We start from the raw sequence: 57,671 nt of genomic DNA on the forward strand, positions 1-57,671 counted from the left end.
CCAGAGCCAGAGCCAGAGCCAGAGCCAGAGCCAGAGCCAGAGCCAGAGCCAGAGCCAGAGCCAGAGCCAGAGCCAGAGCCAGAATTACAGCTACAATACTCGGAGCCAGAAACGTACCAGTTTCAAGAAACATATCCGCCAGAGTTGGAAGCTCCAAACCTGGAAGATGTTCAAAGGCTATTAAGTCAGCTTGAAGCAAGCAACCCAGTGGCTGAGTTGGATATTGATAGTATTCTTGAACAAAATACGATTGATATTGCAGCAGAGATAAAAGCGGCTGAGCCTGAGGTACAAACCTTTAGTGAGGTGCCTGAGCTTCAGGGTGTTGAGGAAATACAGGACTGGGTGATTGATGAGCCAGTTTTTGAGGAAGCGCAACCAGAGGTGGATGAACCTCACGCAGTGATCGAACAAAGTATCAATATAGAATCGAACGTCGATACTGAACTCGAAACACAAGCAGATTCCGATATACCAACGGTCTGGGAAAGCACGAAGCGAAGTGAGGACTTCCAAGTTCTTTACTTTGATGTGAATGGTGTCACGTTTGCTGTACCTCTTGATGAGTTAGGTGGTATTCATCGCATTAGCGAGCTTAACCATTTGATAGGAAAACCCGCCTGGTATTTGGGGCTACAAACAAATCGCGAGCAGCAGTTTGATGTCGTCGATACCGCGAAATGGGTGATGGCAGATAAGCTTCGTGATGATAGCTATAAAGATAACTACCAATATGTCGTCATGCTTGGTGAGAGCATGTGGGGGTTGGCCAGTAACCAATTAATGGGGACTGAAACGCTTAATATCGACAAGGTTCGCTGGCGTGAGCAGGCGGGTAAACGCCCTTGGCTAGCGGGCATGGTAAAAGAAAAAATGTGTGCCTTAATTCATGTCCAGGCGCTCATTGACATGCTAAACGCCGGTTTAGATGTCAAATCACTGAATTAGATTTAAGTCGGGAACGACATTAACGAGGATTAACTATGTCTCAAGCTTTTGAAGTAGAAGTGAAGAAAGATGCATCGAATGACGAAGTTCTTCAGTGGGTGACGTTCCAGCTAGAAGAAGAAACGTACGGCATCAACGTAATGCAAGTTCGTGAAGTACTTCGTTATACTGAAATTGCCCCTGTTCCAGGTGCACCAGATTATGTACTTGGTATCATCAACCTACGCGGTAATGTAGTTACTGTTATCGATACACGTTCACGTTTTGGCCTGATGGAAGGCGAAGTCACCGACAACACTCGTATTATTGTGATCGAGTCAGAGCGTCAAGTGATTGGTATCTTAGTAGATAGCGTGGCAGAAGTCGTTTATCTGCGTTCTTCTGAAATTGATACGACGCCTTCTGTTGGTACCGACGAGAGTGCGAAGTTCATCCAGGGTGTGAGCAACCGTGACGGCAAGCTTCTTATCCTTGTGGATTTGAACAAGCTGCTAACAGATGACGAGTGGGACGAGATGGCTCACCTTTAATGGCTGAATGATGATGGCTGAAGAGACTCTTTTATCTGCTCCATTCCTTGCGGGTGGCGTCGCTTTTATTGTGTTAGTTTTGGTTGTTTTGCAACTGCGGATTCGCTCTGGGTTACAAAAGCAGTTAGACCAACAACGAGCTCAATCTCGACACGCAGATAAAGAAGTGCAAAAGTTGAGTAAGCAGTTACTCGAAGTGCGCTCGGTTGTCGTTGGTCTTGGACAAAAAGTGACGGAGCAACAAGACATTATTCAGCACTTAAACGAGAGAATTCGCGAACTCGAACACGCTGATACTGATGGTCGCTTGTACAGTCGCGCTTCTAAAATGGTACAGCTTGGCGCTGATATCAACGAGCTGATTGAAGAGTGCGAACTACCAAAAGCCGAAGCTGAGTTGATGCTTTCACTGCAGAAGAAACTGGCGGGGAAAGAGAAGATTCCACCATTAAGTGGTCAGCCATCAGATGATGCAGAATATCCAACGCGTGGACGTCGTCGACGCTAAAGGTTATCAAGCGATAAAAAAGAGGCGTTATTACGCCTCTTTTTTTGTTTTTAGCCGCTAATGCTCTTCTTCAATACAACCCTAGATAACCTTCAGTCGTTCTTGCTCTTAGCTCTGGCCTCTCAAATTCAAAATGAGCGCTTATAACTACTTATAGTTAATTTTATTAAAGTGTGATGATTAATTAACAAAAATACATGAACTTACATGTAACCTAGCCCTCTTATCCTGTTTTGTCATAACTAAGCTGTGCTAATATAGCGGCTCGTTCATTTTTTAGTTGAAGCTCTATGTTAGAAGTGTCTAACCTGACAGCAATCCGTGATGAAAGGGTTCTGTTTGAAAACCTGCAGTTTGAAATTAAGCCTGGTGAATTGGTCCAGATCGAAGGGCGTAATGGTACTGGTAAAACTACATTGCTACGGATTGTGACAGGGTTAGGTGATAGAGAAGAAGGTGTCATTAAATGGAAAGGCGAAGAGGTTGAAAAATCTCGTGATGTTTTCCATCAAGATCTGCTTTTCTTAGGACATCAAACAGGAGTGAAACGAGAGCTTACCGCATTAGAAAACTTACGTTTTTATCAATCTATTCAAAATAATCGCTCTTCAGACGAAGAAATCTTTATCGCTTTGACTCAAGTAGGATTAGCTGGTCGAGAAGATGTGCCTGTAGCACAACTTTCCGCAGGTCAGCAACGACGAGTCGCATTGGCAAGGTTATGGCTCAGTAAGCAAATTTTATGGATTTTAGATGAGCCGTTGACTGCCATTGATAAGCAAGGCGTCAAGGTGCTTGAATCTTTGTTCGCAAGTCATGCTGATAATGGCGGTATTGTTGTGTTGACGACGCATCAAGATATGTTTGCGGACAGCCCGAAACTTAGAAAAATAAAGCTGGGTGACTGATATGATTTCCTCGATGACCACCATCATTCGTCGTGAGCTCCTAATCGCATTTCGCCGTCAGGCAGACATTCTAAACCCGCTGTGGTTCTTTATTATTGTCATTACTCTCTTTCCTCTGAGTATTGGACCAGAACCTAATTTGTTAGCACGTATTGCAGCGGGCATCGTTTGGGTTGCCGCATTGCTGTCCGCCTTATTATCATTAGAGCGTCTATTTCGTGATGATTTTCAAGACGGTGCACTAGAACAAATGATGCTAATGCCGATTCCATTGCAACTTGTAGTGGTTTCAAAGGTCATAGCACATTGGTTGTTAACAGGGTTACCTCTGATTTTAATTAGCCCATTATTGGCGGTTTTACTTTCGCTCGACTTCAATACTTGGCTATCGGTTGTATTAACCTTGATGATCGGTACACCAACACTAAGTTTTATTGGCGCCATTGGTGTGGCGTTGACTGTTGGGTTGCAAAAGGGTGGCGTTCTTTTGAGTTTGCTTATTCTTCCGCTCTACATCCCAATTTTGATTTTCGCAACATCGGCAATTGATGCTGCCGCACTCGGTATGGCGTATAACGGTCAACTAGCGATTTTAGGTGCGATGCTAATGGGGGCGATGACATTAACGCCTTTTGCCATCAGTGCCGCATTGCGAGTTAGTGTTAACTAACTCAATAAAGTGCCAATGAAGCGGCGCTTGATCAAAGAATTATTATTAAAGCACTGCTACGGTCTCAACCCTTTAGACAGTGTCCCTGAAGTAAGAGTGAGAACAAAACATGTGGAAATGGCTACATCCTTATGCCAAGCCAGAAGCAGCTTATCGTTTGAGTGGTAAGTTTCTGCCTTGGTTTTCTGTATTGGCCCTCGTATGCTTATCGGTTGGTACGGTTTGGGGGCTTGCATTTGCGCCTTCAGATTACCAACAAGGTGACAGTTTCCGAATCATCTACATTCATGTCCCATCAGCTATTTGGTCTATGGGCGTTTATATGTCGATGGCGATCGCTGCATTTATTGGCCTAGTATGGCAAGTTCGCCTATCTGATATGGCGGCACTTGCGATGGCTCCGATTGGTGCAGTATTTACTTTTATTGCTCTACTTACAGGTGCTGTTTGGGGCAAGCCTATGTGGGGCACTTGGTGGGTATGGGATGCCCGTCTTACATCTGAATTGATTCTGCTATTTCTCTACCTTGGTGTGATTGCGCTCTACCATGCGTTTGACGATCAAAAAACCGCTGCAAAAGCCGCTGGTATCTTAGCGATCGTAGGCGTAGTAAACCTACCTATCATTCACTTTTCCGTGGAATGGTGGAACACGCTTCATCAAGGTGCGACGATCACGAAATTTGAGCAACCTTCTATTTCATCCGACATGCTTTGGCCGTTATTGCTGAACATCTTTGGCTTTGCGTTCTTCTTTGGTGCCGTGACGATGGTCCGTTTTCGTAACGAAATCATCAGTAAAGAAAGTCACCGCCCCTGGGTGCGCAAACTCGCAACAGAACAAACTCAGTGAGGTAACTGATAATGCATTTTGAATCTCTGAGCGACTTTTTTGCCATGGGTGGCTACGCATCATACGTATGGAGTGCGTTTGGTATTACTTTCTTATCCATGCTGATTCTTCTGATCACTAGCCTTCGCCGCGGTGATGCATTATTGAAAGAAGTGAAAGCAAAAATTGACCGTCAAGCTCGTATCGACGCAGCGAAGAACATGGAGAACACCTTATGAACCCGAGACGTAAAAAGAGGCTAGGTATTGTACTAGCGATCTTTATCGGTATTAGTGCCACCATTGGTTTGATACTTTATGCGCTTAACCAAAATATGGACCTTTTCTATACTCCAACGGAATTGGTTAATGGTAAGCCAGATGGCACCAAGCCAGAAGTAGGCCAGCGTCTGCGTATCGGTGGAATGGTGGTTGTGGGCTCAGTTCGTCGAGATCCTAATTCTTTGAAAGTTAGTTTTGACCTGCACGATGTCGGTCCGAAAGTGACGATTACCTATGACGGTATTCTTCCTGACTTGTTCCGTGAAGGGCAGGGTATTGTTGCTCAAGGTGTACTGAAAGATGCCACGACAGTTGAGGCATTTGAGGTCCTAGCGAAGCACGATGAAGAATACATGCCACCAGAAATTGCAGAAGCGATGAAGAAAACGCATGAACCGCTTCAATATAGCACCGAACAGAAACAAGGAAGCGGCCAATGATTGCTGAAATCGGTCACTTTGCTCTCATTCTTTCGCTTGCAATGGCTGTGCTGTTGAGCGTATTGCCATTGTGGGGAGCATCGAATAATAACACCATGCTCATGAACACAGCGCGACCGCTATCTTGGTCTATGTTCCTGATGCTGTTGTTCTCTTTCGCCATTTTATGTTGGGGATTTTATACCAACGACTTCACGTTACAGTATGTAGCGAGCAACTCGAATAGTCAGCTTCCTTGGTACTACCGTTTAACCGCAGTATGGGGTGCGCACGAAGGTTCACTGTTGCTATGGGTGTTAATCCAAGCTGCTTGGACTGTCGCTGTAGCGACGTTTAGTCGTGGTATGCCGCAAGAGTCGGTTGCACGTGTACTTGCTGTTATGGGCATGATCTCAGTGGGTTTCCTACTGTTTATCATCTTAACGTCAAATCCATTCCTACGTACGTTACCGTTCTTCCCGGTTGACGGACGTGACTTGAACCCTCTGCTTCAAGATCCTGGTTTAATTGTTCACCCGCCAATGCTTTACATGGGCTATGTTGGTTTCTCGGTTGCGTTCTCTTTTGCTATCGCATCCCTAATGACCGGACGCCTTGACACGGCTTGGGCTCGTTGGTCTCGTCCTTGGACAACCGCAGCATGGGTATTTTTAACACTTGGTATCGCACTGGGTTCTTGGTGGGCTTACTACGAACTTGGCTGGGGTGGCTGGTGGTTCTGGGACCCAGTAGAAAACGCATCATTCATGCCTTGGTTAGCGGGTACCGCATTAATGCACTCTCTTGCCGTGACAGAAAAACGCGGCACATTTAAAGCGTGGACGGTACTATTGGCAATCTCTGCATTTTCGTTGAGTTTGTTGGGCACCTTCTTAGTCCGTTCCGGTATTTTAGTATCGGTGCACGCGTTCGCGTCTGACCCGTCGCGCGGTATGTTTATTCTAGGCTTCCTCGTTTTCGTTATCGGCGGCTCTTTATTGCTGTTTGCCGTAAAAGGGGCAGCAGTGCGTGTACGAGGTAACTTCGACTTAGTCTCACGTGAAAATGCGCTCTTAGCCAACAATGTATTACTTATCGCCGCTCTTGTTGTGGTGTTAGTGGGGACACTGTTGCCGCTCGTACACAAGCAGCTTGGTTTGGGGTCGGTCTCTATCGGTGCGCCATTCTTTGACATGCTATTTGCGTGGTTAATGATGCCATTTGCTTTTCTGCTTGGTATTGGTCCTCTTATTCGTTGGAAGCGAGACAATTTATCTAAACTTGTGAAACCAATGCTCGTTTCAGGTGTGCTTGCTTTCGCCTTGGCCGCGCTATGCGTGTACCTGTTTGCCGATTTCTTCTCAACCATGGCTTACATTGGTTGGGTGATGGCGATTTGGATTATTGCGATGCATGGCTTTGAACTGTACGAGCGCGCAACGCACCGTCATAGCTTTAGTGAAGGTGTTCGCAAGCTGCAACGTAGCCACTGGGCAATGATGTTGGGTCATGTTGGTCTGGCGGTATCTGTTATCGGTATTGCGATGGTACAGAACTACAGCATCGAGCGTGATGTACGTTTAGCACCTGGCGAACACTTCCAAATTCAAGGCTATGATTTCTACTTCTCAGGCTTGCGTGATAAAGATGGTCCAAACTACGATGGCTACATCGCAGACTTTGAGATCACACACGATGGCAAATACGTGAATACGCTTCACGCAGAGAAGCGCTTCTACCGTACGGCTAAGTCTATGATGACTGAAGCAGCCATTGACCGTGGTATTAGCCGCGACTTATACATTGCAATGGGTGAACGTTTAGACGACAACCGATCTTGGGCTGTTCGTATTTACTATAAACCGTTCGTTCGTTGGATTTGGGCTGGCTCTTTGATTATGGCATTAGGCGGCGCACTAGCGATTTCTGATAAACGCTACCGCTTCCGTAAATCGCCGAAGAAAAACGCGAAGTCAAAAGAGCAGGAGGCATAACATGAATAAGAAAATCTTATTTATTCCGCTTGTCGCTTTCATGATTCTAGCGGGCATTTTCGCAACCCAATTAATGCGTAATCAAGAGGGCGATGATCCAACTAAATTGGAGTCGGTTTTGGTTGGCAAGCCAGTTCCTGAATTTCATTTAGAAGATCTGGCTGAGCCTGGAAAACAGTACGACCAATCAATTTTTAAAGGTGAACCGTTGCTCTTGAACGTTTGGGCAACTTGGTGCCCAACGTGTTATGCAGAGCATAAATACCTAAACGAATTGGCGGGTAAGGGCGTTAAGATCATCGGTATGAATTACAAAGATGATCGTAATAAAGCAATAGGTTGGCTGAATGATCTCGGCAACCCGTACTTGATCAGCCTATTTGATGGCAGTGGTATGCTTGGCCTTGACCTTGGCGTTTATGGTGCTCCAGAAACATTCATTATTGATGCAAATGGTGTGATTCGCTATCGCCATGTAGGGGATGTAAACCCACGTAATTGGTCAGAAACACTGGAGCCGCTTTACAACAAATTGGTTGAGGAGGCGAAGCAATGAGAAAGCTAATTCTTGCCGTTTTTGCTGCGATGACATTATCTCTTGCTGCTCATGCGGCCATTGAAGTGTACGAGTTTGATAATTTGGAACAAGAACAGCAGTTCAAAGAGTTAAGCCATACGCTCCGTTGCCCTAAATGTCAGAACAACACGATCTCGGATTCTAACGCTGAACTTGCTCAGGACTTACGCCATAAGGTGTACGAAATGACCAAAGAAGGTAAGTCCAAAGATGAGATTGTTGATTACATGATCGCCCGTTACGGTAACTTCGTGACTTACAACCCACCATTTACGGTCGCGACTGCGATTTTGTGGCTAGGGCCACTCGCTGTAGTACTGGGTGGTTTTGGTTTGATTGTGCTGCGTAGCCGTAAATCTAAAGTTAAGGCAAAAGCGAGCAGTGACGAGCAATGGGATGAGCAAAAAGAAGCTCGTTTAAAAGCATTGCTTGAAGAAGAGAACAACGGAGATAAGAAGTAATGACACTATTTTGGATTTCCACCGTTGTTCTCACGCTTATTGCTTGTGCGCTGGTGGCTTTGCCGCTGCTTAAACAAAAAGCGAACAATGATGATGTGTTACGCGATGAGCTTAACAAGGCATTTTATAAAGACCGACTATCTGAGCTTGCAGAAGAAACTGACGAAGGTCTAGTTGAAAGTGAAGACGAACTGATTTCTGATCTAAAGCAATCACTGCTTGACGATATCCCTGGTGATAAAGCGCAAAAAGAAACTAAGGTTTCTCCAATCGCGGTTTTAGTTCCATCGGTAATTCTGACGGTGGTGCTGAGCTATGGTTTGTATTATAAATTTGGCGCGTCAGACGATATTGTTCAATGGCAAGAAGTGTCTGCAAATCTACCTGAGTTATCGAAAAAGCTGATGTCGGCTTCTTCTGAGCCGCTGAGTGACGATGAAATGGCGGATTTGACCCTTGCCCTTCGAACTCGCTTACATTACCAGCCGGAAGACTCGACAGGTTGGTTACTGCTAGGTCGTATTGCGTTAGCAAATCGTGATGTCACCACAGCTATCGATGCGATGGAAAAATCGTACCGCCTAGAGCCAAAAGACCCAGATGTGATGTTGGGTTATGCACAAGCTCTGATGCTGTCTCAAGAGGAAATGGATCAAGCGACGGCTCGCTCATTACTCGGCAAGCTGATGCAGCAAGACTATGTCGATCTGCGTGTGTTTTCTTTGTTAGCGTTCGATGCGTTTGAGCGTCAAGACTTCCCGGCAGCCATAAAGTACTGGGGAATCATGCAGCAAATGATTGGTCCAGAAGATAGCCGCTACGAGATGTTGTCACGCAGTATTGAGAGTGCTCGTAAGCAAATGGGCGAAGCGGTTTCACCGGATAAGAGTGTAGCTGTGACAATTAATGTGGCACCAAATGCTCAGTTGGATCCAAACGCAGTTCTGATTGTGTCAGTACATCGTTCAGATGGCTCCCCAATGCCTGTGGCTGCTGCTCGTTATCCGCTAGGTACTTTCCCTCGCACTGTCGTATTAGATGACGGCAATGCCATGATGCAAGGGCAAAAGTTATCTTCACTCGATAAGCTAATCGTCCGTGTGCGTGTAGATTCTGACGGTAACGTAGCAACGCGTGATCAAGATTGGCACGGAGAAAGTGACGTCGTTGAATTTGGCGCACCAGTAGAAGTGACCATTGATCAGCAGTATTAATTGTTAACATCTGTCTCTGAAACATGACAACGAGGTAGAGTCAGTTGCCTTTAGTGGTATGACTCTAAACGATCGAGTAGAATACCGAAGGCCAGCGATTGCTGGCCTTTATTTATTCCCATATCTGAGTCATCTTTACTATGTATCCTGCTCAACATACGTACAATGGTTAATCGGGGTGACTTAGGTACATTAATAGTCGTTATGGAAAATAAAATGTATAACAAGGGTAAATCTACCTTCTTGTTGCTGTTAGCCGTTGGACTGGTTGGCTGTTCAAGTGCGCCTGATGAAGCAGTAACAGGACAAGAAACAAATCAAACGACTTCTGATGTGTATGACCCGTTGGAAGGCTTTAACCGAACCATGTGGGAACTCAACTACGAATATTTAGATCCGTATTTGGTTCGTCCTGTATCACTTGCGTATGTAGAATACACGCCAGTTCCTATTCGTTCTGGTATCGCTAACTTCTTATCGAACTTAGATGAGCCAGCAAGCATGGTTAATAACTTAATCATGGGTAATGGTACGAAAGCCGTGGACCACTTTAACCGTTTTTGGATTAACTCGACGTTCGGTATTTTCGGTTTATTCGATATTGCAAGTGCCGCGGGTATTACGAAGTACGACGAGAAAGCGTTCAGTGATGCAGTAGGCCACTATGGTGTTGGAAATGGTCCTTACTTCATGGTTCCAGGTTATGGTCCGTATACCTTACGTGAAGTGACAGATACCGTAGATAGTACGTATTTACCCCTCTCTTATCTCAACTTCTGGGCGAGTTTGGGTAAGTGGGCGTTTGAAGGAATGGAGAAGCGTGCTTTATTAGTACCGCAAGAAGCGCAGCTAGACTCGTCGCCGGATCCATATATTCTAACTCGCGATGTTTATATCCAGCGTCAAAACTTTAAAGCAGAAGTTGAAACGGTAGAAGAAGTTAACATCGAAGAAGAAGAGTATTTAGATGAATATCTAGAAGACTTTTAAGCGTTGTTCTTCATAATCGAGAAATGAAAAAAGGCTTAGCTGATACTAAGCCTTTTTTGTATTTTGCAGCTTGGTTAGAAACGGTAGTTTGCTTGAACACCGATTAGCCAAACATTACCCGTAGTTTCGCCTACAAATTGGCCGCCGACTTGTTCTGCAGTGTCGTCTGACTTGTAACCACGAGACTCAACGATTGGTGCGTCTTTCGCAAAAATATAGGTGAAGCCAGCGTCTAGGCTGAAGTCTTTCGTCCAATCGTACGTTGCGCCAATACTTAGCCAAGTACGGTCAGTTTCTGGAATAGTAATCGTGCGGTTTTTGTCGCTTACCGCTGAAGTATCGTATGCAATACCAGTGCGTAGCGCTAGCTTAGGATCAAGCTGGTAAGTAGCACCAACAGCAAAGCGATAGTTGTCTTCCCAGTTTTCTACTTTAACCATATGCGTGCCAGCAGTATTTAGACGTGCTTCCAATTTCTCGAAAGAGCTCCAATCCGTCCAGTTAACGCTTGCGTGTAACGCAAGTTGGTCTGTTACTTGGTGGAAGCTTGCCAACTCAGCCGTTGCAGGCAGGTTTAGATACATGTAGCCGTTGTCGCGTTCAGAAGTGCCGAAGCCAAAACCAAGACCTTCAGCATGGCCTTCAAGCTTCAGTTCAACTTCAGATTTGTACGCGAAGCCGATACGGTTGTTTTCATTGATCTGCCATGCTGTACCAACTTGCCAGCCCCAAGCGGTATCGTCACCTTCCATGTATTTTAGAGCGGTACCTTGAGGAACACTGATTGGTTGATTAGTTTCAGGATTTAACCCTACAACGTTATTCTTAGGAGCTGCTGCGCCAAAGCTGCCTTCGCCGATGATGTAACGGATACCACCACCAACGCTGATTGATTCATTGACTTTGTAAGCTGCGTTCAAGTTCGCTTCCATTGTCGTTACGCTTGCTTCGTTACCGAAGTGCGAGGCACCAAAGCCTTTACCTAAATCGGTTTCCATGCCGTAGTTGGTGCCAAATGCCAAACCAATCGCGAATTTCTCATTATATTGGTGTGATAGGTAGAAGTTTGGAATGATTGCATCATGTGCGAAGTCATCTGAAGATGCAGAAGAAGTGCTACCGTGGAAGTTTACATCACCTTCAATATCAATATTTGGGTTCACATAGATTGCACCAACGGACACTTGAGTGCCTTCCAAATAAGTTAGCATTGCTGGGTTACGCCATTGTGCACTTGCGTTGTCAGCCATTGCAGCTTCACCAGCATATGCTCGACCTAGGCCTGTTGCAGAATATTCAGCAAGTTGGAAACCTGCTGCGTTAGCCATGCCCGTTGTGCCAAGTAGGCTTAATGCCACTGCTGTTGATAGAAGAGTCTTGTTGGTTTTCATTCGAATGTTCGCTGATTTGTTTATAACGTGGGACAAAAGTTTAAAGGTAGAGTTTTTACTTTAGAAATGAAAATCCAGCATAAGTAGTCATTTGGAATATTATGCTCTCAAGTGTTGATTGGGTGGTTTAATTATCTAACTGTGAAAGGCTTGTAAATGGTATTCAGCGAACAGCTGTGCGTCCTAATTGTGAGATTTAGATACACGTGTTCACTCAAATTGAGTGGGCAATAAATCGCAGATATGAAAAAAGGCTGGAAATCCAGCCTTTTATATAAAGTATTTTTCTACTAACTAACAGCGAAGTGTTTAGAAGCTACGGCTGTATTGTAAGCCGAATAGAATTGCATCAGCATGAGTTGTTGCTGTTACACCGGTAGAAAGACCAGGAGCTAATTGAGTATTCTCATTAACTTTTACATCTTCACCTAACAAATACGTGAAGCCAAAATCGATGTTTGAGCTATTATCAATATGGTAAGAGAAACCTGTGGAGAACCACTGGCGATCTGAGTCTGGTACCGAGATAGACGTTACTTTATCTTGAGCGCTTGTGTCGTACATGTAACCAGCACGAAGTGTCCAGTTGTTGTTTAGGTAGTAAGTACCACCAATTGCGTAGTGCCAGCCATCTTGCCATTGATAGTCTTTCGAGTAACCACCTTTAAGTAAACCCTGATTTAGGTTCTCAAAATCAATTTGGTCGAAATCTTTCCAACCGATGTATTGGATGCTGTAGTGTACAGCAAACTTAGTGTCTTGGATTTTGTGGAAACCAGAAAATTCGGCCATATCTGGTAGAGGTAGCGTGATTTCCTGACCTTTGTCGTCTTTCGCCGTAAATTCAGGGCTGTAACGATACGCTAGACCAAAACGGTTGTTTTCATCTAGTTCGTACACAGTACCTACGTTAAAACCAACAGCCCAACCATCAGCTTTATCTACGTCCAGAATTTTTTGACCGCCAACCCTTGGGACTGAAGAGCTAGTTGTACGCTTCATTGTGCCTTGGCCGTAGATTAAATCTAAACCAGCACCAAAGCTCCATTGTTCGTTTAAACGGTAAGAACCCGCCAATCCAAAGTTGAAGCTTTTTACATCCGTAAGACCACCGTACTCTGTTGCGGTGTAGTTATCTGAAAATTCAGTTTTAGTGCCGAAATTAGAGTATGCGTTTACGCCCCATGCAAACTTGTCATTTACTGGAACGATTAGGTGAATGTTTGGAGCTATTGACGTATCACCCACATCATCAGTATCAGCAACACTTACAGTATTGGAGCCCAAAGGAGTATTAACGTTATATTTCGCATCTTTCACTTCAATCATTGAAGTAATGCTTTCGAAACCTAGCGAAAGTTCCATTTTATCAAACAGAGCCATTGCTGCTGGGTTACGAGCCATTACTGCTGCATTATCTGCGATTACTGCATCACCAGCAAATGCACGGCCGATGCCAGTTGCTGATTGAGCGTTGATTTGGAAACCCGCTGCCATCGATTGACCTGAGGCAAAAGCTACCGTTACTGCTAGGAGAGTCTTTTTAAACAGACGCGTGTTCTGAGTCATTTGTTTTTCCTTATTAGATTCGTCTCTTTGGACGATAAATTGAGCTTTTGCTCAGTGGCGCAGATAGTAGTATCAATAATTGCTTGGACAAATCCGACCATTGGATAAAATTGAATAAAAATTGCAGAAATGATGTCTAAAAGACGGGAAATTGCACTTAAAATGCATAATTTAGAGTTTAAGCTCTAAATGCTATAGCGGTGGTGAATGTTTTGTGCTCTATTTATACAAAAATGCCGCTAAATAAGATCATTTAGCGGCATTTAACCTTTTGAAAGCTGGAAATCGTCGAAGTTGTTACATCGGCTTAATCATTGATGCAAGAGTCGTAGCGATAGCATCAATATTTTCACCTTCTTCCCCGACTAAAATCAGGCTTGAACTCCCAACGGGCTGAACGACTCCGGTCATGCCATCCTTACTAAAGTCGGTACTTTGTTCGCTTGGAATACCAGTAATAAATAACGTTACTTTACCTTTTGGGCCTTGGAACACCATATGCACCGCATTAGATTCGCCAAAACCGCAGTGGTTTAGGTAGTAAACGTGATATGGAAAGTTTTCACTAAACTGGTAATGAAATGGCGACATTTTCGCATTAATTTGCGAGCTCGGTACATCCTCATCAAGATGACGAACAAACGGCTCTTCATGAATAACGTGTTTCATCGCGGTATCCGCTAAACTGGCTTGTGCTGGAGACACCAAAACATTTCCCCAGTTTACTTGGCCAACTAATAATCCTGCGGTGAACGCAATAGAAGCGGCAAGTGCCATTGCTTTGCGGACAAAGTTTGGTCTTACGACCTTCTCTTCATCAAGTGCACTCGACGTCTGGCTAAATAAAATCTTATCTGCGAGATCTTCGGGTACATCCACATTCATGGCTTGTTTAATTTTTACATCGAGATCCAAAACGTCATCAACAAACTTATTGTTGGCGTCGCTACCAGCTAAAGCTTGCAGAATCTCTTCATCCTTTTGTTTTGGATCCGACAAAATACGACGACGAAATTCTAAATCATCCATTCTTTTGTCCTCTCTTAGTATCTTGAGAATCCAACATCTCTTTAAGTTGATTACGAGCGCGAAATAGTCGAGTCATCACTGTGTTTTTATTTAAATCAAGAATGTCGCCAATTTCTTCTCCACTGAAACCACCGACAACTTGGAGAAATAAAGGCTCACGGTATTCAACATCGAGCTTCATGATCTGTGCCTGCAGCCATTCTTGCTGATGATGTGAGTCATCGCTGACTTTAGCATCATTGCCGTAATCATCGATATCAACTAAATCAAATTGTTTACGTTCGAAGCGGCGCGCATTTTCTCGTCTCAATATTGTGATGAGCCAAGACTTGGCAGCTTTTTCGTCTTGGAGGCTATCGAGTGACTTCCAAGCTCTAAGACAGGTTTCCTGAACTAGATCTTCCGCGACCGCTTTATCTTTGCACAACCAATATGCGTAGCGGTACAAGTCACGATGATACCCTCGGACGAGCGCTTCGTATTTTCTTTGCTTGTCCATATCAGAGTTGACCGGACTGTTGGAATTTTTCTTTCCAAACATTTTTAATATGGCCACAGGAGCCTCCATCCTCGCTCTGTGAGTTTCTTACTTGTTCTGAGCATGACTTTACTTGCTTCATCGCTTAGCGGTTTTGGTTGCAGGATTTGTCATGCAACCCCTTTGACACAATAAGCCATGTGGTTACCTAAAAGTGTATACGCAAATGTCAGATATCATCGAACACGAATTGATATATATTGTTAACAATATCATCATTAGTAATCAATGGCTTGGATAAGTTCACTCGATGGAGCATTAAAAGGGACTTCTGATGGTGGATTCTTGAATTGTTTTGAATCAATAATCGCTTTAGGTGAGCTTAAAACTCGTAAAATCACTATAAAATTGATCTATTTCAAAATATCAAGCAGTGAAGGGGTTATAGTACACCTTGTCATCTCGTTAGTCATTGCGACTAACATGTTGAGCAAGATGACACTTCCTTTTGAAGGCTGACTTTACTTTCTCCTAATCAGGAAACTGATTACTTTTCAATTGGCGTAAGTTAATTGTTTTATAGATATTCCGACCACACAGTTATGTGTGGTTTTTTTTTGCTTCGATTTTACTTTCCGTATACCTCTTACCGTTTTAACTCTCTATAGTTAACCATTAGTAATCGCATAAGAATCAAAGAAGTAGAGTAATTGAACTACTTGCTTCACGTTTATTTAAACGCACGTTTGATAAATTTAACAAATTCATTACAATGCATCAGGTCAGACCTCTTGTATTTAAGGAGAAACAATGGGCAAGCAGGAAGTAAAAACACGCAATGGTGAGCGTGTCGCTATTGTCGCGGGGCTTCGAACTCCCTTTGCTCGTCAAAGCACGGAATTTAGCCAAGTGCCAGCGGTCGATTTAGGGAAAATGGTAGTAAGCGAAATGCTTGCTCGAACAGATATTGATCCGAAGCTAATCGAACAAGTGGTATTTGGACAAGTAGTACAAATGCCTGAAGCGCCAAACATCGCACGAGAAATCGTGTTAGGCACTGGTATGAACATCCATACTGATGCATACAGTGTGACTCGAGCGTGTGCGACGAGTTTTCAAGCGGCGGTTAATGTCGCAGAAAGCATCATGGCGGGAACCATCGATATTGGTATTGCTGGCGGTGCAGACTCTTCTTCCGTCCTGCCTATTGGCGTATCAAAGAAACTGGCCGCTAATCTGCTTGCTCTTAGTAAGACAAAAACAATGGGTCAGAAGCTTAGTATCCTCAAAAACTTGAGCTTTAAAGACCTGATGCCAGTGCCACCAGCAGTAGCAGAGTACTCTACGGGTTTATCCATGGGACAAACTGCAGAGCAAATGGCTAAAACACATGGTATTTCTCGCGCAGAACAGGATGCGCTTGCACATCGTTCTCATACGCTGGCTTCTCAAGCTTGGAAAGAAGGAAAAATCCAAGATGAAGTGATGACGGCTTTCCCTGAACCATACAAAAAGTGGATTTCGGAAGATAACAATATTCGTCATGACTCAACGGTTGAGGGATACGCGAAATTGCGACCTGCGTTTGATCGTCAGTATGGCAGTGTTACGGCAGCGAACAGTACGCCATTGACTGATGGTGGTGCGGCAGTGATGTTGATGCGAGAAGGTAAAGCGAAAGAGCTCGGAATGGAGATCCTTGGTTACATCCGAGGTTATGCATTCTCTGCTATCGGCGTGGAAAAGGACATGCTGATGGGTCCGACTTATGCCACAGCGAAAGTGCTTGAAAATACAGGCTTGGAACTGTCAGATTTGACGTTGATCGACATGCACGAGGCCTTTGCTGCTCAAGCATTGGCGAATGTGAAGATGTTTGCTTCCGATAAGTTTGCTCAAGAAAACCTTGGTCGCTCAAAAGCGATTGGTGAAATTGACATGGATAAGTTCAACGTGCTTGGCGGATCAATTGCTTATGGTCACCCATTTGCTGCGACTGGTGCGCGTATGATGACGCAAACCCTACGAGAGCTAAAACGCCGTGGCGGTGGTATTGCATTGAATACCGCATGTGCTGCTGGTGGTCTTGGTGCGGCAATGATTCTGGAGGTTGAGTAATGAGCGAGCAAAAAGCATTTAGTCTAAAGGTTGATGAGCAAAATATTGCTTGGTTAGCCATCGATGTTCCTAATGAAAAAATGAATACGCTGCAGGCGGCTTTTGCTGACGAAATGAAAGAAATTTTTGCTCAGCTAAAAGACTCCAGTGGTATTAAAGGGATGATCATCCACTCCCTAAAACCGGACAATTTTGTTGCGGGCGCAGATGTTAGAATGCTAGAAGCATGCACCACAGCAAGTGAAGCGGAAGCCTTAGCAAGGCAGGGTCAGGAGTTGTTCCAGCAGCTATCGGACTTACCGTATCCTGTCGTTGTGGCCATTCATGGCCCATGTTTGGGCGGTGGTTTAGAACTGGCTCTTGCATGTGATTATCGTGTTTGTACGGATTCTGACAAAACGCGTTTAGGTCTGCCAGAAGTACAACTTGGTTTATTGCCAGGTTCTGGTGGTACTCAGCGTCTGCCACGTTTGATTGGCCTGTTACCATCGTTGGACTTGATCCTGACGGGTAAACAACTTCGTGCGAAGAAAGCTAAAAAACTGGGCGTTGTGGACGCCTGTGTGCCTGACACCATTTTGCTCGACGTAGCAAAACAGTTTATCGACAAAGGTAAAAACAAGGGTACGAAAAAGCTATCGACGAAAGAAAAGGTGATGTCTGGTAGCGGGCTAGGGCGCAAGTTTGTATTTGAGCAAGCTGCGAAGAAAACGAATCAAAAAACTCGCGGTAACTATCCAGCAACGGTTGCAATTCTAGAAGTTATTCAACATGGCTTAGAGAAAGGCTTCGCTAAAGGCCAAGAACTTGAAGCGAAGCGCTTTGGTGAGCTTGTGATGAGCTCAGAGTCAAAAGCGCTCCGTTCGATCTTCTTTGCCACAACAGAAATGAAGAAAGAAAATGGCACGGATGCGAAACCAGCACCAGTTCATAAAGTTGGTGTGCTTGGTGGTGGTCTGATGGGCGCCGGAATCAGCCATGTGTCTGTTGCAAAAGCAAAAGTACCTGTTCGCATCAAAGACGTTAGCAACGATGGCGTTTTAAACGCGCTCAACTACAACTACAAGTTATTTGAGAAACAGCGCAAACGTCGCATTCTATCCAAGGCCGACCTGCAAGCGAAAATGCTGCAACTGTCTGGTGGTGTCGACTTTACCAGTTTTAATCATATTGATGTCGTAATTGAAGCCGTTTTTGAAGACCTAGATCTTAAGCAAAAAATGGTGGCGGACATTGAAGCGAACGCTAAGACAGAAACTATCTTTGCGACCAATACTTCTTCGTTGCCTATCCACAAAATTGCAGAAAAAGCGGAGCGTCCAGAAAACGTAGTGGGTTTGCATTACTTCAGCCCGGTAGAAAAAATGCCGTTGGTGGAAGTGATTCCGCATGAAACGACGTCAGATGAAACCGTTTCAACAGTTGTTGCACTTGCTAAGAAGCAAGGTAAAACCCCGATCGTAGTGAAAGACAAAGCGGGCTTTTACGTGAACCGCATTCTTGCTCCATACATGAACGAAGCGGCGCATATTTTGTTGGCTAACGAACCGATCGAAAAGATTGATACGGCGTTGCTTGATTTTGGTTTCCCTGTTGGCCCGATTACCTTGTTGGATGAAGTTGGTGTCGACATTGGCGCGAAAATTATGCCGATCCTGGTTAATGAGTTAGGTGACCGATTCAAAGGGCCGGATGTGTTTGATATCTTGTTAAATGATGGACGTAAAGGACGCAAGAGTGGTAAGGGGTTTTACACTTACAAGGGCAAGAAGAAAGATGTCGACAAATCGGTTTACAAACTGCTTAAGCTCGACCCTGAATCTAAGCTAAGCGATAACGATATTGCGTTGCGCTGTGTGCTGCCAATGCTGAATGAAGCGGTACGTTGTTTGGATGATGGCATCATTCGCTCGCCACGTGACGGTGATATTGGCGCGATATTTGGTATTGGTTTCCCACCGTTCTTGGGTGGCCCGTTCCGTTACATGGACCAATTTGGTATTAAGGAGCTCGTAGAGAAAATGAATGAGTTTGCATCGAAATATGGCGATCGTTACGCGCCATGTGATGGTTTGCTCACTCGAGCTGGTGAAGGGACAACGTTCTATTAAACGTTGCTTCGGTAGAGAAAAAGGCTTGCCAGTGGCAAGCCTTTTTCATAAAGAAGAAATGGTTACTTCTTCTTGTCTTTCTTATCTTTATTGTGGCCTTTACCAGGGTTGTCGTCCCCATGAACGCTGCTATTACCTTTTTTGTCTTTATCATTCCACTGTTTTGAAGAGCAATCATCTGATTTGATGGATACATTGTCTCCGCTAAGGCGCACACAGTCGTCACTTAGTTCGAAACCATCGCCTTTGACTGAGATTTCAGCGTGAGCAGATGCCAATGGCAGTATAAGAGCCACAAGTAAAAGTGCTTTTTTCATGATTACCTCATTAAGTTATTTTTAGTGCGGTAATTAGAGCATAAGCCGCAATGGCGCAATTTCAATTTTCTGCCAATTATGGTGCCGATTCAATCTATGAGACCGACAACCTCATGGGTTTGTAGGTTCATTCTAGTAATCGACAATTTTATTTCTGCGCAACTAGATCACCCCAAGCCGCAATCTTTTGGCCGAAGTTGGAACTCTTCAATTGATCCAATTTCTTGTCCTAGATGGATGCGCGGAGCCTCCGAATGCGCTTGACCTTGAGAGTGCATGATCAAACGATTTGCAGTACGAGGTTTCAATTCGTTCACAACGAAGCGAATCATGTCTGCGCGCGTCAGCTTCTTCAACTCCGCCAGTACCTTGTCACGTTGGTTAAACTCAGTGTCCTTATTTCCTATCGCAACCCAAAGACGTTGAGCCCGTCCTCGAAGTGTGGTGTCCGGCGTTGCTATTTGGTTCCACAAGCCGCGCTTACTGCTGTGCCATTGGTAATCGTTTAACTCTAACAGCACCATATAAAAGGCATTTAAAAACTCATCGATTGAGGTAACCAGCTCGGCCGGTGCTGCATTAGGTGACTGCACATACAGTACAATACCAGGGTGACGATTTAGCGGCATATTGCCAGTGCCTACCATGTAACCTAATTGCTGCTTGGTACGGATTTCATGGAAAAACGTTGCCGACATAAGGTGATTGGCCAATGAGTATAGCGCGATACTACGAGGCTCAATATCCTCGCACTGGTGGTAAATAACGACCGCGGAATCTTGCTGGTTACAATGCACCTCACGTTGAAAACTGCCATTTTTACCTAGCATAATGAGCGGACGAAGTGCCTCTTCATAACGTTGCTCGTTAACTCTTAGAGCATCCTTCAAGGTCGTAGCCATGTCATGGGCTTGCTGGCGTTGCCAGTCTCCGTAAACAAACATTTCAACGTGCAGTTCTGCAAGAATGGATTCTACGAATACCGAGAGTTCATCGACTTCGATTTCTTCTAGCGCTTCGACTAAGGTTGCGAAAGGCGGGTTATTGGGTTGAAGTAACCCAGTAAGTGCGTTAAACAGCTGCGAAATAGGGCGATCTTGTGAAGCATTTCTCCAGTTTCGTAACAGTTGTTGTTTGATGGTTTCAAAGCGAGCAGGGCTGAAATCTCGAGAAGCAAAACGGTGCAGAATCATTTCCAGCAACTGAGGCAGCTTTTGACTGAACCCAGAGAGGGTTAAGGTCACGCCACCTTGGTGAGCGTACATGTTGTAACCCATCCCTGCGATTTCTGCTTGATAGGTTTCTTTTGCTAGCGAATCGAGGAACATCTCTACACATAAGCGCGTTTTGACGATGTTCTTTGGTGATGCAACGGCATGAGAGCTGTCGATAGCGACATAAACGACACCTTTAGGCACGCGAAATTCGTCATCTTGCAAATGCCACAGCCGAAACCCTTCGAGATCCTCAATCAACTCTGGCAGCGAGTCACCATTTTCGAGTGGCATGGGGTCGAGGTCGTAGCAAATATAAGGGTTCTTTTTCGGTAAGACGAATTGCCAGCTTGGATCGATTTGTTGATAGAAACGACGTTGGTCTTCACTAAAAGGCGTGACGGAGTAGGGGGTAAAGTACCATTCGGCAGTACGGTTGTATTCCAGGCCTTTAGCAATCAAAGTGACGCGTACATTATCGATGGTTAAGTATCGCAGCAATGAACGCTGTAACTCCTCATCGTAGCCCGCCATTTTGTAGTCACCATAAACCGTGTCTTCCGGTTGATAGTGCTGCATGTTGATCACCAGATGGCTGACGAGATCCATTGGGCGCGATGGCTCTTGGAAGCGAAAAGCCGATTCTAATACCGCTTGTTTTTCGAGATAGCGCCATTCATCTAACCCGTCTTGTTTGATCATCGAGAGGTATTGAAAAACTGCTTGAACGATATCATCAACATGATCTAAGCCGTTTGGCGTCAGGGTGCAGCTTACGGTAAAGTCTCGGTAGTTACTGCCACTCGCGCCGCCGCCCGCTGAGAGAGAAGTAATCCAGCCTTTTTCTTTGAGTTGAAGCATCAAACTGCCTTCTCCTTCATAACCCAACAGGTGAGCAAAGTAGGAGAGTGGCTTCACGCTATAATGCGCATCCATTCCCGGCATGGGAAATGTGAGAATCAGTTTACGGAACTCTTTGAGCGGCTCGACTTGAACCAAAATGCCCGTGCTTTCCTCAGTGCCGATCGGTACATCAATCGATTTTCCACGAAGGTGGTGATTTGGGATGTCGGCAAACATGGCTTCTACCCAAGCTTGCTGTTCATCGAGCAGCTGTGGCCCAAATAGAGTCAGTGTCATCAAATCGGCGGAATACTGAGAGTGGTGAAACTCCACAATTTCGTCGCGGATGGATTTACCATCTCGGTCGCCAAGAGTATCTAAGTTTCCGACAGAGAATTTTGAAAACGGGTGCTCTGGATTGATGACTTCTTTGTTAACTTGATACAGGCGACGAGAATCATCATTGAGTTTGAGCTTGTATTCGGAGTCGACAGCCTGGCGTTCTTTGTCTAATGCTTCTTCGTTAAACAAAGGTGCGGTAAAAAATTGGCTAAATCGATCTAAGGCACTTTCAAAGGCATTTGGAGCAATATTGAAAAAGAAACAAGTGTGCTCTGTACCAGTCCAAGCGTTGTTTGTTCCACCGTGTTGGCTAATATAGCTTTGAAACTCGCCCACTTTAGGGTATTTTTCCGTACCCAAAAAAAGCATGTGTTCTAAATAGTGTGCCAGACCTTGGCGATCGTTTGGGTCGTCGAAGTGTCCAACGTTCACTGCCAGAGCAGCTGCCGACTGTTGAGCTGTATCGGAATGAATCAGCAGTACACGCAGTTCATTGCTCAAGGTAATGTAGCGGTATTGATTTGAATCGTTAGGACTTAGATGCACGATGCGTCTCCAGATTTCGCATTACAGTAATTTAGGCTCCCCTCGCGGGGGGCGCAAAGTTTGCGTTTCGACAAATACTGCTTGCCGTATTTTTGTTATTCGTAGACTTCTGCACAGGCCCATCGCGTTTGCGTATGGGGAAGAACTGTCTGAGTGAATGCTCTGAACTCATTGCACAGTTAAATAGTGTGATGAACTGAGTACATTCTTTTAATAGATTGTTAAGAAAGTCGCTATCTTTAACAAGCGAATTGGTATAATGAACAGATAATTATATCAGTATTTTTGTTTCGTCATTGTTAAAGTTAGCCCCGTCTATCTAATAAAGATAGCAGTCAACCTTTTGGTAGCGTTAGCTATCCCTAGGAAATAACATGAAAATATTCATCATGCGTCACGGTGAAGCCGAGCATTTTGCAGATTCAGACGCAGCACGACAATTGACCCCAAGAGGCAGAGTCGAATCAGAAGTGGTTGCGAGAGCCTGTAAAGAACAGGGTTTTGCGCAATTCGATAAAGTGTTGGTGAGTCCGTACATTAGAGCTCAACAAACTTGGCAAGAGATCAGTGCGTATTTCTCTGCAAAAAGCATTGAAACTTGTGAAGATATTACACCTTATGGCCAGTCCGAGCATGTCTTCGATTTCGCAAGTGCATTAATCGAAGTCGAACAATTGGACTCGCTTTTGTTCGTATCGCATTTGCCTTTGGTCGGTTATCTGACTTCAGAGTTTGTAAAAGACATGACACCACCGATGTTTCCTACATCAGGGCTAGTGTGCATTGAATATGATTTACAAACACAAAATGGTGAAGTGCTTTGGCATATTACGCCATAAGTGTCTAAACCAAAATAAGCGTTTGCAAATTAGAGACAGAATAAGAAAGGCAGGAGATCCCTGCCTTTTCGTTTCGTCGTGTATACAGCAAGCTTGTTACTTTTCAGGAATTGAAAGCAACACTAACAACGCACCATCACCACCAAATTCTAGTGGCGCTTGGTGAAAAGCCATAACGTCAGGATGCTGTGCTAACCAAAGTGGGGCTTTCTGTTTCAGGATGTGTTTCCCAATACCATGTTGCACACACGCACAATGAATCTCGTTTTTGATGCAATAGGCTATCATCGCACCAAGCTCGCGTTTTGCTTCTTGCTGTGTCATGCCGTGCATATCGAGGAACACGTCCGGTACATACACGCCACGACGTAGACGTTTGACTTCATAAGTGGAGACGTCGTCACGTGCATAACGAGTTGGACCTTCATCGTTTAATAGAGGGACAAACTCGTCTGAAAAGTAAAATTCAGAGTCACTCGCTTCACGGTTGGAGCGCTTGATTTCTTTTTGCTTAGTATTTTTTTTTGGTTGCTGGATTATGGTATCCTGTCGCAACTTTTTTACGCCCTGTACTGCTTCCTGAAACAAGGCGAAATCGTCATCGTTCTCGGTGTCTTTTTTGCTCATTAGGTAAACAATTTCATTAATAAACTTTATTGGCAGTATTGTAGCGCTTTTCGGAGGCAATTTTGGATAAGATTTTTGTAGAAGAAGCGGTATCGGAACTGCATACCCTTCAAGATATGATTCGTTGGACGGTAAGCCGCTTTAATGCAGCGAACCTGTTTTACGGTCATGGTACTGATAATGCGTGGGATGAAGCTGTTCAGCTTATCCTGCCAACCTTATACTTGCCGATTGATGTGCCTCCGCACGTATTGAACTCTCGCCTAACGACAAGCGAGCGTCTGCGTATTGTTGAGCGCGTAGTAAAACGCATCAACGAGCGTACGCCAACAGCATACCTAACAAACAAAGCATGGTTCTGCGGTCTTGAGTTCTTCGTCGATGAGCGTGTACTTGTGCCACGTTCTCCTATCGGCGAATTGATTCAAGCGGAATTCCAACCTTGGTTGGTGGAAGAACCTACGCGCATCATGGACCTATGTACGGGTTCTGGTTGTATCGCGATTGCTTGTGCGCACGCTTTCCCTGAAGCAGAAGTGGATGCGATCGACATCTCTACAGATGCTCTACAAGTGGCTGAGCAAAACGTACAAGATCACGGCATGGAGCAGCAAGTGTTCCCAATTCGCTCTGATTTGTTCCGTGATCTTCCAAAAGAGAAATACAATCTAATCGTGTCCAACCCACCATATGTGGATGAAGAAGACATGAACAGCCTGCCAGATGAGTTCACGCATGAGCCTGAGCTTGGTTTAGCTGCGGGTACGGATGGTCTAAAACTAGTGCGTCGTATTCTTGCTAACGCGCCAGATTATCTAACAGATAACGGCATTCTTATTTGTGAAGTTGGCAACTCAATGATTCATATGATGGAACAGTACCCAGAGATTCCATTTACTTGGATTGAGTTCGAGAACGGCGGTCATGGCGTATTTATGCTAACGCGTGACCAGCTGGTTGAGTGTGCAGAAGAGTTTAAACTGTACAAAGACTAATAGAGTCTTGCACTAAACATCAAAACACCGAGCTTTATGCTCGGTGTTTTTTTTATGCATACCTCGCCGATATTAACTCTTTACATCAAAACGTAATAAAGCCACTATGAATCCACGAAGAATTGGAAAGCAGCTATGCTCTGTTTTGAGAGAGCGTGGCGATAAAAAACTTGAGGAAGTAATGGCAGGAAACAGTATCGGACAACATTTCCGAGTGACGACATTCGGGGAAAGTCACGGTATCGCACTGGGATGTATCGTAGACGGATGTCCTCCGGGGTTGGAAATTACAGAAGCAGATCTACAAATCGATCTCGACCGCCGTCGTCCAGGCACATCACGTTACACCACACAACGTCGTGAACCGGATGAAGTTAAAATTCTTTCTGGCGTTTTTGAAGGCAAAACCACGGGCACATCGATCGGTTTGCTAATTGAAAACACCGATCAGCGCTCAAAAGACTACTCTGACATCAAAGATAAGTTCAGACCGGGTCATGCTGATTACACTTACCACCAAAAATACGGCATCCGCGACTATCGCGGTGGCGGCCGTTCTTCAGCTCGTGAAACCGCAATGCGTGTGGCGGCTGGTGCAATCGCGAAGAAATACTTAAAAGATGAGTTTGGTGTTGAGATTCGTGCTTACTTGTCACAAATGGGTGATGTATCTATCGACAAGGTAGATTGGAGCGAAATCGAGAACAATGCATTCTTCTGCCCTGATGCTGACAAAGAAGAAGCATTTGACCAACTTATCCGTGACCTGAAAAAAGAAGGCGACTCTATTGGCGCAAAAATCCAGGTTGTGGCAACTAACGTGCCTGTTGGTCTCGGGGAACCCGTATTTGACCGTCTGGATGCAGACATCGCGCACGCACTAATGAGCATCAACGCGGTGAAAGGCGTAGAAATCGGAGACGGTTTCGAGGTGGTAAACCAAAAAGGCAGTCAGCACCGTGATACGCTTGCTCCTGAAGGTTTTGGTAGTAATCATGCGGGTGGCATTCTTGGTGGTATCTCGACTGGTCAAGACATTGTCGCAAACATTGCGCTTAAGCCAACATCAAGTATCACTGTGCCGGGTGAGACCATCACAAGAGAAGGTGAACCAACTCAGTTGATCACCAAAGGTCGTCATGACCCATGTGTGGGTATTCGTGCTGTGCCTATCGCAGAAGCGATGCTGGCTATTGTGGTGATGGATCATTTACTACGCCACCGTGGTCAAAACCATGGCGTAACAACTGAAACACCGAAGATTTAAGAGCTTTGTGTCATTCCAGCGAGCTATAGCGAGACTAGGAATCTAATTTCAGCGCGATGAAAAGAGAAAGAAACATCTCTGACAACAGAGTGCTCGGATAATAGATCCTGAATCATGTTCCTTCGTCGCTGTTCAGGATGACTGAATATAAAATTATGCCACTCACTGAATCGCGGGTGGCACAATTTTATCAGGCAACCTTTTTTGTTTAAGTAGTTTTTGCTTAATGAATCGAGCCTTCTGTTTCCAAATGGAAAGAAGGCAGACGCCACTTAAAGCGTACCGCAGCCATACGCAACATGTAACCAGTAACCAGTGTAATAATAGTGGCAGTGACATCGGGAACATTGAATTCTAATAGCGCTAAGTACATTCCTGATGCGATAAGAGCGACAGAAGCGTAAAGCTCTTCATGCAGTACCAATGGTGTTTGGCGACAGATTAAGTCGCGAAGTAGCCCACCGAATACACCCGTTACTAACGCTGAAACCATACAAATACCAGGGTGCAAGCCCATGCCCATCGCAATTTTTGTTCCGATGATACTAAACACGATTAAACCTAGTGCATCGAGGCGAATGAACAGACCTTTCAGCTTAATCACCCATTTCGCTAAACCTGTTGTTAGCACACCTGCAACACACGTAATTGCAAGGAACTCTGGGTTTTTTACCCAACCAAGAGGGTAGTGGCCTAATAGAATGTCACGTACGGTGCCACCACCAATGGCCGTTGCGCTGGCCACCAACATAACACCAAACCAGTCCATCTTTCTTCTACCAGCACTTAACGCACCTGTCATGGCTTCAGCCGTGATACCAATGATATACAACACACTTAGCAACATAGGGAAACACTCAACGTAAAAAGTCACTACGTTCTACGAGAATCAGCGTAGGCGAAGTAACAACACTTACAAACGGTTCTATCTCTCTTAAAAAGTGATTAAAACCAGCAACATGCTTGTAATCAAACGGCTTAAAAATAGCGGTTTGAACGGCATCAAAATAAGGCGAGAGTGTAGTGGTAAATAAGTACGCTGACGAATGAGAAATTGTATGGAGAAAGCGACCTTCAGATAAATTCAACTAATAACCAAAAATGTGGGGGTGCCTTTACCTCATAACTAAAAACAGCGACAATATGCAGCGCATGTCAAACTGAAGTACAAACTCGACGATGACCCACGAATATCAAGACTTAATCACCATTTTTAATGACACCTTTTTAGAACAATTTAATACGAAATTAGAGTTAGGTGGTGATGAGCCTATTTATCTTCCTGCTGATGATGAACACCCTCATCATCGGATTATTTTTGCTCGGGGTTTTTACGCCTCTGCTTTACACGAGATCTCGCATTGGTGTGTGGCTGGTCCAGAGCGTCGTTTGCTGGAAGATTTTGGTTATTGGTATGAACCCGATGGGCGAACAGCAGAAGTTCAAGCGGAGTTTGAGAAAGTTGAAGTGCGACCTCAAGCTTATGAATGGATTCTGGCACAAAGCGCTGGCTTCCCTTTTACGGTGAGTTGTGACAATCTACACGGCGATTTTGAACCAGATAGGCTCGGCTTTATGAAAAAAGTGCATAAAGAAGTGCTAGGTATTTTGGACGTTGGCTTGCCTTTGCGAGTGAAAATGCTTTCTGATGCCCTGCGCGCATTTTATCAAACTAAGCCATTGGAAGCGTCGGACTTTTGCGTTAAATAACCACTAATAACCTCAGAGATACACCATGATTATTGAATTTGAAGAAAAACTACTGGAACTGATTGATGCTCGAATTGAAACAGCATCTGACGATGAATTGTTTGCTGGTGGTTATTTACGTGGTCACATCTCTTTATCCGCGGCGTCTTGTGAAGAAGAAGGGATTAGCGATATTACTGAGCTGAAGTCACGCATTGAGAGCAGCTTAGAAGATGCGCGTACCGAGTTAAGCCCGGCCGATCGCGTGATTGTCAGTGATTTGTGGCAAGAGCTCCAGGCTCAGGCTTAGTCCCTAAGCAGCGTTCTCCCTTTATTTAATCCTAGTAATTTACTACTTCGAAAAATTCGAACCTCTCCATAAAATTTTTGTGGTTGTAGCGAAACTGTTCAACTTTTATTCTGATCAGCATAAAACGTGAACAAAGGATTACAACCATGAAAATTGTCGCATTTGGTGCATCTACCAGCTCTACCTCAATCAACAAACTACTTGCTACATACGCAGCAAATCAAGTCGAAGGCGCTCAAGTGAATGTTCTAGACTTAAACGATTATCAAGCGCCAATGTTTAGCGAGGACAAAGAGAAAGAAATAGGTAAAGCTGAAGGGGCTGTCGCGTTTTTACGTGACTTGGCGGAGGCTGACGCTCTCGTTGTTTCCTTCGCAGAGCACAACGGTTCGTACCCAGCGGCCTATAAAAACTTGTTCGATTGGGCGACGCGCATTGAGCGTAATGTATTTCAAAACAAACCTGTCGTTTATTTAGCAACTTCCCCAGGTCCCGGTGGTGCACAAAGTGTTCTTGCGGCGGCGACAGGTTCTGCACAATTTTTTGGCGCGGATGTAAAGGCATCGTTATCTGTGCCGAGCTTCTACGAAAATTTTGACGTGGAATCGGGTAAGGTTGTAAACCCAGAAGTGGCAGAGCAAGTGAAACAGGCAGTTGCACTGCTGAAGTAATCTCAGTACGAGCGACTTAATGAGTTAGCGATTCCCGACATGTATCTGTGTCGGGAATTAAAACGAGAGAATACTCTTACAGCTCGGTAATGGCTTTGCCTTTTCTTAGTTTACGAACCCACATTCGACTTGGGTGAAGTTCGGTCAATACATCAACCGGTAATGGCAGCGGGTCCCCACAGATCTGGGAGGCCAACACTTCAGCTAATAATGGTGCAGAGCTCAGTCCACGAGATCCTAAACCTAAGAAGCAGAATAAGTTAGGGTACTGATGAATGGTTTCTACCTCTTCTGCTTTTTGATTTTGTAAGTTGGCGTATTGCGTTTTGATCGTCTCAAAGTCACCCACATTCCCGACAAATGGTAAATGATCCCGGCTAACACAACGAATACCTTGGCGAGATTGATTACCAGTGATATCTACCTCTTTTGCCCATGTTTGATTCGGTACACATTTCACTAGCTTTTCCGCATTATCTTTTTGGGCGTTTTCATCAAATTCGTAGTCAAGGTGACTGCGGTCGTAGCTTGCACCGATACACAAGTGTTGATTACTTGGGTTAACAGGTGTCATGTAACCGTCGTAACACAACACCGTTTTCAGCTGACTCAGCGTTTCGGTTGCTGGCGCGTGACTGACTTGTCCTTTCACTTGTCCCATTGGTAGGGAAGCGGTTTGACTCAATGTCTGGAACTCATGGCCGTTCGCAATTACAACCGTTGAGTGCTCAAATGTTTGACCACTCGCCGTTAGTAGCCAGAGCTGACGCTTTTCATCCCAATCTAATGCCTCAACATGGTGTTCAAACTTCGTTGAGAGTAACGACGTCTTCTCCAATTGTTTAATTAACCCGCGAGTTAACTCGGCAGGGCACAGCCACCCTCCCATTGGGTAGTGCACAGACGCCATATCAATAGGTAACCCGATAGTGTTCGCAGTTTCCTCGGCGGACAGCTTTTGAATGAGCTCTGGAGTGAAGTTACCCGCAAGCATTTTCTCCAGTTTGTCTGTGGATTTGTCATCCCACATCAACTGAGTTACGCCACACCAGTCATGACCAAAATCGATCTCTTGTGCTGCTTGTTCAACAAACTGACGTGCGAACAAAAATGCAGGAGCAAACACTCGTGAAACACCCGTGTGCGGGCCATTAAGCAGCGGATAAACGGCTCCTTGTCGATTGCCTGAAGCTCCTTTGGCTGGTTGTTTGTCTTTACAGTAAAGGGTGACGTTTTGGCCACGACGAACTAACGTTTTCGCTAACGCCGCGCTGGCTATACCACCACCAATGATGGCAATCGAATCAAGATTGCTAGATGCTGTGCGATTGAACCAAGGGAGATGGTTCGACTGCTTTTCACCTTGCTCCATAGAGCCGGCGATCATTTCTCGTTTAGTGCCGAAACCTTTCACCTTTTTCATTGTAAAGCCAGCTTCGTTCAAACCACGACGTACAAAGCCTGCTGCGGTAAACGTGGCAACTGTACAATCTTGCTTGGCTAGCTTTGCCATGTTGTTGAACAGGCCTTGGTTCCACATTTCTGGGTTTTTGCTTGGCGCGAATCCATCTAAGAACCAAGCATCAATCAAACCTTGTTCGTTGTATGGGACTTGCGGCATGCAGTCTTTAATGTCACCAAACCAAAGGTCGAGTGTTATTGCACCGTCTTCTAAAACAATGCGATGACACTCCGGCACAGCGGCAGGGTAGTGCTTTTGTAACTTTTCCGCGTACTCAGCTAGCTCAGGCCAAGCTTCATGCGCCTTCTTTAAATCGGCTTTGCTTAATGGGTATTTTTCAAAGCTAATAAAATGCAGCTCTTTCAATGTTGCGTCCGGATGCTGACGACGAAACTCACTAAACCACTGGCATACTGCTAAGAAGTTTAATCCCGTGCCAAATCCTGTTTCACCAATGACAAAACGTCTTTGGTCAAATTCCTGCCATCTTTCTGGGAGATGATTTTGTTTTAAGAAAACGTAGCGTGTCTCTTCAAGACCGTTTACGTTAGAGAAGTAAACATCATCAAATTGGTCTGAAACCGGAGTACCAGCTTCGTTCCAACCAAGTTCTGCGTTTTTTATTGAAGTCATAATGGTGCAAATTTGTGATTTGGCGCGGTAAGAATGGGGCGATTGTACGAATTTATGGGAAAGCTGACCACTTTTGTTGAATATCTTAGTTATCATCTAGCGGATTTTTGAATTATAGGAATGTCATAATGAAACGAGTCGTAATCACCGGTATGGGTATTGTTTCAAGTATCGGTAACAACGTCGAAGAAGTTCTAGCGTCTCTTAAAGCGGGCAAATCTGGCATCACTGCATCTGAGCAGTTCAAAGAACACGGTCTTCGTTCGCAAGTATGGGGTGACCTAAAAATCAACCCGGCGGAACACATCGACCGTAAGCAGATGCGCTTTATGGGTGATGCGGCTGCTTATGCATACCTATCAATGGAGCAGGCAATCGCAGACGCTGGTCTTACAGAAGAGCAGGTTTCAAACGATCGTACCGGTATCGTTGCAGGTTCTGGCGGTGCTTCTGCATACAATCAAACGGTAGCGACAGACACGATGCGCGCCAAAGGCGTAAAGCGAGTTGGTCCTTATATGGTTCCTCGTACTATGTCTTCTACTGTTTCTGCTTGTCTTGCTACGCCATTTAAGATTCGTGGCGTGAACTACTCAATGAGCTCTGCATGTGCAACATCTGCACACTGTATCGGCCATGCTATGGAGCTTATTCAACTAGGCAAACAAGATATTGTTTTTGCTGGTGGCGGCGAAGAGCTAGATTGGTCTCAAACTATGATGTTTGATGCGATGGGCGCACTGTCAACCAAATACAATGACACGCCAGACAAAGCATCTCGTACATACGATGCAGACCGTGACGGTTTTGTTATCTCGGGCGGCGGCGGCATGCTGGTTATTGAAGAACTAGAGCACGCACTGGCACGTGGTGCGAAAATCTACGGTGAAATCGTAGGTTACGGTGCGACATCAGATGGCTACGACATGGTAGCGCCATCAGGTGAAGGCGCAATTCGTTGTATGAAGATGGCGATGCAAGACGTTGATGGTGTGGATTACATCAACACGCACGGCACATCGACACCAGTTGGTGACGTGAAAGAGCTTGGTGCTATCCAACAATTGTTTGGTGAGAACAGCCCTGCAATCTCTGCAACAAAAGCAATGACTGGCCACGCACTCGGCGCAGCGGGCGTGCACGAAGCAATTTACTCAACACTTATGCTAGACAAAAACTTCATTGCTCCAAGCATCAATATTTCAAACTTGGACGAAGCAGCACAAGGTCTGGACATCGTGACAGAAGCGCGTGATGCAGAGCTAACGACCGTAATGTCAAACAGCTTTGGCTTTGGCGGCACAAACGCAACTTTGGTTATTAAAAAGTACCAAGGTTAACTGAATTTGTTGGCGCCTTGCGAGAGTACTGTAAACGCCAACAATCCAGTTTCCAGAGCTTGATCAGTCACACTGATCGAACAGACGCAGACTCTATCCCATGGAGAGCGGGATAGGATCCTTTTGTTCTGGAACTTTGCCCGGCTATTTAGCCGGGCTTTTTCTTTTCTCTGTTTCTGCTTTTCTCTAGGCTTCCCGTCAATCGATTCTATAGGAGTTACCTCCTTGAGGTTTATTGGTGTTATATCTTGAGATTTTTCGGGAAAAGGGCACAATCGCTTTAGTTTCGCATCTTGCGAATAAACGAACTCTTACAAATGGATGTTAGAACGCTGGCGCTATGAAAATTATTGTTGATGAAAATATGCCGTATGCTGAAGAACTATTCAGCCAACTCGGTAACGTAATTCTAAAACCAGGTCGTACACTGACCGCCGATGATTTAGTGGATGTTGATGCCCTAATGATTCGCTCAGTCACCAAAGTGAATGCTGACCTGATCAGCAAAGCAAACAAGCTGAAGTTTGTTGGTACGGCCACGGCAGGCATGGATCATGTTGACCAAGCACTCTTAAAAGAGAAAGGCATTTTCTTCACTGCGGCGCCAGGGTGTAACAAAGTGGGTGTGGCGGAATACGCGTTCAGCGTGATGATGGTGCTCGCTCAGCAACAAGGTTTCTCGGTATTTGACAAGACGGTAGGTATTATTGGTGCAGGCCAAGTAGGTAGCTACCTAGAGAAATGTTTGAAAGGCATGGGTATTAAAGTTCTCATCAATGACCCATTCAAACAAGAGGCTGGTGATCCTCGTAGCTTTACTCCGTTGACAGAACTGATTGAAAGCTCAGACATCATTACACTACATACGCCAATCACCAAAGATGGCCCATACCCAACGCATCATTTGATTGATGAGAAGGTATTAAATGGTCTCCGCAGCGATCAAATTTTGATTAACGCGGCTCGAGGTCCCATCGTTGACAACGCTGCTTTGAAGCAACGTCTTTTGAAAAATGATGGCTTTACAGCGGCACTCGACGTATTTGAATTTGAACCAGAGGTTGATATGGAGCTTCTGCCTCTGCTAGCATTCGCAACCCCTCACGTTGCAGGCTACGGCTTGGAAGGGAAAGCTCGCGGTACAACGATGATTTTCAACAGCTACTGTGAGTTCTTAAATAACGAACTACGTGCGCATGCCAGCGATTTACTGCCAACCGCGCCTGTTCCTACTATGGTATTGGACAGAGCTTGGGACGAAGCAACACTGCATAACATCACGCAGTTAATCTATGATGTGCGTAGAGATGACGCTCTTTTCCGCCGTGAAATCAGTAAGCCAGGCGCTTTTGACCTGATGCGTAAAAACTACTGGGATCGCCGTGAATACAGCGCTGTCACGCTAGTGGGTAACAAAACATGTAACCTTGCTCCATTAGCAGAACTAGGTTTTCAGATTGAGGTAAGTCAATGAGCCAGCAATATAATGTTGCCATTTTAGGTGCGACCGGTGCGGTCGGTGAAACAATTTTGGATGTACTTCAAGAGCGCAAATTCCCAGTAGGCGAAATCTTCCTACTCGCGAGTGAGCGCAGCGAAGGCAAGACTTACCGCTTCAATGGTAAAACGGTACGCGTTCAAAACGTAGAAGAGTTCGATTGGTCTCAAGCGCATATCGCACTGTTTTCTGCTGGTGGTGAGCTATCAGCCAAGTGGGCTCCAATTGCCGCTGATGAAGGCGTGATTGTTATCGACAATACATCACACTTCCGTTACGAGTACGACATTCCTCTTGTTGTGCCAGAAGTAAACCCAGAAGCGATTGCAGAGTTTCGTAACCGTAACATCATCGCGAACCCGAACTGTTCAACCATCCAAATGCTGGTGGCACTAAAACCAATTCACGATGCGGTGGGCATTGAGCGTATTAACGTATCAACTTACCAATCGGTGTCTGGTGCAGGCAAAGCGGGTATCGATGAGCTAGCAGGTCAAACGGCGAAGCTGCTAAACGGTCTGCCCGCAGACAAGAAGCAATTCTCTCAACAGATCGCGTTTAACTGTATTCCACAAATCGATCAGATGATGGAAAACGGCTACACCAAAGAAGAAATGAAAATGGTGTGGGAAACACAGAAGATCTTTAACGATCCATCAATCACAGTCAATCCAACGTGTGTACGTGTTCCTGTATTCTACGGTCACGCAGAAGCACTTCACATTGAGACTCGTTCACCTATCGATGCACAAGAAGTCGTTAACTTGCTTGAACAAACTGATGGTATCGAAGTGTTCCACGGTGAAGACTTCCCTACACAAGTTCGCGATGCGGGCGGTAAGGACCATGTAATGGTTGGTCGTATCCGTAACGATATCAGCCATCATAGCGGAGTAAACCTGTGGGTTGTTGCTGATAACGTGCGTAAAGGCGCGGCAACTAACGCGGTGCAAATCGCAGAAGTTCTGATCCGCGATTACTACTAAGTCGCTTACAGTTCATTTCAAAGCCTCGCACAGTGCGAGGCTTTTTCGTACGAACGAAACAAAATAGTGTGAGATTAGTACGAATATGGCGAGAGCCACACATTTTTTATTCTCAACGCTATAGTTTTGCATGCGATATCCGATATATTTAACCGATCACCATTTCAAATTGTATCTAGCACAAAACTGAGCCTTCTATGCGTCAAAATTATAAGCGTTTGTTAGCAGCCCTTGTGTTGATGAGCGCGACTCAGACATCATCAGTGGTTCAAGCCGAAGGAATTCGTCTTGTTGGACCGTCTGGTGAAGTGCAATCATCTCCGAGCTATGCTGAAGATATTGAGCGAGCATTACCTGCTCCTCCTGCGAATACTCAACCGTCACGTTTCTTTGGTCCGACTGGTGAAAATCAAACACTATGGTCGATCGCTTCAGAATTACGACCTTCACGCGGTGTTACCGTTCAACAAACGCTTCTTGCCATTTACCGAATTAACCCTCAAGCGTTTGAGAACCAAAACATTCATGAATTGATCCCAGGTAGTCGGCTACGAGTACCTTCTCTAGAGCAAGTGCAAAGCGCGACCACAGCGCAAGCTGTTGCGATTATGAAGGCGCATGAAGCTAAGTTAAAACAGCCGAAGCCGACAAATAGAGCGACGCCAGCACAACGAGTCACCGAGCAACCAAAGCCACAAATTAAAGTAGAACCCAAGCCTGCGGCTAAGCCAGAGACAGTGGCAGCAACGGAGCCAAAACCAACTCCGAAAACAATACCCGTCATCCCTGCGCCACCAGTAACCACCTCTCCGCAGGGTGAAAAGCAGGTCAGTGCGCTAAAGGACAAACTTCAAGGCTCACAAAGTGAATTAGAGTCATTAGAAGAGAAGAATCATCGTCTTCGATTGATGCTGTCAGAAATGCAAAGCGAAGTCGAAACTTTGAAAAGTGAGCTGAATGACGAAGAACGCATTCGCTCGGAAGTCGAGAAGCTGCTTGCTGAAGAACGCCAGCGCCTTGCTGAACAACAACGCATGCAACCAAGCACCATGGACAAAATTTTGTCGAATGGTTGGCTTGTTGGTCTTGCGGCATTAATTCCTGGTGCTTTGATTGCGTTGCTAGTTGTTATGCTTCTTGGTCGACGCTCTAAAGCGAAAGAGGAAGATGCGGCTGCACAGGAACAGCAAAACGTTGATCCTCTTGCGGCGCCAATCGGTTTAGCGGCGGCGGATGAGCTTGATGAAGAGCTCACGCTTGATGATGAATTGTTTGCAGATGAAGATATCAACACACAGTCTTTACAAGAAGAGAAGTCAGATTTAGAAGAAGACGTCTTTGCTAACCTCGACGATGAAGAACTTGATTTCAATCTGGAAGGGGACGATGACCCATTTGCAGATATTGGCGATGACGGTGACCTAGATGTTGGTCTGGATGAGTTTGAGTCATCGAACAATGGTATCCAAGTCAACGGCGAAGAAAAAGCGCTTGGTTTAGAAGAAATGGAGCGAGCCTTAGATGAGGTTGCTCCAGAACTAGAAGTGCTCGATGACGATGAGTCTGGCTTCGATCTTTCGGATGATACGAATGAGAAATCAGACTCACTTTCAGACGACGCATTTGCCGAGTTACTTGCAGCCGATGAGCCGTCAGAAGAGTTACCAAGTGACACTGTCGACCAGGATATGCTTGATGACTTGTTTGCTGAACTTGGCAACGATGACTTCGATTTAGATACTGATGAGCCTGAGTTAAAACAGCCCGTTTCGGATGATGACTTTAGTGTTGGAGAGGCATCTGACGACGATATCGATAAGCTATTGGCCCAGTATGAACAACCGGCTAGTGAATCGGAAGTTCGAGAAGCTGACGCCAATGAAGGTCCTGTTCTAGATGAAAACAGTACAGAGCTACTCGATGAACTCATTGATTTTGATGAAGATGACACAGACGAGTTTGATCCACTAAACGAGCTAGAAGCAATCTCTGGTTTTGAAGGTGATGACTCGATCGAAGAGTTAGACGCAGATAGCACAGACTTACTGGATGAACTCATTGATGATGTTACCTCTGAACTTGATGAAGAGACTGAAGCTGATTTAGATCCGTTTGATGATCTGATTCGAGAGGACGAGAGCCCAGAGCAGAATAAATCGGAAGAGGAAGAGTTACTGAAATCACTTGGTTTTGGTGAATCAGACGCCGACGAAAAGCCATCTTCCGTAGTTGAGTCAGAACAAACTCATGAAGATCAGGACATTGAGTCTGGATTGGACATCGACGCTTTATTAAGTGAAAGCCAACCAGACGCTGCAAAAGATCAACCATTAACCGAGCCAGAGGCTGCTTCAGAGCCATTTAGCAGCGATGAATTTCTTGGTGATTTAGAGGACCTCTCACCAGAGAATGATCCTTTAATGAGCGAGCTAGACGACCTATTTGAGTCAGACAGTGAAGAACTTCTGCCAACAGAACAAGAAAAAGCGGATTTTTCTGCTGAACTTGACGCTCTATTTGATAGTGAAGACGATTTACCGCAGCAAGTTGAAAAAACACAAACGGAGATAGAGGAAGCTTCATCACTACAGCAAGAGGCTACCGATACTGATTCAACACAAGAACCATACGTGGAGTCCGATGCTGAGGTACAGCCTCACGTTGAGCAAGAGGAAGACATTCCAGCCTTCACACCGACACCAAATACAATAGAAAATGAATTCGGTGTTCCACAAGAAGAAGATTGGCTACTGGATGAACCTGAATTGGAGCCGGAAACTGAGTCGACCAACGATTCAGAAGATGAATTCAATTTTGACGAGCTAGATCTTCCAGAATTCAGCGAAGAAGATGCTCTAGCATCTATGGCTGGCGAACCTGCGTTAGAAACGTCCGAGTCCGTTGAGTCAGAACAAGTTGAAGCAGGCTTACCAACTGAATCAGAAGAAGAATTCAATTTTGACGAGCTGGATCTTCCTGAGTTTAGTGAAGAAGACGCATTGGCGTCTATGGCGGATGAGCCGGAGTTAGAAACGTCCGAGTCCGTTAAACCAGAGCAAGTCGAAGCTGACTTACCAACCGAGTCCGAAGAAGAGTTCAATTTTGATGAGCTGGATCTTCCTGAGTTTAGTGAAGAAGACGCATTGGCGTCTATGACGGATGAGCCGGAGTTAGAAACGTCCGAGTCCGTTGAACCAGAACAAGTTGAAGCCGACTTGCCAACTGAATCAGAAGATGAATTCAATTTTGATGAGCTAGATCTTCCTGAGTTTAGTGAAGAAGACGCATTGGCGTCTATGGCGGATGAGCCGGAGTTAGAAACGTCCGAGTCCGTTGAGCCAGAACAGGTTGAAGCCGACTTGCCAGCTGAATCAGAAGATGAATTCAATTTTGATGAGCTGGATCTTCCTGAGTTTAGTGAAGAAGACGCATTGGCGTCTATGGTGGATGAGCCGGAGTTAGAAACGTCCGAGTCCATTGAACTAGAACAAGTTGAAGCCGACTTGCCAACTGAGTCCGAAGAAGAGTTCAATTTTGATGAGCTCGATTTGCCAGAGTTCAGCGAAGAAGATGCCTTGGCGTCGATGGAAGAAGAGCCAGAATTACCGAGCTCTGAGACTGCAGATATAGAACCAATCTCCGGTGAGGATGATGAGTTAAGTTTTGACGACGAAGATCTTCCAGAGTTCAATGAGGAAGATGTTCTCGCGTCAATGAACGAGGGTGCGTCAGAGAGCCCTAAGGTTGAAGCAGAGACATCGAGACCAGCTATTCAAGCCGATAACGATCATGATGCTTTGTTTGAAGTATTTGCGCAGCAAAACGGCTTTGATACTGACCCAGAAGTGCAGCCAACAGCGACAGAGGGTGAGCCGCTCAGTAATTTGGATGATGAATCATCAATGGCTAACCTTCTTGCGGAAGACGCAAACTCAGAAGTATTTGAAGGTAAACTAGACAGTGACACCATCGCAAGTGCAGGTATGGATTTTGAAACCATGCTTGATGTTGGAGATGATTGGGATGGCTTTAAACCCGCCGCTGATAACGTAAGTTCTACTGAAGAAGTGCCTGAGGACCAGCGTGATGTTTGGAATTCGAGTGATGCACTAAGTCAGCCAGAGATCGCGCAAGAAAACTGGGCAGAGCAAAGCGACTTGGATGACTTCGACCCGAAGAAAAATCAATTTATGACGATTGATGAATTGATGGCTCAGGTCGACAGAGAAGGTGGTGAGTTCGAAGAAGAAGACCTTAAGCTCGATGTCGGATTGAACGAGTTTCCAGATGTTATCGGCGAGATCGGCGATATTGACGTAGATAACAATGCTGAAGCGGCTGGGAAACTGGATTTGGCTAAAATCTATCTCGAGATGAACGATTCTCAAGGGGCGATTAAACTACTAGAAGAGGCGATTGTTTACGGTGAGGATGATATTCGCCGCGAAGCAAAAAGCCTGATTGACGCCATTAATGGCCGATAAACCGAAACAAAAGGGTAGCGTTTGCTACCCTTTTTGTGTCCCGTTAGTAGGATGCTACCTTTATGTCACCCTTGGTGAAACTGGCAACTTGAGGTGACTTGAGTATATACTTCCCGCCCCATTTTAGAGTTCGAAGGTTAAGATGAGAATCGCATTAGGTATCGAGTACAACGGTACAAACTACTTTGGTTGGCAGCGCCAAAGAGAAGTGAAAAGTGTCCAAGAAGAGCTAGAGAAAGCATTGTCCGTCGTCGCTAATCACCCAGTTGAAGTTCAGTGTGCTGGTCGGACAGACGCAGGCGTGCATGGCACGGGACAAGTTGTGCACTTTGATACCAACGTTACTCGAAAAATGGTAGCTTGGACCATGGGCGCAAACGCGAACATGCCAAGCGATATAGCGGTTCGTTGGGCTAAGGAAGTTTCAGATGATTTCCATGCAAGATTCTCAGCGACAGCTCGCCGTTATCGTTACATTATTTTCAATCATGCTTTACGTCCAGGCATCCTAAACTCGGGGGTTAGTCACTATCATGGTGAGCTCGACGAGAAAAAAATGCATGAAGCAGGGCAGTTCCTACTTGGCGAAAATGATTTTACGTCGTTTCGCGCGGCGCATTGTCAGTCTCGCAGCCCATTTCGAAACTTGATGCATCTGAACGTTACGCGCCATGGGAACTATGTGGTTATTGATATTAAAGCTAATGCGTTCGTGCATCATATGGTTCGTAATATCACGGGTAGCTTGATAAAAGTTGGACGTGGCGAAGAGAGTCCTGAATGGATCAAGTGGTTATTAGAAGCCAAAGATCGCAAACTAGCGGGTGCGACAGCGAAAGCGGAAGGTCTGTACCTGGTAGATGTAGACTACCCAGAAGAGTTTGGGTTACCTGAAGTGCCGATCGGTCCACTGTTTTTACCAGATAATTTGAACTAATTTTACAAACTTATTTCAAAATATCGGTAGTGTTTACATTGAATGTGAACGGAAAACATACGCTATTTACGATATCAAAAATAGGTACAACCAGTTTTTTATCTACAGTAGCTGCAAGATATGGTTTAATCCGTCGGTATTATGTCGAATTTATATCTTTCGCAATGAAGCGGAAGAGTTGAGAGAAAAGGTCTTCCATGAGTTGGCTTGAAAAGATTTTAGAGAAAAGCAATCTAGTAAGTTCACGCAAAGCTTCTATCCCAGAAGGTGTGTGGACTAAATGTACCTCTTGTGAACAGGTTTTATACCATGCTGAACTAGAGCGTAACTTAGAAGTTTGTCCAAAGTGTAACCATCACATGCGTATGAAAGCGCGTCGTCGTTTGGAAACATTTTTAGATGAAGGTAATCGAGTTGAATTAGGTTCTGAACTTGAGCCACAGGATAAACTGAAATTTAAAGATTCTAAGCGATACAAAGAGCGTATCTCTGCTGCACAAAAAAATAGCGGTGAGAAAGATGCGCTAGTTGTGATGCAGGGTGAATTGCTTGGTCTGCCGCTTGTGGCGTGTGCGTTTGAATTCTCCTTTATGGGTGGTTCAATGGGTTCAGTCGTTGGTGCTCGCTTTGTGAAAGCAGTGGATGCAGCCATTGAAAATAACTGTGCGCTTGTTTGTTTCTCAGCAAGTGGTGGTGCTCGTATGCAAGAGGCTTTAATGTCTCTTATGCAAATGGCAAAAACCAGTGCTGCGCTTGAGCGTTTATCAGAAAAAGGTCTGCCGTTTATTTCTGTTCTAACTGACCCTACAATGGGTGGTGTATCAGCAAGTTTGGCTATGTTGGGTGATATCAACATCGGTGAACCTAAGGCCCTCATTGGCTTTGCTGGTCGTCGTGTAATCGAGCAAACTGTACGTGAAGATCTTCCTGAAGGTTTCCAGCGTAGTGAGTTCCTACTTGATCACGGTGCTATTGATATGATCGTTGACCGTCGTGAAATGCGTCAGCGTGTGGGTGGTCTTATCGCTAAGATGACTAACCACAAGTCTCCTTTGGTGGTTTCGGTTAACGAATCTCCAAATGAAGAGCCATATTCTGTACCAGAAGCGGACGAAAAAGGGTAAAGTATCAACTAACATAAAAACCAAAGAATTTAATGGTTAAAGTTAGATGACCCAAAACCCAACTCCTCAAGCCACATCTTCATTAGAGATGTGGCTTGATTATTTAGCAAATATTCATTCCTCAGCAATTGATCTAGGCTTAGACCGTGTCCAAGCGGTAGCAAACAAAGCCAATCTTACCAAACCAGCTCCAACCGTAATCACCGTTGCCGGAACCAATGGCAAAGGCTCAACGTGTGCGTTAATGGAAGCCATTTTACTTGATGCTGGCTATTCAGTCGGTGTTTACAGTTCTCCGCACCTGATTCGTTACAACGAGCGTGTACGCATTAATGGCGTCGATGTTGTAGATGCAAAGCACTGTGAAGCATTCGATTATGTAGAAAAGCAGCGTGGTGATATTAGCCTTAGCCTCTTTGAATTCGGTACACTTGCTGCGCTACGTATTTTCCAAGTAGAGAAAGTTGACGTTGTCTTACTTGAAGTAGGACTTGGCGGCCGTCTAGACGCCACTAACGTTGTTGACCATGATGTTTCTGTTATTACGAGCTTAGCGATCGATCATGTGGATTGGCTTGGTGATGACATCAATGTTATTGGCTTTGAAAAAGCGGGCATTTACCGTTCAGGGAAGCCAGCAATTTGTGGTCAACCAACGCCACCAGCGACCGTGGCGGCTCATGCTGACGATATTGGTTCTGAGTTCTTCCAAGTAGGTATTCAGTACGATTACCAACTAACTGATAATGGTTGGAAATGGAGCAGTGGGGCATTTGAGTTAGAGGATTTACCAATCCCATCGCTACCATTACAAAATGCAGCCACTGCACTGATGGCACTAGGGGCTTCGGAATTGCAAATCACTGACATAAATATTGTCAATGGCTTGAATAATGCTCGTTTGGCGGGGCGTATGCAGGTACTGCATCACGAACCTGAAATAGTCCTTGATGTCGCTCATAACCCGCACTCTGCTGAGTATTTGGTAGAGAGAGTGAAGCAACAATATCTGGGTAAGAATATCCATATTGTGGTTGCAATGCTGCATGACAAGGACATTAAAGCAACCATTGAAGCTCTAACTCCAGTTGCAACACAATGGTATCCAGCGTCGCTTACTGGACCGAGAGCGGCGACCGCTGATGAATTGTGCCAATACTTACCTGATGGGCAAGTTCATTTTGAAAACCCTGTTGACGCCTTCGAGAGTGCGAGAAGCCACGCAAAGACAGGAGACGTTATTCTGGTGGTTGGCTCATTCCATACCGTCGGAGAGGTATTGGAACATTGGCAATCAAATAATAAATAAGTAAAGGTATTTTGATGGCAAGTAAATTCCAAAGTCGTTTAGTCGGCACCATCATTCTAGTCGCAGTCGGAGTCATTGTTCTTCCCGATGTGCTAGATGGTAAGAAACTGCACTACAAAGAAGAATTTGCCAGTATTCCTATCAAACCAGAACTTGATAGTGATGTGGAAAACTTCGAAATATTAGAGCCAGTGGAAGACGACATTACGTTACCGGATTCTCCGGTTGAAGCTGTAGTGCAAGAACGTGAGGATGCTCAAGTAGCCGTTTCTGAGCCCGAGCCAGCGCCAACATCTAAACCTGAGGTCATCAAACAACCAGAGCAAGTTGAGGTCGTCACTCGTCCTGTTCAAGAGAAAAATCAATATGAAGATTCAGCTTGGATCATTCAGTTGATGGCACTTAAGAATCACGAAAATGCTGTCGCGCTTGTCGCGGATTTGCAAAAGCGTGGTTATCAAGCTCACACAAAGAAAGAAAACGAGTTTACGAGAGTGATTGTTGGCCCTGATGTGTCAAAAAGTAAACTTGAACGACAAGTTCAAGAATTACAAAAAATTACAGGTTCAAAAGGTCAATTGCTTAAATTTAAGCCATTAAATCCATAAGAAAACGTTTGCGTCAGCATTTTTTCTGTTAAAATGCGCGCCAACTTAAGATGAAGAAAAGATGAATTGGATAGATTTTATCATTTTAGGTGTGATCGGATTTTCAGCTCTGATCAGTTTAGTTCGCGGTTTTGCTAAAGAAGCTTTGTCTTTGGTGATTTGGTTCGGAGCGTTTTTTATCTCCAGTAATTACTATGCCAAATTGGCGGTGTACTTCACCAACATCGAAGATGATATGTTTCGTAACGGAGCGGCGATTGCGGCGTTATTTGTCGCAACCTTGGTAGTTGGTGCAGTGGTGAATTACGTCATTGGCCAACTGGTACAAAAAACAGGCTTATCGGGTACCGACCGACTTCTTGGGATGGTATTTGGTGGTTTACGCGGAGTTTTAATTGTTTCTGCGGTGCTGTTTTTTATGGATGCATTTACTGCATTCCCAAGCTCAGATTGGTGGAAAGCGTCACAGTTAGTTCCTGAGTTCAAACGTGTGATCGCTCCCTTCTTTGAGCATTTACAAGCAACATCAAGTTTTCTGTCTGGCACTATCTAGTAGTGCCAGCTACTGTCGCCAAATCGAGGATTAGGACATGTGTGGTATTGTTGGAATCGTGGGCACTACGCCTGTAAATCAGTCTATTTACGACGCGTTAACGGTGCTACAGCATCGTGGCCAAGATGCCGCTGGTATTTGTACCATAGAAAGCAATCGTTTTCGTCTGCGTAAGGCGAACGGTTTAGTCAAGGATGTATTTGAAGCAAGACACATGCAACGCCTGCAAGGCGAGGTCGGAATTGGTCATGTTCGTTACCCTACAGCAGGCAGTTCAAGCGCTTCAGAAGCTCAACCTTTCTACGTAAACTCTCCTTTCGGTATTACACTTGCCCACAACGGTAACTTGACTAACGCTAACGAAGTTCGTCAGAAGCTGTTTGAAAAAGATCGCCGTCATATCAATACCACTTCAGACTCTGAAGTATTACTAAATGTACTGGCGCACGAAATTGACTCAGTAAAAGGAAATGTCACGACCGAAGACGTATTCCGCGCAGTCACCAATGTTCATCGCACAATTCGCGGTGCTTATGCTGTGACCGCCATGATCATTGGTCATGGTATGATTGCATTTCGTGATCCACACGGTATTCGCCCGCTGTGTTTAGGTAAGCGTGAAGTTAACGGCAGAGCAGAGTACATGGTTGCGTCTGAATCGGTGGCATTGGATGCGGTCGGTTTTGATTTCGTCCGTGATGTTGCACCTGGTGAAGCGATTTACGCAACGTTTGACGGTGAGCTTTACACGAAGCAGTGTGCAGATAATCCTAAGCTGAACCCTTGTATTTTCGAGTTCGTGTACTTTGCTCGTCCAGATTCGTTCATCGATAAAATTTCGGTATACAGCGCTCGCGTTGAAATGGGTAAAAAGCTGGGCGAACGTATTCGTGAAGATTACGCAAACCTTGATATCGATGTTGTCATTCCTATCCCTGAAACGTCTTGCGACATTGCACTGCAAATCGCACAAGCGATCGATATCCCTTATCGCCAGGGTTTCGTGAAAAACCGTTATGTTGGACGTACGTTTATCATGCCTGGCCAGCAACAACGTAAGAAATCAGTACGTCGCAAGTTGAATGCTATTCGTTCGGAATTCAAAGGTAAGAATGTGTTGCTGGTGGATGACTCTATTGTTCGAGGTACAACGTCAGAGCAGATTATTGAGATGGCTCGTGATTCTGGTGCCAAGAAAGTGTACATGGTCTCAGCGGCTCCTGAAGTTCGTTTCCCAAACGTATACGGCATTGATATGCCAAGTGCTACAGAGCTTATTGCCCATGGCCGTGACAACGATACAATTTGTAAGCAGATTGGTGCCGATGCGCTTATTTATCAACGCCTAGAAGATTTGGTAGAGGCGGTCGGTCTTGGAAACCAAGATATTACTCAGTTCGATACATCCGTGTTTAACGGCGAATACGTAACGGGTGATATTGACCAACAATACCTAGATTTTTTAGATGGTCTTCGTAACGATGATGCGAAAACACAACTTGAAATCCAACAGGATTTAGCAAACCTAGAGCTTCATAACGAAGGCGCATAGGATGCGCTTTCTTAAGTCGTAAAAAAACCAGAGCTTTGGCTCTGGTTTTTTGTTTTCGCTATCTAATTAGTGAATGTTATAAGCGATCACAAAGTCAATAAAGAGGCGAACTTTCTCTGGCAGGTGGTCTTTGTGGTTGTAAAGCATATAAATGTCGCGCGGGTTTGCACTCCAATCTGGCAGTACGCGTACCAAATCGCCGCTCTCGATGTACTCTTTGATCATGACATCTGGCATTAGTGTGATGCCTAAACCTTCGGAACAAGCACTGCGCACCACATTGAGCGCGTTTGCTTGAAAACGACCACGATCAACATTCACCACAGACTCGCCTTTGCTATTAATCAAGGTCCACTTAATAAGTGGGTACCCTTTTAGCAATGAATGGTTAGAGAGCTCTTCTGCATGGTGTGGCGCAGGATTTGAGGTTAGATAGTCAGGGCTTGCAACGAGAATATCCTTCACTTCGCCAATCTTACGCGCGATGAGGCTAGAGTCGCGTTGCGGTCCCACTCGAAAAATTACATCCCATTCAGTAGGGTCAAGCTTGTCCGCATTATTCTCTGTCGTTAGCTCAATGTTGATGTCCGGGTACTGCTTCATAAAGCTGTTGAACATCGGCATCATCATTCGTTTAGTTAAGTTGTAAGGCGCGGATATCTTAATCTTGCCGGATGCTCCTCGGCAGTCGTCAGTGATTTCCTCTGCTGCGGTTGTTAGCCTTTGTAGTAAAGGAGAGCACTCATGGTAAAAACGTTCCCCTGCTTCAGTGAGCGAAAGTTTGCGAGCATGACGGTTCAATAGTCGAAGATTGACAGAGTCTTCTAGCGCTTGAATGCGTCGGGTGATGGTCGCAACCGGGATCATGGTTTTTCGCGAAGTTGCGGTGTAGCTCCCATTTTCGACAACCAGTCGAAACAGGTTTAAGTCATCTAATTTCATATTTCCAGACACATTAAATTACCGATTACGGTTAATTTATAATTAACTTTGTGATCAAAGCTTGCTTTAAGTCAACATGTTGCATCATTTGAACACAGCAACCCTGTTTGAGTAAATACTGTTATACGCCGTAATATTTGTATTAATGCAGTTTCCGAGCTAAGTTTTATAACAAGGTAAAGCGGCCTCAGGTCTTGCTGTGACACGTTTTGCTGGAAGTAAACACAACAAAAATAATGACTTAATAATAAATCTGTTTTTTTGACTGAGCTTTGTGAGGGATAAAGGTATGTTTAAGACTCACAGTCAAACGGCAATGGTCTCGGCACAGGAAGTGATTAATCAAAAACTAATAATGTTGGTGGACGATGATCCAATATTTCGTAAAGTAACCAATGCCTATTTAGAAAGTCAGGGTTTTAAAGTAGTAGAAGCAGAAAACGGCCTAGAAGCGCTTCAACAACTCAGGGAATGCCAACCCGATCTTATCTTATGTGATTTATCGATGCCGGTCTTAGATGGTATCGAGTTCGTCGAAGAAGTTAGTCTCGAATACCCATATATGCCGCTTATCGTGGTATCAGGCACGGATGAAATGTCCGATGTCGCGAAAGCGTTGCGATTTGGTATTAAAGATTTTCTTCCTAAACCGATAGGTAATTATGAGCACCTATCTCAGGCGATAGAGAATACGCTAGAAGATACCGATAGCCACTTCTCAGAACAACGTGACTTTTCAAGTCAGTGGTTCAGGGTTGATGATGGTGGTGAAATCCCGGATGAACAAGAGCTGTATTGGCATCTGGAGTATTTGCAACAGAATCCGAGTGCGGCAAGAGATTTACTGCAAGCGCTATTGCCAGAGAAGGATGCTGCTCAGGGAGATTGGCGCTGCTCGTATCGTTTATTGCAATCGACGGATGTGATGCCCTTGGTTTTCGATTATCGTTGGTTAATGAATGGTCAATTTGCGTTTTATCTCGTTGATTCTGCTTCCCAAGCTAATGATGGAGTTGCGACGACATTGCTCGTTAGGGCATTGTTTGACGACTATCTCCGTAACTTGAAAAGTTTCAGTGCTGATCTCAAGGACATGGTAGGGATCATTGAAAAAGGAATTGAGTGTTCGGAGTGTGCGGGTGCAGTCAATGCTGTGTTTGGTGTCGCCGACCTCGCTTCATCCTCGGTCTCTATATTGCCTGCGGGTTTAGATAGCCATTGGTCTGACGGAAATACGAATCAACACATCGCAGCAGGTAACCGTTTAGGGGGAGGAAGTATGAAAAACTTCATCACCCGCGATTTACCGCTTAGTGTTGCAGGACAGTTATCTATCGGGTGTTTAGGTTCTTCAAGTTTTAGTTTAAGTATTACCCGGAAATCCCGACTAGTATAATTATGACTTGCAAACCAATAAGCAGCGTCCTGACGCTGCTTATTATCTTTTTAGAACCACCAAAACAACATACGTTTAGTTCAATAACCTTACTTTTTACTGGTGTTTAGATTTGGCTGTTTAATGTATAGTCAGCGCTTAAAACAATAATGACCCATTTGTGCAACGATAATTTAACGCTGTGCCTTGGGAGAAGCAAAGTCAACTAGTGAGAAGACACATCATGGCAGACAAAGATTTTAAAGAGCCTTATAATATTTTTTACTTTTTAGGTTTTATTGCAGTTCTTTTGATCCCAACACTTCCTGCAACGCTAACCTGGCTTCGTGTAATGAATGGTTACGCAGGCTTTTAATCTAGCTATTTTGTACCGGAGTTCACCATTCGTATTAAGCGTTACTTTTTCAATACTGTTGGTGGACTCTGTATTGTGCTCGGCATAGCCGGCATAGCCCTTCCACTGTTACCCACCACACCTTTTATTTTGCTTGCTAGCGCATGTTTTATGCGTGGTAGCCCCGCATTTCATCAATGGTTACATAACCACAAAACGTTTGGACCCATTCTCGACAATTGGCATAAGCATCGGGCTGTTACTTCAAAAGTAAAAAAGCGTGGTGCGATTTTTATTGCGCTTAGTTTCATGGTTTCAATCGTTGTTGTCCCCCTCGTTTGGGTAAAAATTGGTCTTTTAGTGATGCTAATCGTTTTACTCAGCTGGTTTATGCGTCTGCCTGTGATTGAGTTGGTTGCTGACCGAGAAGAAAATCACTAAGATTGTAGAGAATAGTGTGCCCGCTCTTCGAGTGGGCGTTTGTATTTTCAGCGCCTGTGACTTTTACGAAAATAAGCACATAGTGGTGAAAACCTATTGTTCGTTGCCCTCGTGATACTGCGATTAGAGAGGGCGATGAGCCAATCTAAGTAAATCGGTATTATGACTACAGAAACAATTTCACTGATCAAATCTAGCATCAAAAGCATCCAAGACTACCCAAAGCCAGGCATTCTATTTCGTGATGTGACGAGCCTTCTTGAAGACGCGAAAGCATACCAAGCGACGATCAACTTACTTGTTGAACGTTACAAAGATATGGGCTTTACCAAGGTTGTGGGTACGGAAGCCCGTGGCTTTCTATTTGGCGCGCCTTTAGCGCTTGAGCTAGGTGTTGGTTTTGTACCAGTGCGTAAACCAGGCAAGCTACCACGCCCTACTGTTGCTCAATCTTATGAGCTTGAATACGGCGTTGATACACTAGAAATCCATACAGATGCCATCGTTGAAGGCGACAAAGTACTGGTTGTCGACGATTTATTGGCAACGGGCGGTACTATTGAAGCGACGACTAAGCTGATTCGCCAACTGGGTGGTGAAGTTGAGCACGCTGCGTTCGTTATCAACCTACCAGAAATCGGTGGCGATAAACGTTTAGAAGCACTAGGTCTAAACGTGTACAGCATCTGCGATTTTGAAGGACATTAATACATTCAATGAGTTATTTAGCTTTAGCGCGAAAATGGCGTCCTAATCAGTTTGACCAAGTTGTCGGACAAAAACATGTCCTGACGGCGTTGGAAAACGCACTGGCGCAAAACCGTTTACACCATGCTTATCTGTTCAGCGGGACTCGTGGTGTGGGTAAAACGAGTATCGGTAGGCTGTTTGCCAAAGGCTTGAACTGCGAAACCGGCATTACCGCGACACCTTGTGGTAAGTGTGATACTTGTCGTGAAATTGATGAAGGTCGCTTTGTCGATCTTCTTGAAATCGACGCAGCATCACGTACTAAAGTTGAAGACACTCGTGAACTGTTAGACAACGTTCAATACAAACCTGCTCGTGGACGTTTTAAAGTGTACCTCATCGATGAGGTGCACATGCTATCGCGTCACTCTTTCAATGCGTTGTTGAAAACCCTGGAAGAGCCGCCAGAGTATGTGAAGTTCTTACTCGCAACAACTGATCCACAAAAGCTGCCTGTCACTATATTGTCGCGTTGTCTTCAGTTTCATCTGAAACCAATCAGCGTTGATGATATTCACCAGCAACTTGATTACATCCTAGGTCAAGAGCAAGTTTCAGCAGAGCCAAAAGCGTTGGGTATGATCTCACATGCTGCAGATGGCAGTATGCGTGATGCTCTTAGCTTGACTGATCAAGCAATTGCTTTAGGTAACGGTGCGGTGCAAACTGATATTGTCAGCCACATGTTGGGGACGATTGATACCGACCAAGCGATTCACTTACTGGAGTCAATCAGCAGCAAGCAACCTCAACAAGCCATGGATAAAATCCAGCAATTAGCAGCAAATGGTGTTGAGTGGGATGGTTTGTTGCAGCAAGTCGCAACACAGCTTCATCGAATTGCGATGTATCAAGCGCTGCCAGCGTCGCTAGACCGAGCACAACCAGATGCAGAGAAAATTGAGCTGTTGAGTAAAGCTCTAAGCCCGCAAGACGTTCAGCTTTACTATCAAATTGCATTGAAAGGTCGTGAAGATTTGACCCTCTCGCCAAATGGGAGAGTCGGTTTGGAAATGATTGTGCTGCGTATGATGGCGTTCCGTCCATCAAATAACAGTGGGGCAAATGTTGTTTCTAGTAACTGCGAGCCAGCGTCATCTCCGGCTCAAAGTACCAGTCAACCAAAGGCTGCGCCAGCTCGGACAGTAGCAGCTCCTCGAGCTCAGCAGCCGAGTCCAGCACAAAGCTCACCACAAGTGGCGCCTCAACCTTCATCCAATTCACAACCTGAATATCACGCGAGTGGATATGAGACGGTTCCGCCACAGTATGATATGGCGCCGCCGATGAGCGAAAACCCTGCACCGCAGCATGAAACGCCACCTCAACAAGTGCAAGAGAGCGTTTCAATACCGGCGCGCGGTGGTCTAAGCGGTTTACGTCACCAATTACGTTCTCAGCGTCAAGGCCTACAACAGAACACTCCTCAAAATGGTGGCTCAAAAAAGCCTAAAGCGGCATCTGCACAACCAGAATCGGTTATCGACCGAGTAGCGCAATTGCATGGCAATTCCGCGCAGGTGTCGCCAAACTCAGCTCCGAAGTCGACGGAGCCACAAGTTGAGGAAGCGTATCGCTGGCGTCCAAGCAAGCCTGTTGAGACAAAAGTAAATACAAAACTGACACCTACGCAGCTCAAGCAGGCACTTGAGCATGAGAAAACGCCTGAAATGGCACAAAAGCTCATCGATGAGTCATTAGAACATAATGAATGGGCGAAGCTCATCAGCTTAATGGAGATCCCTAAGCTGGTAGAGCAACTTGCGCTAAACTCTCATTATAGTAAGGAAGGAACAACCGTTTCGTTACTATTGAGAAGCAGCCAAGCTCATTTGAATACTGATAGAGCTCAAGCCGAATTGCTCAAAGCACTTAATACCGTGTTAGGTGAAGAGTGCCACATGAGCATCGAAATAGGGGAGAGTGGAGAAACACCACTTGAACTGAGAGATAGGCTCTACCAAGAGAAATTACAGCAAGCGCTGAACAGTTTAGAAAACGATCCAAATGTTCAATTTATTGAACGTCGTTTTGCTGCAGAGCTTGATAAAGATAGTGTGCGCCCTATCTAATAATCGAATGGAATGGGGTTGAAAACCCAAAGGTATAACCCCATTAATTGATGCAACACCTCATTAAACCAGAGAGATAAACATGTTTGGTAAAGGCGGTATGGGCAACCTAATGAAGCAAGCCCAGCAAATGCAAGATCGCATGCAAAAGCTTCAAGAAGAAATCGCGAATATGGAAGTAACTGGCGAGTCTGGTGCTGGTCTAGTTAAAGTTACTATCACTGGTAGCCACAGCGTACGTCGTGTTGACATCGATGAAAGTTTGATGGAAGACGACAAAGAAATGCTTGAAGATCTGATCGCTGCGGCGTTCAATGATGCAGCCCGTCGTGTTGAAGAAACTCAAAAAGAGAAAATGGCTTCTGTAACTGGCGGTATGCAACTACCACCAGGTATGAAAATGCCATTCTAATCTGCTGATATTTAATTAAGCGGACTTTTAATGCGTACCAGTCATATGCTGGAGCAATTGATGGAGGCCTTACGTTGTCTACCTGGGGTTGGCCCCAAGTCAGCGCAGCGTATGGCCTTTCATTTGTTACAGCGCGATAGAAAAGGCGGTTTGCAGCTTGCAGATGCGCTTAGTCAGGCAATGACAGAAATAGGTCATTGTACTGAGTGTCGAACCTTCACCGAAGAAGAAGTCTGTCACATTTGTACCAACCCAAAACGCCAAGAAAATGGTCAAATTTGTGTGGTAGAAAGCCCGGCAGACATCGCAGCCGTTGAAGCAACAGGCCAATATTCTGGTCGGTATTTTGTTCTTATGGGGCATTTGTCGCCATTAGATGGTATTGGTCCAAGTGATATTGGGTTGGATGTCCTTGATTACCGCTTACGTCGCGGTGATATTACCGAAGTGATTTTGGCGACAAACCCAACAGTTGAAGGTGAAGCCACTGCCCACTACATCGCAGAGCTATGTAAAGAGCACCAAGTTGATGCCAGCCGCATCGCGCATGGTGTGCCTGTCGGTGGGGAGCTAGAGCTTGTTGATGGCACGACGTTGTCACATTCGCTATTAGGTCGACACAGAATTTAATAAAAAGCCGCTGAATTCAGCGGCTTTTTTGATTTTGGGAGTTAGGAACGATTAATCGTTCGATTCTTTACCAAGAAGATTTTTTGTAGATAACTGCACCAAGCACGCCACCCACAATAGGAGCAATCCAGAACAGCCATAGCTGAGAAACCGCCCAGTCACCCACATATACTGCGACTGCAGTGCTACGAGCAGGGTTTACTGACGTATTGGTGACAGGAATGCTGATCAGGTGAATGAGAGTCAAACACAGGCCAATTGCGATAGGTGCAAAGCCTTGTGGCGCACGTTTGTCTGTTGCACCCATAATGACAATCAGGAACATCATCGTCATGACAACTTCAGTCACAAGTGCAGCGATCATCGAGTATTGGCCTGGAGAGTGTTCACCATAACCATTGGCGGCAAAGCCAGAACCCACAACATCGAATCCTGCTTGTCCAGATGCAATAACGTAAAGCACGCCACCTGCGATAAGCCCGCCGATCACTTGTGAGATGATGTAAGGCGTAACGTCTTTTGTCTCAAAACGACCGCCAGCCCAAAGGCCAACTGTCACTGCAGGGTTCAAGTGACAACCTGAAATATGACCGATAGCAAATGCCATCGTCAGAACGGTTAAACCGAATGCCAAAGAAACGCCCAACAGACCAATACCCACTTCAGGGAAACCCGCAGCCAACACCGCGCTACCACAGCCGCCTAACACTAGCCAGAACGTGCCAAAAGCCTCAGCCAAATACTTATTCATGTTCTTTCCTGATCTTTAATTAAATGACCCGCTGAACATAGTCGAGAATTGTCAATAAATTGTGAGGGAGATCGCGCAAAAACCGCAAATGGAACGCTATGTGGCAAGAGTTCTCAAAGGTGAGATAAAAAGCAGAGGGGGGAAGTGCTAAATCTTGAGTTTGCTTTGATTACTGCCTCGGAGAGAAACAACCGAGGTACTAACTTTAAACGTGTGGTCTAGAGTCGCATTACGTCAATTGTTCTAATTCAGTGATGTTGTCGAGTGCTTCTTGATTGGTGTTACCGCATACAATCGGACACGGTTTAAAATCGTGACAGACTTTGGGGCGTTCAGGCTTACCAAATAGCTTGCACAAATTGTCGTCGTTGAGTTGCACACAACGAACACCTGCAGGTTTGCCCTTGGGCATTCCAGGTATTGGTGAAGAGATACTTGGCGCAATACAGCACGCTCCACATCCTAATCGACAATCCATAATGTAAACCTCTTAAAAAATTAAGGGGGCAATTATGGTCATTTCGACGTGGATTGGAAGAGTGAAGAAAGAAAAAAATAAAAGGGCGCGCTTAACATTACGCTCCCTTTTTGGTTTTTTGCTTTTAAATCATCGTGCTTATTTTAAGAAACGGTTATAAACAAACAACAGAATAAATGCGCCTAGTGTTGCGGTAATGATACTACCAATGTTGACGCCAGTTGCTCCGCCGAAACCGAGAATGCCGCCAAGGAAGCCACCTACAAATGCCCCTGCAATACCAAGTAACATTGTTGCAATCCAACCGCCCCCATCTTTTCCTGGCATGAGCCATTTAGCAAGTGCGCCGGCGATTAAGCCCAAAATAATCCAAGAAATAATACCCATGAAAACTCCTTAATGCCTTCTTGATCAATTGAGTAATGGAAACTTGTTTAAGGATAGAACAGTAAAACGAAAGTAGTTGAATATCTCCACCGTTATGTGGGAAGGATGCAAGATCTTCTCAAAACTTGAACTTTTGCGTTGAGAAGAGTATAAATCGCCCCCTAAATTCCCTTGGTGAGACCTGAAGTATGAGCACTCCATTTTGGCAAAGTAAATCGTTAGAGCAGATGACAGAAGAGGAATGGGAATCTCTCTGTGATGGTTGTGGCAAATGTTGTTTGCATAAGCTGATGGATGAAGATACTGATGAAATCTACTATACCAATGTGGCCTGTAGCTGGCTGAACAGTAAAACGTGTTCGTGTAAGGATTACCCAAACCGTTTCACTTCGGGTGAAGAGTGCACCAAGCTGACCCGAGAAGACATCGACGATTTTACTTGGCTGCCACACACGTGCGCTTACCGTCTGTTGGCTGAAAAGCAGCCTTTACCAGAATGGCATCCGTTGATTACAGGCTCTAAGTCCGCAATGCATGCGGCAGGGGAAAGTGTCCGTAACAAAGTTGTTTACGAGATTGATGTGGTGGATTGGGAAGACCATATTTTAAATCATCCTAACCGTCCTTAGTCGAATACAAACAAGCCTTTCATTGATTAAATGAAAGGCTTGTTTACTATTGGGGCTCCCAACTTTGACGTCTCGCTAACGAAATGCTGCTCAGTTTATTATTTAGTGTTGTAAACTTAGGAGTATGATTTCAACGCTTTACACTTCTATTCCTGATTGTTTTGATCAGGACTGTTCCCTATGAGGTAAACATGACGTTTCATTTCCCCCAGAAACTACGCCTGACATCTTGGGTGACATTATTCGCACTTGCCGTCATTATGTTCTCCCCAATGGCTGTTCATGCGACTGCTACTGACGATATCCAAGAGCCTTCTGCTGCCGAAATCTCGATTGACAACTTGAACCGAGAGATTGTGGATTTATCCCAAAGCCTCTCGCAAGCGAGTGGCGACGAGCGTGATGCCCTTCAACTGCAACTATTCCAAAAGAATGAAGAATTAAGAAGCCAGTTAGCGTCAGCGATTGAACGTGAAACTATCTCTCGCGACAAGCTGATCTTGCTAGTTAAAAAACAAGAACAATACTCTGAGGACGCGACGAACTATCTATCGGAAAAAATAAAGAAAGTCGTCGAGGATTTAAATAAGGCTAAGGATGAAGAGAAGCTTGCTCTTGTTAATGATTATCGAGAGCTACAGCGTTATCTTGATGTTAGCTTCGATTCGAGCTGGCAAAATCTCGCTTGGTTGAAGGAGCTAGGGGCCCAAAACGAGCGCGCAGAAGCGGAACTAAAAGATAAAATTGATAAACGTATGCGCTTACTGTCTGCTTCAATTGAGTACTTGAGTCAGCAAAGTGAGATCATTGGCTCCCAACTTTCGTCTAGCCCAGAGTCGGAAAAAGCGTCGTTGCAACTTAGTCAGCTCATTACTAAACAAAGGCTAAATATTGCGACAGAAAGCTTACGCAACCTGATTTCAATTGGTGATAAAGTCGGTTTAGAAACGTCTGAATACAAACGCCAAATTTTTGAAGTGACGGGTAATATCACACATGACTTACTGAATACCAAAGTTGTGTGGTCAATACTGAGTCACTGGTCCAACTCGGCACTGGATTGGTTTGCCGAGAATGCACCGCAGCATATCTTCCAGTTGTTTGTTTTTGCGCTGATTTTATTGATCGCTCGCGGACTGGCTAAGTTAACGCGCAAAGTGGTCCGTAAGGCAGTTGCATCGAAAAACTTAAAACTTTCCCACTTGATGCAGGACTTCTTTATCTCGATGTCCGGCAAATTCGTGTGGGTGATCGGTATCATGGTGGGCTTATCTCAGCTTGGCTTGAACCTAGCGCCAATCCTAACCGGTTTCGGTATTGCTGGTGTGATTATTGGTTTCGCGTTGCAAGACACGTTATCCAACTTCGCGGCGGGTATGATGCTGCTTATTTATCGCCCATTTGATGTTGGTGATTTTGTGTATGCTGGCGGTGTGGATGGCAAGGTAAGCCATATGAGTTTGGTGAACACCACAATCCGTACGTTTGATAACCAAATTATTATTGTGCCTAACAGCAAAATCTGGGGAGATGTTATTAAGAACGTCACGCATGAACGCATTCGCCGCGTGGATATGGTGTTTGGCATTGGCTATGCGGATGACCTCTTAAAAGCGGAGTCAGTATTGTCTGATATCATTACCTCTCACCCTTCGGTACTTCGCACTCCAGAGCCAATGATCAAAGTTAATACATTAAATACGTCTTCTGTAGATTTTATTGTGCGCCCTTGGGTAAAAACGGATGATTACTGGGATGTATACTGGGATGTGACTAAAGAAGTGAAACTACGCTTCGACCGAGAAGGTATTTCGATTCCTTTCCCACAACAAGATGTGCATTTGCATATGGTGGAGAAGCAAGACGCTTAATCACAGATCCCAACTAGTGAAAGGCACTCTAGATAGAGTGCCTTTTTTGATCTTCGGTTAGCGCTATAGTTACAGTTCGTTAAAGAACACCAGTTTCGGCTCGCATTCTAACAAGTTGTCGATCTGGCTAATCAAAAGAGCAAAGTGTTCTGTTTTACCATGAAGCTCAAATGCTTGTTGGTCTTTAAATTGCTCCTGAAAAACGAAGTGGCATGCATTGTCTTTATCTTGGAACAATTGATAACGAACGCAACCTTCTTCATTGCGAGTAGGTTCAAGCGCTCGGGTAAGTACCTCTTTCAACTCTTGTTCTTTTCCCGGTTGTGCATGAAAGGTAGCCGTCAAGTGAATCATAATGTTTACTCTTTTTGTTATAGGTAACGCCCTTGGCGTTGCAGGAACTCAATTTTGTAACCATCAGGGTCGGTTACAAAAAAGAACGTTGCTAAATGCTTTTGTTGATGGTCAAAGGCTTTGATGTCACCAGTTTCAATGCCGAGAGATTTAATGCGTTTGTGGGCTTGTTCAATGTCCTCCACGCTGACGGCAAGGTGGCCGTAACCTGAGCCGTGAGTGTAGGGCTCACTTTGGTCATGATTGTGCGTCAGTTCCAATTCAAAGCCAGTTTCTTGGTTGGCTAGATAGGTTAGAGAAAAGCCATCAAAGATGTATTGATCAGCGACTTCTAGTTCAAGTACGTCACAGTAAAATTGTAGAGAGCGGTCCAGATCACTTACTCGGATCATGGTGTGAATCATTTTTGTCATAGGTACTCCTTGATAGTCCGCACAGGTTAGCGATTTCAAAAGGAGTCTGGGTAGTACTCTAGTACGACAAATTAGAAGATGCTCAAGGGTTTATAATACGGATGCATAGCCTAGGATGGTTATTGCTCGGTTGGTTGCTATTAACTGTTAAGTTGCGCAAGTGCTTGACGAGTGGTCTCTTGAGGTTGGCGGGCGTAAGTGAGGCAAGCGCATCGAAGTAAGGAGGCAAAGTTGTTCACTTTACCATTGTATTCGAGTGCTTCTTGATAAACAGTGCTTATGAATTTAGGAACCGTCATGTTTTGAGCACTAGCGATTTCCTCAAGAATTGTCCAAAAGCTCGCTTCAAGTTTTACACTGGTCGCGTGACCATCAATACGGATAGAGCGGGTGATGAACTGATAGTTGTCTTGGGGTTGCTTAGCAAAGATTTCGCACATTTTCTTTATTCATATAATTAAAGACCCATAATTATTGTGGTGTACGATTTAAAACGTCAACTGTTTTCATGCATAAAAAAACGCTCCCTTGCGAGAGCGTTGAAACATCACGAGTTGTGAAGTAAGTGCAAGTTGATTATTTAATTTGTTGCTTCAAGTACTCGCCTAGTTGCGAGTGGTGCATGATTTTTGATACC

57 protein-coding genes (1 of these 57 only partly in view) are annotated in these 57,671 nt (G+C 44.9%); 40 read left to right on the top strand and 17 right to left on the bottom strand.

The annotated features are described in order from the left end of the window. The 13 genes from R7M72_RS02450 to R7M72_RS02510 form a co-directional block, all read left to right on the top strand. Positions 1-948, top strand: a 948-nt coding sequence (locus tag R7M72_RS02450; protein ID WP_206949301.1) for a chemotaxis protein CheW, incomplete at its 5' end; no start/stop codon positions are given. Positions 949-983: 35 nt separating this feature from the next. Further along, a complete protein-coding gene (locus tag R7M72_RS02455; RefSeq protein ID WP_005380507.1) occupies positions 984-1,478 on the top strand; it encodes a chemotaxis protein CheW in 495 nt (164 codons plus the stop codon). A gap of 13 nt (positions 1,479-1,491) precedes the next feature. Further along, a complete protein-coding gene (locus tag R7M72_RS02460; protein WP_031777229.1) occupies positions 1,492-1,986 on the top strand; it encodes a DUF2802 domain-containing protein in 495 nt (164 codons plus the stop codon). A 290-nt stretch (positions 1,987-2,276) separates the two neighbouring features. Continuing rightward, positions 2,277-2,894 carry a cytochrome c biogenesis heme-transporting ATPase CcmA gene (ccmA, locus tag R7M72_RS02465; protein ID WP_005380511.1) on the top strand — a complete coding sequence of 206 codons (618 nt, stop codon included), beginning with the start codon at positions 2,277-2,279 and terminating at the stop codon, positions 2,892-2,894. A 1-nt stretch (position 2,895) separates the two neighbouring features. After that, a complete protein-coding gene (gene ccmB / locus R7M72_RS02470) occupies positions 2,896-3,564 on the top strand; it encodes a heme exporter protein CcmB (protein ID WP_005380512.1) in 669 nt (222 codons plus the stop codon). A 109-nt stretch (positions 3,565-3,673) separates the two neighbouring features. Beyond that, positions 3,674-4,417 (top strand): heme ABC transporter permease, encoded by a 744-nt coding sequence (locus R7M72_RS02475; protein WP_005380513.1) that lies wholly within the window; start codon positions 3,674-3,676, stop codon positions 4,415-4,417. 11 nt (positions 4,418-4,428) lie between these two features. After that, positions 4,429-4,635: a heme exporter protein CcmD gene (gene ccmD / locus R7M72_RS02480; RefSeq protein WP_005380515.1), complete on the top strand. Its 207-nt coding sequence runs from the start codon at positions 4,429-4,431 to the stop codon at positions 4,633-4,635. After that, a complete protein-coding gene (gene ccmE, locus R7M72_RS02485; protein ID WP_005380516.1) occupies positions 4,632-5,117 on the top strand; it encodes a cytochrome c maturation protein CcmE in 486 nt (161 codons plus the stop codon). Before ccmD ends, ccmE begins: the two co-directional genes overlap by 4 nt. Further along, positions 5,114-7,090 (top strand): heme lyase CcmF/NrfE family subunit, encoded by a 1,977-nt coding sequence (locus tag R7M72_RS02490; RefSeq protein WP_017635943.1) that lies wholly within the window; start codon positions 5,114-5,116, stop codon positions 7,088-7,090. The genes ccmE and R7M72_RS02490 overlap by 4 nt, the downstream gene beginning before the upstream one ends. 1 nt (position 7,091) lies before the next feature. Further along, complete coding sequence (locus R7M72_RS02495; protein WP_005380518.1) at positions 7,092-7,646, top strand: DsbE family thiol:disulfide interchange protein; 555 nt, start codon at positions 7,092-7,094, stop codon at positions 7,644-7,646. Then, on the top strand, positions 7,643-8,128 hold the full coding sequence (locus R7M72_RS02500; RefSeq protein WP_005380519.1) for a cytochrome c-type biogenesis protein: 486 nt from the start codon (positions 7,643-7,645) through the stop codon (positions 8,126-8,128). The genes R7M72_RS02495 and R7M72_RS02500 overlap by 4 nt, the downstream gene beginning before the upstream one ends. Then, positions 8,128-9,342, top strand: a complete 1,215-nt coding sequence (gene ccmI, locus R7M72_RS02505; RefSeq protein ID WP_005384453.1) for a c-type cytochrome biogenesis protein CcmI — start codon at positions 8,128-8,130, stop codon at positions 9,340-9,342. Before R7M72_RS02500 ends, ccmI begins: the two co-directional genes overlap by 1 nt. Before the next feature lie 216 nt (positions 9,343-9,558). Beyond that, complete coding sequence (locus R7M72_RS02510; RefSeq protein ID WP_005380523.1) at positions 9,559-10,332, top strand: VacJ family lipoprotein; 774 nt, start codon at positions 9,559-9,561, stop codon at positions 10,330-10,332. 74 nt (positions 10,333-10,406) lie between these two features. On the opposite strand, the gene R7M72_RS02515 is transcribed toward R7M72_RS02510, so the two are convergent. The 4 genes from R7M72_RS02515 to R7M72_RS02530 all read right to left on the bottom strand — a co-directional run bounded on the left by R7M72_RS02515 (position 10,407) and on the right by R7M72_RS02530 (position 14,889). Next, complete coding sequence (locus tag R7M72_RS02515) at positions 10,407-11,723, bottom strand: outer membrane protein transport protein (RefSeq protein ID WP_005380525.1); 1,317 nt, start codon at positions 11,721-11,723, stop codon at positions 10,407-10,409. 309 nt (positions 11,724-12,032) lie between these two features. Then, positions 12,033-13,292: an outer membrane protein transport protein gene (locus R7M72_RS02520; RefSeq protein WP_005384451.1), complete on the bottom strand. Its 1,260-nt coding sequence runs from the start codon at positions 13,290-13,292 to the stop codon at positions 12,033-12,035. A gap of 297 nt (positions 13,293-13,589) precedes the next feature. Continuing rightward, on the bottom strand, positions 13,590-14,321 hold the full coding sequence (locus R7M72_RS02525; RefSeq protein WP_186584743.1) for a DUF3379 domain-containing protein: 732 nt from the start codon (positions 14,319-14,321) through the stop codon (positions 13,590-13,592). Continuing rightward, a complete protein-coding gene (locus R7M72_RS02530; protein WP_005380528.1) occupies positions 14,314-14,889 on the bottom strand; it encodes a sigma-70 family RNA polymerase sigma factor in 576 nt (191 codons plus the stop codon). Before R7M72_RS02530 ends, R7M72_RS02525 begins: the two co-directional genes overlap by 8 nt. 720 nt (positions 14,890-15,609) lie before the next feature. On the opposite strand from R7M72_RS02530, the gene fadI reads away from it, so the two are divergent. Both fadI and fadJ read left to right on the top strand, forming a co-directional pair. Further along, the gene (fadI, locus tag R7M72_RS02535; protein ID WP_005384447.1) at positions 15,610-16,917 is read left to right on the top strand and encodes an acetyl-CoA C-acyltransferase FadI; all 1,308 of its coding nucleotides are present in this window, start codon (positions 15,610-15,612) and stop codon (positions 16,915-16,917) included. Next, on the top strand, positions 16,917-19,028 hold the full coding sequence (fadJ, locus tag R7M72_RS02540) for a fatty acid oxidation complex subunit alpha FadJ (protein ID WP_053306686.1): 2,112 nt from the start codon (positions 16,917-16,919) through the stop codon (positions 19,026-19,028). Before fadI ends, fadJ begins: the two co-directional genes overlap by 1 nt. A gap of 62 nt (positions 19,029-19,090) precedes the next feature. On the opposite strand, the gene R7M72_RS02545 is transcribed toward fadJ, so the two are convergent. Next, positions 19,091-19,345, bottom strand: coding sequence for a hypothetical protein (locus R7M72_RS02545; protein ID WP_005384444.1), 255 nt, complete (start codon positions 19,343-19,345; stop codon positions 19,091-19,093). A gap of 167 nt (positions 19,346-19,512) precedes the next feature. Continuing rightward, the gene (locus tag R7M72_RS02550) at positions 19,513-22,290 is read right to left on the bottom strand and encodes an insulinase family protein (RefSeq protein WP_258460713.1); all 2,778 of its coding nucleotides are present in this window, start codon (positions 22,288-22,290) and stop codon (positions 19,513-19,515) included. Between the two features lie 374 nt (positions 22,291-22,664). Here R7M72_RS02550 and sixA point away from each other — a divergent pair, with 374 nt between their 5' ends. Further along, on the top strand, positions 22,665-23,129 hold the full coding sequence (gene sixA, locus R7M72_RS02555) for a phosphohistidine phosphatase SixA (RefSeq protein WP_017635934.1): 465 nt from the start codon (positions 22,665-22,667) through the stop codon (positions 23,127-23,129). Between the two features lie 96 nt (positions 23,130-23,225). Here sixA and smrB read toward each other — a convergent pair whose 3' ends face one another. Further along, positions 23,226-23,756: an endonuclease SmrB gene (smrB, locus tag R7M72_RS02560; RefSeq protein WP_005380539.1), complete on the bottom strand. Its 531-nt coding sequence runs from the start codon at positions 23,754-23,756 to the stop codon at positions 23,226-23,228. Positions 23,757-23,818: 62 nt separating this feature from the next. Here smrB and prmB point away from each other — a divergent pair, with 62 nt between their 5' ends. After that, positions 23,819-24,751, top strand: coding sequence for a 50S ribosomal protein L3 N(5)-glutamine methyltransferase (gene prmB, locus R7M72_RS02565; protein ID WP_005380541.1), 933 nt, complete (start codon positions 23,819-23,821; stop codon positions 24,749-24,751). Positions 24,752-24,932: 181 nt separating this feature from the next. Then, the gene (gene aroC, locus R7M72_RS02570) at positions 24,933-26,018 is read left to right on the top strand and encodes a chorismate synthase (protein ID WP_318056018.1); all 1,086 of its coding nucleotides are present in this window, start codon (positions 24,933-24,935) and stop codon (positions 26,016-26,018) included. A 223-nt stretch (positions 26,019-26,241) separates the two neighbouring features. On the opposite strand, the gene R7M72_RS02575 is transcribed toward aroC, so the two are convergent. After that, complete coding sequence (locus R7M72_RS02575; protein ID WP_005380544.1) at positions 26,242-26,865, bottom strand: trimeric intracellular cation channel family protein; 624 nt, start codon at positions 26,863-26,865, stop codon at positions 26,242-26,244. 332 nt (positions 26,866-27,197) lie between these two features. Here R7M72_RS02575 and R7M72_RS02580 point away from each other — a divergent pair, with 332 nt between their 5' ends. The 3 genes from R7M72_RS02580 to R7M72_RS02590 all read left to right on the top strand — a co-directional run bounded on the left by R7M72_RS02580 (position 27,198) and on the right by R7M72_RS02590 (position 28,688). Beyond that, a complete protein-coding gene (locus tag R7M72_RS02580; protein ID WP_005380546.1) occupies positions 27,198-27,728 on the top strand; it encodes an elongation factor P hydroxylase in 531 nt (176 codons plus the stop codon). Between the two features lie 25 nt (positions 27,729-27,753). Then, a complete protein-coding gene (locus tag R7M72_RS02585) occupies positions 27,754-28,017 on the top strand; it encodes a YfcL family protein (protein WP_005380548.1) in 264 nt (87 codons plus the stop codon). Between the two features lie 146 nt (positions 28,018-28,163). After that, positions 28,164-28,688 carry an NADPH-dependent FMN reductase gene (locus tag R7M72_RS02590; RefSeq protein ID WP_064368694.1) on the top strand — a complete coding sequence of 175 codons (525 nt, stop codon included), beginning with the start codon at positions 28,164-28,166 and terminating at the stop codon, positions 28,686-28,688. 76 nt (positions 28,689-28,764) lie between these two features. Here R7M72_RS02590 and mnmC read toward each other — a convergent pair whose 3' ends face one another. Then, positions 28,765-30,783, bottom strand: a complete 2,019-nt coding sequence (mnmC, locus tag R7M72_RS02595) for a bifunctional tRNA (5-methylaminomethyl-2-thiouridine)(34)-methyltransferase MnmD/FAD-dependent 5-carboxymethylaminomethyl-2-thiouridine(34) oxidoreductase MnmC (protein ID WP_258460711.1) — start codon at positions 30,781-30,783, stop codon at positions 28,765-28,767. Positions 30,784-30,911: 128 nt separating this feature from the next. Here mnmC and fabB point away from each other — a divergent pair, with 128 nt between their 5' ends. The 10 genes from fabB to purF all read left to right on the top strand — a co-directional run bounded on the left by fabB (position 30,912) and on the right by purF (position 45,174). Continuing rightward, positions 30,912-32,123, top strand: a complete 1,212-nt coding sequence (gene fabB / locus R7M72_RS02600; protein ID WP_005380557.1) for a beta-ketoacyl-ACP synthase I — start codon at positions 30,912-30,914, stop codon at positions 32,121-32,123. 340 nt (positions 32,124-32,463) lie between these two features. Continuing rightward, positions 32,464-33,597 (top strand): 4-phosphoerythronate dehydrogenase, encoded by a 1,134-nt coding sequence (locus tag R7M72_RS02605; protein WP_005380560.1) that lies wholly within the window; start codon positions 32,464-32,466, stop codon positions 33,595-33,597. Next, a complete protein-coding gene (locus R7M72_RS02610) occupies positions 33,594-34,607 on the top strand; it encodes an aspartate-semialdehyde dehydrogenase (protein WP_005380562.1) in 1,014 nt (337 codons plus the stop codon). Before R7M72_RS02605 ends, R7M72_RS02610 begins: the two co-directional genes overlap by 4 nt. 197 nt (positions 34,608-34,804) lie before the next feature. Further along, positions 34,805-39,091 carry a FimV/HubP family polar landmark protein gene (locus R7M72_RS02615; protein WP_318056019.1) on the top strand — a complete coding sequence of 1,429 codons (4,287 nt, stop codon included), beginning with the start codon at positions 34,805-34,807 and terminating at the stop codon, positions 39,089-39,091. A 142-nt stretch (positions 39,092-39,233) separates the two neighbouring features. Continuing rightward, positions 39,234-40,028, top strand: a complete 795-nt coding sequence (gene truA / locus R7M72_RS02620; RefSeq protein ID WP_005380566.1) for a tRNA pseudouridine(38-40) synthase TruA — start codon at positions 39,234-39,236, stop codon at positions 40,026-40,028. A 197-nt stretch (positions 40,029-40,225) separates the two neighbouring features. Further along, positions 40,226-41,152 carry an acetyl-CoA carboxylase, carboxyltransferase subunit beta gene (accD, locus tag R7M72_RS02625; RefSeq protein WP_005380583.1) on the top strand — a complete coding sequence of 309 codons (927 nt, stop codon included), beginning with the start codon at positions 40,226-40,228 and terminating at the stop codon, positions 41,150-41,152. Between the two features lie 46 nt (positions 41,153-41,198). Beyond that, positions 41,199-42,461 (top strand): bifunctional tetrahydrofolate synthase/dihydrofolate synthase, encoded by a 1,263-nt coding sequence (gene folC / locus R7M72_RS02630; protein WP_053349561.1) that lies wholly within the window; start codon positions 41,199-41,201, stop codon positions 42,459-42,461. A 14-nt stretch (positions 42,462-42,475) separates the two neighbouring features. Beyond that, complete coding sequence (locus R7M72_RS02635; RefSeq protein ID WP_017820797.1) at positions 42,476-43,069, top strand: SPOR domain-containing protein; 594 nt, start codon at positions 42,476-42,478, stop codon at positions 43,067-43,069. Positions 43,070-43,130: 61 nt separating this feature from the next. Beyond that, a complete protein-coding gene (locus R7M72_RS02640; protein ID WP_065645034.1) occupies positions 43,131-43,622 on the top strand; it encodes a CvpA family protein in 492 nt (163 codons plus the stop codon). A gap of 37 nt (positions 43,623-43,659) precedes the next feature. After that, positions 43,660-45,174, top strand: coding sequence for an amidophosphoribosyltransferase (gene purF, locus R7M72_RS02645; protein WP_005380592.1), 1,515 nt, complete (start codon positions 43,660-43,662; stop codon positions 45,172-45,174). Between the two features lie 66 nt (positions 45,175-45,240). Here the strand turns inward: purF and R7M72_RS02650 are convergent, their stop codons facing one another. Further along, positions 45,241-46,116 carry a LysR family transcriptional regulator gene (locus tag R7M72_RS02650; RefSeq protein WP_005384959.1) on the bottom strand — a complete coding sequence of 292 codons (876 nt, stop codon included), beginning with the start codon at positions 46,114-46,116 and terminating at the stop codon, positions 45,241-45,243. A 289-nt stretch (positions 46,117-46,405) separates the two neighbouring features. Here R7M72_RS02650 and R7M72_RS02655 point away from each other — a divergent pair, with 289 nt between their 5' ends. The 7 genes from R7M72_RS02655 to recR all read left to right on the top strand — a co-directional run bounded on the left by R7M72_RS02655 (position 46,406) and on the right by recR (position 52,151). Further along, the gene (locus R7M72_RS02655; RefSeq protein ID WP_005380606.1) at positions 46,406-47,512 is read left to right on the top strand and encodes a response regulator; all 1,107 of its coding nucleotides are present in this window, start codon (positions 46,406-46,408) and stop codon (positions 47,510-47,512) included. Between the two features lie 223 nt (positions 47,513-47,735). Continuing rightward, positions 47,736-47,867, top strand: a complete 132-nt coding sequence (locus tag R7M72_RS02660) for a hypothetical protein (RefSeq protein WP_005380608.1) — start codon at positions 47,736-47,738, stop codon at positions 47,865-47,867. 33 nt (positions 47,868-47,900) lie between these two features. Beyond that, a complete protein-coding gene (locus tag R7M72_RS02665) occupies positions 47,901-48,287 on the top strand; it encodes a YbaN family protein (protein ID WP_080276930.1) in 387 nt (128 codons plus the stop codon). A gap of 162 nt (positions 48,288-48,449) precedes the next feature. After that, complete coding sequence (gene apt / locus R7M72_RS02670) at positions 48,450-48,995, top strand: adenine phosphoribosyltransferase (RefSeq protein ID WP_005380615.1); 546 nt, start codon at positions 48,450-48,452, stop codon at positions 48,993-48,995. A gap of 8 nt (positions 48,996-49,003) precedes the next feature. Then, on the top strand, positions 49,004-51,109 hold the full coding sequence (dnaX, locus tag R7M72_RS02675) for a DNA polymerase III subunit gamma/tau (protein WP_318056020.1): 2,106 nt from the start codon (positions 49,004-49,006) through the stop codon (positions 51,107-51,109). Between the two features lie 82 nt (positions 51,110-51,191). Then, positions 51,192-51,521 (top strand): YbaB/EbfC family nucleoid-associated protein, encoded by a 330-nt coding sequence (locus R7M72_RS02680; RefSeq protein WP_005380618.1) that lies wholly within the window; start codon positions 51,192-51,194, stop codon positions 51,519-51,521. A gap of 30 nt (positions 51,522-51,551) precedes the next feature. Continuing rightward, positions 51,552-52,151 carry a recombination mediator RecR gene (gene recR / locus R7M72_RS02685; RefSeq protein ID WP_005380619.1) on the top strand — a complete coding sequence of 200 codons (600 nt, stop codon included), beginning with the start codon at positions 51,552-51,554 and terminating at the stop codon, positions 52,149-52,151. Positions 52,152-52,218: 67 nt separating this feature from the next. Here recR and aqpZ read toward each other — a convergent pair whose 3' ends face one another. From aqpZ to R7M72_RS02700, 3 genes are all read right to left on the bottom strand, one after another. Continuing rightward, a complete protein-coding gene (aqpZ, locus tag R7M72_RS02690) occupies positions 52,219-52,902 on the bottom strand; it encodes an aquaporin Z (protein ID WP_215810519.1) in 684 nt (227 codons plus the stop codon). Between the two features lie 229 nt (positions 52,903-53,131). Continuing rightward, positions 53,132-53,380: a YkgJ family cysteine cluster protein gene (locus R7M72_RS02695; protein WP_017820793.1), complete on the bottom strand. Its 249-nt coding sequence runs from the start codon at positions 53,378-53,380 to the stop codon at positions 53,132-53,134. Positions 53,381-53,518: 138 nt separating this feature from the next. After that, complete coding sequence (locus tag R7M72_RS02700) at positions 53,519-53,767, bottom strand: GlsB/YeaQ/YmgE family stress response membrane protein (RefSeq protein ID WP_005380625.1); 249 nt, start codon at positions 53,765-53,767, stop codon at positions 53,519-53,521. Between the two features lie 188 nt (positions 53,768-53,955). Between R7M72_RS02700 and R7M72_RS02705 the strand changes: the two genes are divergently transcribed. Both R7M72_RS02705 and R7M72_RS02710 read left to right on the top strand, forming a co-directional pair. Further along, complete coding sequence (locus R7M72_RS02705; RefSeq protein ID WP_005384948.1) at positions 53,956-54,396, top strand: YcgN family cysteine cluster protein; 441 nt, start codon at positions 53,956-53,958, stop codon at positions 54,394-54,396. Between the two features lie 191 nt (positions 54,397-54,587). Continuing rightward, on the top strand, positions 54,588-56,267 hold the full coding sequence (locus R7M72_RS02710; RefSeq protein ID WP_318056021.1) for a mechanosensitive ion channel domain-containing protein: 1,680 nt from the start codon (positions 54,588-54,590) through the stop codon (positions 56,265-56,267). A gap of 69 nt (positions 56,268-56,336) precedes the next feature. Here the strand turns inward: R7M72_RS02710 and R7M72_RS02715 are convergent, their stop codons facing one another. The 4 genes from R7M72_RS02715 to R7M72_RS02730 form a co-directional block, all read right to left on the bottom strand. Next, positions 56,337-56,621 carry a putative quinol monooxygenase gene (locus R7M72_RS02715; protein WP_025767189.1) on the bottom strand — a complete coding sequence of 95 codons (285 nt, stop codon included), beginning with the start codon at positions 56,619-56,621 and terminating at the stop codon, positions 56,337-56,339. 17 nt (positions 56,622-56,638) lie between these two features. Beyond that, positions 56,639-57,034: a VOC family protein gene (locus R7M72_RS02720; RefSeq protein ID WP_005380685.1), complete on the bottom strand. Its 396-nt coding sequence runs from the start codon at positions 57,032-57,034 to the stop codon at positions 56,639-56,641. Between the two features lie 140 nt (positions 57,035-57,174). After that, positions 57,175-57,474: a ribbon-helix-helix domain-containing protein gene (locus R7M72_RS02725; RefSeq protein ID WP_005380686.1), complete on the bottom strand. Its 300-nt coding sequence runs from the start codon at positions 57,472-57,474 to the stop codon at positions 57,175-57,177. A gap of 136 nt (positions 57,475-57,610) precedes the next feature. Continuing rightward, on the bottom strand, positions 57,611-57,671 hold the end of the coding sequence (locus R7M72_RS02730) for an alkaline phosphatase (protein ID WP_005380687.1). The gene runs 1,517 nt beyond the window's last position; 61 of the gene's 1,578 nt are visible here — the last part of the coding sequence; the start codon falls outside the window, past its right edge — the gene reads right to left on this strand; it ends in the stop codon at positions 57,611-57,613.

It is taken from the genome of Vibrio sp. YT-18 (genome assembly GCF_033337345.1).
GTDB classification, from domain to species: domain Bacteria; phylum Pseudomonadota; class Gammaproteobacteria; order Enterobacterales; family Vibrionaceae; genus Vibrio; species Vibrio alginolyticus.

Coding starts and splice junctions, on each gene's coding strand:
- purF (WP_005380592.1), top strand. CDS start 43,660: ATGTGTGGTATTGTTGGAATCGTGGGCACTACGCCTGTAAATCAGTCT.
- R7M72_RS02495 (WP_005380518.1), top strand. CDS start 7,092: ATGAATAAGAAAATCTTATTTATTCCGCTTGTCGCTTTCATGATTCTA.
- R7M72_RS02710 (WP_318056021.1), top strand. CDS start 54,588: ATGACGTTTCATTTCCCCCAGAAACTACGCCTGACATCTTGGGTGACA.
- R7M72_RS02605 (WP_005380560.1), top strand. CDS start 32,464: ATGAAAATTATTGTTGATGAAAATATGCCGTATGCTGAAGAACTATTC.
- R7M72_RS02490 (WP_017635943.1), top strand. CDS start 5,114: ATGATTGCTGAAATCGGTCACTTTGCTCTCATTCTTTCGCTTGCAATG.
- R7M72_RS02655 (WP_005380606.1), top strand. CDS start 46,406: ATGTTTAAGACTCACAGTCAAACGGCAATGGTCTCGGCACAGGAAGTG.
- R7M72_RS02530 (WP_005380528.1), bottom strand. CDS start 14,889: ATGGAGGCTCCTGTGGCCATATTAAAAATGTTTGGAAAGAAAAATTCC.
- ccmE (WP_005380516.1), top strand. CDS start 4,632: ATGAACCCGAGACGTAAAAAGAGGCTAGGTATTGTACTAGCGATCTTT.
- ccmA (WP_005380511.1), top strand. CDS start 2,277: ATGTTAGAAGTGTCTAACCTGACAGCAATCCGTGATGAAAGGGTTCTG.
- aroC (WP_318056018.1), top strand. CDS start 24,933: ATGGCAGGAAACAGTATCGGACAACATTTCCGAGTGACGACATTCGGG.
- R7M72_RS02520 (WP_005384451.1), bottom strand. CDS start 13,292: ATGACTCAGAACACGCGTCTGTTTAAAAAGACTCTCCTAGCAGTAACG.
- R7M72_RS02500 (WP_005380519.1), top strand. CDS start 7,643: ATGAGAAAGCTAATTCTTGCCGTTTTTGCTGCGATGACATTATCTCTT.
- R7M72_RS02705 (WP_005384948.1), top strand. CDS start 53,956: ATGAGCACTCCATTTTGGCAAAGTAAATCGTTAGAGCAGATGACAGAA.
- R7M72_RS02660 (WP_005380608.1), top strand. CDS start 47,736: ATGGCAGACAAAGATTTTAAAGAGCCTTATAATATTTTTTACTTTTTA.
- accD (WP_005380583.1), top strand. CDS start 40,226: ATGAGTTGGCTTGAAAAGATTTTAGAGAAAAGCAATCTAGTAAGTTCA.
- fadI (WP_005384447.1), top strand. CDS start 15,610: ATGGGCAAGCAGGAAGTAAAAACACGCAATGGTGAGCGTGTCGCTATT.
- aqpZ (WP_215810519.1), bottom strand. CDS start 52,902: ATGAATAAGTATTTGGCTGAGGCTTTTGGCACGTTCTGGCTAGTGTTA.
- ccmB (WP_005380512.1), top strand. CDS start 2,896: ATGATTTCCTCGATGACCACCATCATTCGTCGTGAGCTCCTAATCGCA.
- R7M72_RS02455 (WP_005380507.1), top strand. CDS start 984: ATGTCTCAAGCTTTTGAAGTAGAAGTGAAGAAAGATGCATCGAATGAC.
- smrB (WP_005380539.1), bottom strand. CDS start 23,756: ATGAGCAAAAAAGACACCGAGAACGATGACGATTTCGCCTTGTTTCAG.
- fabB (WP_005380557.1), top strand. CDS start 30,912: ATGAAACGAGTCGTAATCACCGGTATGGGTATTGTTTCAAGTATCGGT.
- R7M72_RS02575 (WP_005380544.1), bottom strand. CDS start 26,865: ATGTTGCTAAGTGTGTTGTATATCATTGGTATCACGGCTGAAGCCATG.
- R7M72_RS02650 (WP_005384959.1), bottom strand. CDS start 46,116: ATGAAATTAGATGACTTAAACCTGTTTCGACTGGTTGTCGAAAATGGG.
- recR (WP_005380619.1), top strand. CDS start 51,552: ATGCGTACCAGTCATATGCTGGAGCAATTGATGGAGGCCTTACGTTGT.
- R7M72_RS02700 (WP_005380625.1), bottom strand. CDS start 53,767: ATGGGTATTATTTCTTGGATTATTTTGGGCTTAATCGCCGGCGCACTT.
- sixA (WP_017635934.1), top strand. CDS start 22,665: ATGAAAATATTCATCATGCGTCACGGTGAAGCCGAGCATTTTGCAGAT.
- R7M72_RS02475 (WP_005380513.1), top strand. CDS start 3,674: ATGTGGAAATGGCTACATCCTTATGCCAAGCCAGAAGCAGCTTATCGT.
- fadJ (WP_053306686.1), top strand. CDS start 16,917: ATGAGCGAGCAAAAAGCATTTAGTCTAAAGGTTGATGAGCAAAATATT.
- dnaX (WP_318056020.1), top strand. CDS start 49,004: ATGAGTTATTTAGCTTTAGCGCGAAAATGGCGTCCTAATCAGTTTGAC.
- apt (WP_005380615.1), top strand. CDS start 48,450: ATGACTACAGAAACAATTTCACTGATCAAATCTAGCATCAAAAGCATC.
- R7M72_RS02545 (WP_005384444.1), bottom strand. CDS start 19,345: ATGAAAAAAGCACTTTTACTTGTGGCTCTTATACTGCCATTGGCATCT.
- R7M72_RS02615 (WP_318056019.1), top strand. CDS start 34,805: ATGCGTCAAAATTATAAGCGTTTGTTAGCAGCCCTTGTGTTGATGAGC.
- R7M72_RS02680 (WP_005380618.1), top strand. CDS start 51,192: ATGTTTGGTAAAGGCGGTATGGGCAACCTAATGAAGCAAGCCCAGCAA.
- R7M72_RS02515 (WP_005380525.1), bottom strand. CDS start 11,723: ATGAAAACCAACAAGACTCTTCTATCAACAGCAGTGGCATTAAGCCTA.
- R7M72_RS02640 (WP_065645034.1), top strand. CDS start 43,131: ATGAATTGGATAGATTTTATCATTTTAGGTGTGATCGGATTTTCAGCT.
- ccmI (WP_005384453.1), top strand. CDS start 8,128: ATGACACTATTTTGGATTTCCACCGTTGTTCTCACGCTTATTGCTTGT.
- R7M72_RS02715 (WP_025767189.1), bottom strand. CDS start 56,621: ATGATTCACTTGACGGCTACCTTTCATGCACAACCGGGAAAAGAACAA.
- R7M72_RS02460 (WP_031777229.1), top strand. CDS start 1,492: ATGGCTGAAGAGACTCTTTTATCTGCTCCATTCCTTGCGGGTGGCGTC.
- R7M72_RS02580 (WP_005380546.1), top strand. CDS start 27,198: ATGACCCACGAATATCAAGACTTAATCACCATTTTTAATGACACCTTT.
- mnmC (WP_258460711.1), bottom strand. CDS start 30,783: ATGACTTCAATAAAAAACGCAGAACTTGGTTGGAACGAAGCTGGTACT.
- R7M72_RS02695 (WP_017820793.1), bottom strand. CDS start 53,380: ATGGATTGTCGATTAGGATGTGGAGCGTGCTGTATTGCGCCAAGTATC.
- truA (WP_005380566.1), top strand. CDS start 39,234: ATGAGAATCGCATTAGGTATCGAGTACAACGGTACAAACTACTTTGGT.
- R7M72_RS02610 (WP_005380562.1), top strand. CDS start 33,594: ATGAGCCAGCAATATAATGTTGCCATTTTAGGTGCGACCGGTGCGGTC.
- R7M72_RS02725 (WP_005380686.1), bottom strand. CDS start 57,474: ATGTGCGAAATCTTTGCTAAGCAACCCCAAGACAACTATCAGTTCATC.
- R7M72_RS02635 (WP_017820797.1), top strand. CDS start 42,476: ATGGCAAGTAAATTCCAAAGTCGTTTAGTCGGCACCATCATTCTAGTC.
- R7M72_RS02525 (WP_186584743.1), bottom strand. CDS start 14,321: ATGGATGATTTAGAATTTCGTCGTCGTATTTTGTCGGATCCAAAACAA.
- R7M72_RS02585 (WP_005380548.1), top strand. CDS start 27,754: ATGATTATTGAATTTGAAGAAAAACTACTGGAACTGATTGATGCTCGA.
- ccmD (WP_005380515.1), top strand. CDS start 4,429: ATGCATTTTGAATCTCTGAGCGACTTTTTTGCCATGGGTGGCTACGCA.
- R7M72_RS02510 (WP_005380523.1), top strand. CDS start 9,559: ATGTATAACAAGGGTAAATCTACCTTCTTGTTGCTGTTAGCCGTTGGA.
- folC (WP_053349561.1), top strand. CDS start 41,199: ATGACCCAAAACCCAACTCCTCAAGCCACATCTTCATTAGAGATGTGG.
- R7M72_RS02720 (WP_005380685.1), bottom strand. CDS start 57,034: ATGACAAAAATGATTCACACCATGATCCGAGTAAGTGATCTGGACCGC.
- R7M72_RS02590 (WP_064368694.1), top strand. CDS start 28,164: ATGAAAATTGTCGCATTTGGTGCATCTACCAGCTCTACCTCAATCAAC.